This window comes from Synechococcus sp. 'PEA 65AY6A-5F PE A', assembly GCF_047462575.1.
Taxonomy (GTDB): domain Bacteria; phylum Cyanobacteriota; class Cyanobacteriia; order Thermostichales; family Thermostichaceae; genus Thermostichus.
Genome location: NZ_JAOALE010000008.1, coordinates 1 through 57,671, shown reverse-complemented (window position 1 = coordinate 57,671; position 57,671 = coordinate 1). Strand labels below are relative to the sequence as shown.

Below are 57,671 nucleotides of genomic sequence, written 5' to 3'. Positions count from 1 at the left end.
TGGATCCGGAGATGGTCAAAGAGGTGCTGGACGTGATGCGGGAGCTGGCCCGCTCGGGCATGACCATGGTGTGTGTAACCCACGAGATGGGCTTTGCCCGCGAGGTGGCGGATCGGATTGTCTTCTTCGACCGCGGCAAGATCGTGGAAGAAAACACCCCCCAAGAGTTTTTCAGCAACCCCAAGGAAGAGCGTTCTCGCCTTTTCTTGTCGCAGATCCTTTCCCACTAAGGGGCTGCGCTTAGAGAGGCGCAAGCCGTGCCAGAAAGGCCCCCTCCGGCTCTTGGTAGAGAATTTGTCCCTGCCAGCCGTTGGCGTGGGCACAGCGCAGCAGGGTTTCCGGATCCACAAACAGCCAGGGAAAGGGATCCCCGCGCTGCCCGCCGTACTCGGCCACAAAGTTCACCACCCTGGCTTTTGCCTCGCCCGCTGTTCTGCAGTCTCTCCCCTTCTCCCGATCCTCGGCTTCAGAATTAGCTGAACTTTCTACCTGCGGCAGATCCGCCGCGTCGCCCTCTTCACTGAGATCGGCTAGATCGGTGGAATCCACAAGCAACTGGCCGGTGGGCTGAACCCAGTGGCGGGCCAAGCTTAAAAAGCGCTCCAACCCCGCCAGGGATCCCACCAGGCCGGCGCCGTTCATCAGCAGCAGCGTATCGAAGGGCTCTTCCGGCCCCTCCCAGTGGAACAGGTCGGCGGCGATGCGGCAATGCACCCCCCGTTCGGCCATGATCTGCAACGCCACCGGCGAGCGATCCAGGGCGGCTACGGCAAACCCCTCCTCCTGCAACAGCAGGCTGTGGCGGCCCGTGCCGGCGCCAATGTCCAGCACCCGACCGCGGCAGAGCTCTAAGGCCAGGGCCTCCACCTCCGGCAGCTCTTGGGTGAAGAACACCTCCGGCGAGACCACCTGGGGCTCCTCTGCCAGCGGGATCCCCTCGGCGCTGTAGGCGTGCAAGAGCAGGGATCCCCTCGCCTGGCCCCGGTGCCAGTCCCACAGGGCTTGCTCGAGCGGATCCTGAGGCAAAGGGTTTTCGACAACCTCTATCATGGGAAGGGCAAGCCTCTAGTCCTGAATTTGCTGAACAACATATTGTCTTACGGAACTAAAATAGCCATACTGAATTAAGCGTGCTGCCGCGGCTATCCCAAAGTTATGTTGCTAGGTTTTTGCACCCGATTGGAACTAAATAACCGGCAAAAGACCTTGGCCGCTCAGCATGCAGGGGTAGCTCGTCACGCCTACAACTGGGGTCTGGCTATCTGCAAGCAGGCTGTTGAATCCAAACAGAAGCTACCCACGGCTATTGACCTGCACAAGCGCTTGGTAGCCGAGGTGAAGAAAGAAAATCCCTGGTACTACCAGGTCTCCAAATGCGCTCCTCAGCAGGCCCTCCGCAACTTGGAGCAAGCCTTTAAGCGCTGGCGGAGTGGGTTGGGGAAGTTCCCCCGCTTCAAACGCAAGGGAGTGCGAGACAGCTTTTACTTGGAAGGTAGCATCCGCATCTCTGGTGACCGCATCAAGGTACCTATCCTTGGTTGGTTACGCTGTGCGGAGCTGCTCCCCACTGCCACACCCAAGAACGTGGTCATTAGTCTTCGCGCTGGACATTGGTATGTCTCCTTCAAGTATGAAGCTCCGGCGCCTCAGGTGGAGAAGACCGGGGAAGTTGTGGGAGTAGACTTAGGTATCAATCGCTTGGCCACCTGTTCCGACGGGGAAGTATTCGAGAATCCAAAGCCCTATTACAAAGCGAGGAAGCGTCTGGCCAGGCTGCAACGGCGACTGAGTCGTAAGCAGAAGGGATCCGCTAACCGTAAGAAGGCAGTAGCACAGCTCGCTAAGGCCCATAAGCGGGTGGCAGACATTCGGCAAGACAATCTGCACAAGCTAACGACCTACCTGGCCAAGAAATATCGGGTAGTGGTGATTGAGGACTTGCAGGTGAAGAACCTGCTTAAGAACCACAAGCTGGCAGGAGCGCTGTCAGATTGTGGCTTTTACGAGTTTCGGCGACAGCTAGAGTATAAGGCCCGGCTCTACGGCTGTCAGGTGGTGGTGGCGGATAGGTTTTATCCGTCCAGCCAACTGTGTTCTCGCTGTGGGCACCGACAGAAGATGCCGCTACAGGAAAGGATGTTCTGCTGCCCGTGTTGTGGTCTGGAGCTAGACCGCGACTTGAATGCAGCCCTAAACCTGTTGCGGTGGTACAGAACTACCTCAAGCTCTGGGGGAAGTGACGCCTGTGGAGATCCCTCTGGCGGGGTGGTAGGGGTGAACTCTGCCGCTAGTCATGGGTCGCTGAAGCAGGAAGAAAGCAGCGATGCTGGGCAAAGTTCTGCTTTGTTCAGCGTTGCATAAGTCTTTCGGAGCGGAAAGCTAGAGTCTTGCCCCAATGGCCATTGCCGCATTTCTTTACGCTGCCGCTTTGGTTCTTTTGCTGATCGCAGGAGTCGTTTGGGCCACCTCTCAGCCGGCTAACTTGGAGACCGAGCCACAGGCCGGCGCACCTCCAGAAGAGCCCCCGGCAACCCCATCTGTTCCTGTTTCCATTGTGGAGCAACTGGAGCGCCAATACCGCAACAGCCCTTCCTACCGTCCCGATCCTTAGCGTATACTTCAAGAAAGTTCTTGAAGATCCTTGAAGAGGGGGGGTCCAAGAGCTTCCTGAAGGCGTGAGCGGTACCCCTGCTGTCCGGATTCTGCTGTTCTCTTCCTTGGGGCCCATGGCTGCGAAGTCTCCACCCCCTATCGTCTACATTGCCCTAGGGCTATTGCTCCTCTGGGGTGGTCATCGCGCCTGGCAGGCGGGCTACATCCGCTGGCCAGAAGGGATCCCTCTGCCAGGGTTGGGCGGTAGGGCCCAAGATCTGCTCTTAACCAGCGGCGAGCGCACCCTGTTTGCCGATAGCAGTCCCGCCGCCGTGGCTGCAGCAGAGCTGTTGCGCCAGGGCAATTTCGGCGCGGCGATCCCGCTCCTAGAGATGGGGCTACAGAACAACCGCAACGACCCGGAAGCTCGCATTTTCCTCAACAACGCCCGCGCCCAGCAGCAGGGCAACCCCTTGAGCATAGCCGTGGTGGTGCCCATCTCCAGCAACCCCAACCGCGCCAAGGAGACCCTGCGCGGCGTGGCCCAGGCCCAAGAGGAGCTATTTCAGCAAGGGGGTATTGCAGGGCGGCTGCTGCGGGTGGTGATTGCCGACGACGGGGATAACCCAGAGCGAGCGGCGGCAGTGGCCAAAGCCCTGGTGGGCCAGCCCGAGATCCTGGGGGTGATCGGCCACAACGCCAGCGATGCCACCCTGGCGGCGGCTGAGATCTATCAGTCTGCCGGCCTGGCCATGATCTCCTCCACCTCCACCAGCACCCGCATCAGCCTGCTGGGGAACGCCATCTTTCGCACCGTCCCCTCCGACCAGATTGCTGGCACGCAACTGGCCCGCTATGTCCTTAACAAACTGCGCCTGCAGAGGGTGGCCATCTTCTACAACCCCAACAGCGCCTACAGCACCAGCCTGCGCGACGCCTTTGCCGCTACCCTGACCAGCGAAGGGGGCGTTGTGCTGGCGACCTTCGACCTGTCGGCAGCCGATTTCAACCCCCAGGCCAGCCTGCAGACAGCTCTGGGGCAGGGATCTCAGGCGGCTTTCTTGGCGCCCACGGCTTCCGTGGCCGAAAAAGCGCTGGCCGTTGCCCGCGAGAACGCTGCCCTTGGCCAGCCCCTCGCCCTGGTGGGGGGGGATGTGCTGTTTAGTCTCACCACCCTCAAGGAAGGGGGGGCAGCAGTAGAGGGGCTGGTGGTGGCGGTGCCCTGGCATCCCGACGTGCCCCGCAACCGCGGCTTTGCCCAGAAGGCAGCCCAGATGTGGGGAGGGCAGGTGAGTTGGCGCACGGCACTGGCCTACGACGCCACCCGTGTTTTTCTCCAGGCTATTCGGCAGGGATCCCCCAGCCGCAGCGGCATTCTCACTGCCCTGGGCGACCCCAACTTCCGCTTGCCAGACGGCGCTTCCGGGGAGGTGCGCTTTTTGCCCTCCGGCGACCGCGATGCTCCCCATGTGCTGGTGCGCATTGAACGGGGCAACCGCTCCGGCACCGGCTACGATTTTGTGCCCCTCCCCTAGGGCAGGCGCTACAGTAGGGGGTGCTCTCCATCTCCTCAGCTTGGACAGATCCCATGCCCAGCCAGATCACCGCGTGTTTTCAGGCGCTGCGCAGCCGCGGCGAAGCCGCCCTCATCCCCTACCTCACCGCCGGGGATCCCAACTTGGAAACCACCTTTGCGGCCCTGCAAGTTTTGGAGGAGAACGGCGCCGACCTCATCGAGTTGGGGGTGCCCTATTCGGATCCCCTGGCCGATGGGCCGGTGATCCAGGCAGCAGCCACCCGCGCCCTCAGCCGGGGCGTCACCTTGGGCGACATCTTGCAGGGCTTGCGGGGCCTCTCGCTGCGGGCTCCCCTCGTCCTGTTCACCTACTACAACCCCATCCACCAGCTCGGCATCCCCACCTTTGTGCGGCAACTGCGCCAGGCCGGCTGTGCCGGCTTGGTCGTCCCCGACCTGCCCCTGGAAGAGGCCGGATCCCTGCGGGAAGCAACGCAGGCGGAGGGGATCGACCTCATCCTGCTGGTGGCCCCCACCAGCCCCGCCGAGCGAATGCGCCGTATTGCCCAACAGTCCAGCGGCTTTATCTACCTGGTCAGCACCACCGGCGTCACCGGCGAACGGGCCACCCTGGAGCAGCGGATCCCGGCCTTGCTGCAGCAACTGCGCCAATACACCTCCCTGCCGATTGGGGTAGGCTTCGGCATCTCCACCCCCGACCAGGCCCGCCAGATTGCTCTCTGGGGAGCGGATGCGGCGATCGTGGGCAGTGCCTTTGTGCAACGGCTGGCCAAGGCCCCCACCCCCGCCCAAGGGCTGCAACAAATTGCCCACTTCTGCCGGGATCTCAAAGCTGCCCTGCAAGGCATAGGTACCCCGCAACATTGACTGCTGCAGTGTGTGGGCAAGAGGCTTGCCTTTATCTCAAAACAAGTGAAACGAATGTTTACATTTTTTTACTGCCCTCGCCGACCAGTTTCTGGCCTGCTGACCCAACAGAGCCAGAGGATTGGCGGCCAAGCAGACACTCTGGTGCCTGTTTATTTGTAAATCTTCACAAAACACTCATCCCTCCCACGCTATAAAATTGACCTGGATGCTCGGCTGTCTGAAAGTCGCAGAGGTTCTTGACCTGTCTCAAAATCTGGGGCTTCGGTGGGGGTAGTTTTGAGCAACCCGCTCCACAGGATCCCCGGTTTTTGGGCAAGGAGGATCCCGCAAACAACAGAGTTTGGGATCCCACTTTTGAGAGGTTCAGCCAGTCGCCCATCGCTTTTTGGAAAGACCAGAAGGAGATCCATCATGCAAGACGCCTTTACCCGGGTGATCGCTCAGGCAGATGCACGCGGTGCCTTTTTAAGTGATCAAGACTTCGACCGTCTGGCGGCTTTGGTGGCAGAAGGCAACAAACGCCTGGATGCTGTCAACCGCATGACCAGCAACGCCGCCCAAATCGTAACCAACGCGGCTCGTTCCCTGTTTGCCCAGGAGCCGGATCTGATCGCCCCTGGCGGTAATGCCTACACCAACCGTCGCATGGCCGCCTGCCTGCGGGACATGGAGATCATCTTGCGCTACATCACCTACGCCACCTTGGCGGGGGATAGCTCGGTGCTGGAAGATCGCTGCCTCAACGGCCTGCGGGAGACCTACATTGCGCTGGGGGTGCCCACCAGCTCCATGGCCAACGCCATTGCGGCCATGAAGAAGGAAGCCCTGGCCAAGATCATGGATCCGAACGGCATCACCCCTGGCGACTGCTCGGCGCTGCAAAGCGAGGTGGCCAGCTACTTCGACAAGGCGGCTGCCGCCATTGTTTAAGTTAAAAGCGGTCGTCCCTCTTTAAAGCTCCGTGAGATCGCCTAGATCCCTTTTTTCCGACAGGCAGACAGGCATTCCCAACTTGGAGAAGTGCCGGCTGCTCAACTAAGACTTTTGCTAACAGTCAACGCATTTAGGAGTTGCAAGGTGAAAACTGTCATTACCGAAGCGATTGCCGCTGCTGACAATCAAGGGCGTTTTCTCAATGCCAGCGAGCTGCAGGCCGTTAATGGTCGTTACCAGCGCGCTGCTGCCTCTCTGGAAGCGGCCCGTGTCTTGACCCAAAACCAACAAACGCTGGTGCGCGAAGCGGTGCAGGAAGTGTTCAAGCGCTTCCCCTACCTGACCCAGCCGGGCGAAATGGGTCACGGCGATGTGTTTCAGGCCAAGTGTGCCCGCGACATTGGCTACTACCTGCGCTTTATCACCTACTCGCTGGTTGCAGGCGGCACGGGCCCCCTCGATGAATACCTGGTGGCGGGCCTGCGGGAGGTGAACCGCTCCTTTAACCTCTCCCCGAGCTGGTACATTGTAGCTCTGCAGCACATGAAGAGCCGTGCTCTGGGCATGCTGAAGGGCCAAGCGGCGAACGAAGCAGCCATTTACTTCGACTACGCCATCAACGCCCTTAGCTAAGGGATGCCAGAGTAGAGATCCCGTTTTTGGGGGAGCGATCTCTTTCTTCGTCTTCCAATTGAGTGCCCCTACAGAGCAGGCAGCAGCCCAAGTGGAGCTGAGCTGGTCGTTTCCAGGTTTTCGGCGCCGCGGCTCTCTTCGAGCCAGCTAGGTTGTCTGCCTGCTTCCCAAGCTTTTGTGCCTGGGTACAGTTCTGCCTCTAGAGGTGGCTTTTGCGGCCTCTCTGGCGGTCAGGAGGTCTTCGTGCCCAGGTGCCGCACAAAGTTGAACTCGACTCGGGGGAAAACGATGTTTGGTCAAAGCACCAGCGGCCCTGAAACTTTGACGGAAGCCGGCAGCCGGGTTTACAAGGTTGAGTACACTGGCCTGCTCAACCCACCCGATGCTCTGGCCACCTCGGCTAAGGTGCGTCGCAGTACCATGAGCATCACAGTTCCTTACAGCCGGCTGTCCACGGAGATGCAGCGCATTCTGCGGATGGGCGGCAAAATCGTGCAGGTCACTGCTCTATCGGCGGCCCCTGCCCAGAGCAACGGCGCTGCTGAGTAAGGGATTCCTCTGCTCAACGGCAGTCATCGGCAAGGTGGCCTCGATTCCATGGACGGCTCTGCAAGGGTTCCCATGACATCCAACACGGCGGTGCTGCCCCAGCCGCTCACCTGGGAGCAGGCGATAGCGCGGCTGCAGGGGGATGACCCGCAAGATCGGTACTATGCCGCTTGGTACTTGGGCACGGTTCGGGATCCGCGGGGGGTAGAGCCACTGCTGTTGGCGTTGCGAGATGAGCGGGATCGCACCGCCTTGGGGGGCTACCCGCTACGGCGCAATGCGGCCAAAGCCCTTGGGCAAATTGGCGACGTGCGGGCCGTGCCCGGCTTGATCGAGGCCCTTGGCTGTAGCGATCTGCATGTGCGGGAAGAGGCTGCCTATGCCCTGGCCCAGTTGGGAGACCGGCGGGCGGTGGCTCCCTTGTTGGCCTTGCTGCAGTCGCGGGAGCAGGAGCAGCCCTGGGAAGCCTTCATCGAGGCGCTGGGCCAGCTCAACGCCACCGAGGCCGAGGCGGCGATTCGGCCTTTCTTAAGCCACCCCTCGGAGCGGGTGCGTTCGGCAGCCGCTTGGGTGCTCTATCGCTTTACACAAGCCGAGGAGCTGACCCAAGTTCTGGTGGCGCTGCTGGCCCACCCCAATTTCAGCCTGCGCCAGGCGGCCCTTTTCGATCTGGCAGAATCCGGCTGGGTGGCAGGGGCGCCGCTGTTGGCGACAGCCGATGTGGCGCTTAACCTGCGCATCAATGCTCTGAAGCGACTGTTCGACGTGGCGCTGCAGTTAGGGCGAGTGCCGCCGGATCGGGTGGCAGCAGCGATCATCCCGCAACTGGACAGGCTGTTCTAGACGTGAAAGGGCTTGGGGCTCTCCCCCCCTATTGGCTCGCTTGGATGTTTCGTTAGTTTTTTACTTACCTTGGCCTCTGGGTTGTCTATGTCCTCTTCCTCGGCTGCGCAAGTGCTTCCCGCTGCTGTGGCTCAACTGGCCGCTGAACTGGAACAGGCCACCTCAGCGGAAGAACTGTTGCGGGTGGTGAGAGCGCTGGGATCCTTGGGCCACGTGGAAGGGATCCCCCTGCTCATTCGCGCCTTTGGCTTCAACCGCCCTGCCGTGGGGGAGGCCGCGCTGGAAGAGGTGTTGCGCTTTGGGGAGGCGGCGGTAGGGCCTTTGCTGGCCAACATCGATGGCTTCGACTATGGGGCGCGCGCCTATTCGGTGCGGGCGTTGGCCCGTATCGGCCACGGCGATGCCTACCCCTTTTTGGCGGAAGCCATTGTGGCGGACTTCGCCCCCAGCGTGCGGCGAGCGGCGGCCCGTGGGCTGGGACAGGTAGCGGCACGGCGGCCCTTCTCCGATCAAGAGCGAGCCTTGCACCTGTTGCGGCAATGCCTGGGCGACGCCGACTGGGGAGTTCGCTATGCCGCCGTCGGATCCCTGACGGATTTGGCTCGGCTGGGAGAGGCGTCCCTGCGATCTGCCGTCGAGGCAGCCCTGCAAATGGCCTTGCAGGATGCGGATCCCTTGATTCCCCTACGCGCCCGCCTAAGCCAGCAGGAGCTGGCTGCTGATCCATAACCCCTGCCATTTTGTTGTTTCGTTTCCTCAGGAGCATAACCTATGACTCTTCCGCTGCTTGCCGATCGCCCCACCACGCAAAGCGTGCGGGTGGAGCGCTACTTTGTACCCAGCGACGAAACCCCGCCCGCCTATCGCCCCGACGACCCGACGGGCATCGAAAATGTCATCCGCGCCGCCTACCGGCAGATCTTCAGCGAACACCTGATGCTGGAGAGCTACCGGCAAAAAGCGCTGGAGTCCCAGCTGCGCAACGGGGCGATCTCGGTGAAGGAGTTTATCCGTGGCCTGGGCAAGTCGGAGGTGTACCGGGATCTGGTCATGGTTCCTAACGACAACTACCGCTTCGTCGAGATCACCTTCCAGCGCTTCCTGGGCCGGCCCACCTACAGCCAGCAGGAGCGCATCAAGTACTCCATCATCCTGGCCACCCGCGGTCTGAACGGCTTTATCGACGCCGTTGTCGACAGTGAGGAGTACAACGCCGCCTTCGGGGACGATGTGGTGCCTTACCAGCGCCGCCGCCTTTCCGAGAAGCCGACCAACTTGCTCAACCCCCGCTACGGGGCGCGGTGGCGGGATGTTTCCGGCGTGAAGCGCTCGACGCGGGAAGTGGTGCGCACCTACCGGATTACTCGGCCTCCCAAGCCCGGGGATCCGGAAAACTTCCTCAACATGGCCCGCATGCTCAATCCCAAGCCGGCAGCGCGGCAAAACATCAGCGTCTTCGATCTGAAGATCCCCGACATGACCACCAACCGCCGCTGAGGGTTGGGCCTCCTACCCACTGCGCCCTTGCCAAGCTCTCAAGCCGATCATCCGACGCCGTTCGGGTGGATCGGCTCTTCGGCTTGGTTGGGGCAAGATTCGTTATAATCTGGGTGATGCTTCTTAACACTTGGGTTACATGAACAATCCAGTTGTGCGGGCTTTTTTTGTCGGCAAGGCGGTGGCCGACGTGCTGCGAGAGCGCCTGGAGAGCACCCTTGCCGACCTTGCCGGGGAAGTGGGCAAGGTGTGGGCGGAGCTCCAAGAGGGCTGGCAGACCTTTGCCCAGGATGTCATGGCCCGGGCTGAGGCGGAAGCATCGCTAGCTGCCCAGGAAATGGCGGCACCCCCCTTCAAGGCAGAAGACCTGCAGGCAACCCTAGACGACCTGCGGGCAGAGGTGGCGCAGTTGCGCTCCGAATTGCAGAAGTATCGGAGTCGAAACGCTTGAACGCCAGCACACTCCCATCCCGAGCCGTTTTGGGATCCGAACCCGCCAAGCCCTATACCGCCTACCGTTGGGCCCGAGAAAACTACACCCGCTGGGGCCGCCTCATTGATATTTGGCGATTTGTGCTCACCTGGCTGTTTTACCTCTGGCTGGATCAGCAGGCGTGGAGCTACGGGGGGCAGCCCACAGCGGAGCGCAAAGCCAAACGCCGCCGCGCCAGGGCCATCTGGATCCGCGAGACGCTGCTCCACCTCGGTCCTACTTTTATCAAGGTGGGGCAGTTTTTCTCCACCCGGGCCGATCTCTTCCCCTCCGAGTACGTCGAGGAGCTGTCCAAGCTGCAGGATCGGGTGCCTGCTTTTGGCTACGAACAGGTGGCAGCCATCGTGCAGCAAGAGTTGGGCAAGCCCATTGAGCAGATCTACAGCTATTTCGATCCCACCCCCTTGGCGGCGGCCAGCTTGGGGCAGGTGCATCGGGCCAAGCTCAAGACCGGCGAAGAAGTGGTGGTCAAGGTGCAGCGTCCGGGCCTGACCCGCCTGTTCACGATCGATCTGGAGATCTGCCGCGGTATTGCCGAGTTCTTTCAGTACCACACCCGTTGGGGCGGGCCGGGCCGCGACTGGATCGGCATCTACGAAGAGTGTCGGCGCACCCTCTGGAAGGAAGTGGACTACCTCAACGAGGGCCGCAACGCCGACACCTTTCGCCGCAACTTTCGGGACATGCCACAAATTGCCGTCCCCAAAGTGTACTGGCGCTACACTTCCCCCCGCCTGCTGACGCTGGAATACCTGCCAGGGATCAAGATCAGCGACTACGAAGCCCTGAGCGCGGCGGGGCTGGATCGCAAGCTCTTGGCCCGCTTGGGGGCAGAGGCCTATTTGCGGCAACTGCTCAAAGACGGCTTTTTTCACGCCGATCCCCACCCCGGCAACATTGCCGTGAAGCCCGATGGCACGCTGATCTTCTACGACTTCGGCATGATGGGGCGCATTCGCCCTGGCATCAAGGAAAAGTTGGTGGCCATGCTGGCGGCTGTGGTGGCCAAAAATGCCGACCTGGTGGTGGCCTCGCTGGTGGAGCTGGGCGTGTTGGTGCCCACTGCCGATCTGGCGCCAGTACGCCGCTCGGTGCAGTACATGTTGGATCACTTCATGGACAAGCCCTTTTCCAACAGCTCCGACGAGATCTCGGTGATGGCCATCAGCGAAGACCTCTACGAGCTGGCCTACGATCAGCCGTTTCGCTTTCCCGCCACCTTTACCTTTGTGATGCGGGCCCTGACCACGTTGGAGGGGCTGGGGAAAAGCTTGGATCCGGAGTTCAATTTCCTGGAAGTGGCCAAGCCTTTCGCGGAGGAGCTGATGAACGGCAGCAAACCGGAGACGGAGACTCTGCTAGCCCAGGTCAGCCGCCAGGCGGCAGAGTTCACCAGCAGCAGCCTCAGCTTGCCCCGCCGTCTTGAAGCGACCTTGAGCAAGCTGGAACAGGGGGAGCTACGCCTGCGGGTGCGATCCAGCGAGACGGAGCGCTTGCTGCGCAAGCTGAACAACACCGGGCTGGGAGTCATTTACGGGGTGTTGTTTGCGGCCTTTTTTTTGAGCGCAACTCAGCTCTTTTTGGCCGGACATGCTACCTTAACGGTTATCACTTTGGTTTTGGCTGCCCTCGCTGCTCTTGCTTTAATCAGAGTACTCTTAAGGTTGAATCGGTCAGAGCGATTGATGTGATGCGACGATATGCCTGCGCTACGGATCCCGGCAAGATCCGCAGCAGCAATCAAGATGCCTGCTACTGCGATCCAGAGGGGCGCTATTTTATTGTTGCCGATGGTATGGGAGGACATGCTGCCGGGGCTACAGCCAGCCTGTTGGCTGTCGAGACCATCCGAGAATATCTGGATCGAGGCTGGAAAAACGTGCCGGCACCCCGGTTGCTCAGCGAAGCCGTAGAAGCAGCCAACAGTGCCATCCTCAAGGATCAGCGGGAAAATCCAGAGCGGGCAGACATGGGCACTACGGTGGTGGTGGCCATGGTGGATCCCAAGGGCAACTGCTGGAGCGCTCACATCGGTGATTCTCGCCTCTATCGCCTACGGGGATCCGAAATGCAGCAAATGACCGAGGATCACACCTTAGTGGCTCGCTCCATTCGACTGGGGGAGCTGACCTATGAGCAGGCCCGGATTCACCCTTGGCGACATATTCTCGAGCGCTGCCTGGGCCGACCCGATGCGGGTCCACCTTCTGTGCAGCCGATTACAGTTTACCCAGGGGATCGCCTGTTGTTGTGTAGCGACGGCCTGACGGAGGAGTTAGACGACGAAGTGATCATCGAGTATTGCCTGCAGGTGGAAGATTTGGAGCAGCTTCCTCTAAAACTCATCGAGGCGGCCAAAGAGCGGGGCGGGCGAGACAACATCACAGTAGTGATTGCCGAATACGCCTAGTTTGCGCCCGGCTAAAGACGGTATTGGCGGTACACTTCGCTGGCCGCTCGGTGCAGCAGGGAGTGGCGGTAGACAAGCTGAGCGAGGTCGTTGCCGTAGCCGCCGCCGATAACGCAGGCAACGGGGTAGCCTCGCTTTAAGCAGGTGTCCAGCACCTGCATATCGCGGCGGAAGAGCCCCTCGTCGCTGAGGGCCAGCTTGCCCAAGAGATCTTCGCGGTGGGGATCCACCCCCGCATCATAGAGCACCAGATCCGGGCGCACCTGAGCCAACAGATCGGGCAGGTAGTCGGCCAGGGTTTGCAGATAAGCTTCGTCTTCCAGGCCCACCGGCAGGGGCACGTCCAGGTCGCTGGCCTGCTTGGTGGCGGGGAAGTTGGCGGCGCAGTGCATGGAAAAGGTAAACACCCGCGGCTCGGAGCGGAAGATCCAGGCGGTGCCGTCGCCCTGGTGCACATCCAGGTCTACAATCAGAACCTTTTGCACCAGCCCCTGCTGCAGCAGGACTTGGGCGGCGATGGCCAGGTCGTTGAAAATACAGAAGCCGGAGCCGTAGGCGGGAAAGGCGTGGTGGGTGCCGCCGGCGGTGTTGCAGGCCAGGCCGTGGCGCAGGGCCAATTGGGCGGTCAGGACGGTGCCGCCCACCGCGCGACAGGTGCGCTGCACCAGCTCGGGACTCCAGGGCAGGCCGATGCGCCGCTGCAGTTTGGCCTCCAGGGATCCCTCGCAGTAGGCCCGCACGTACTCTGGCGTGTGCACCGATTCGATCCAAGCCAGGGGGGGGAGTTCCGGCTGATGCACTTGCTGAGGGCGGATCACCCCTTCCCGCAGCAGCAGCTCGTGCAGGAGGCGGAATTTGGGCATGGGAAAGCGATGGCCCGGCGGCAGGGGGGCGCTGTAGTCGGGGTGGTAAACGACGGGCAAAGACATTCCAAGCAACCGGATCGACGGGGGTGAGCATAGCCTATTGGGGCCCCAGTGCTTATGGTAGAGGTAGCCCACTCTGGCCGGATCCCTGCGGGGGCTCTGCGCTGTTCTCTCTACCGCCGCGATTCCCTATGTTTACTGCGTCGGATCCCTTTTTGGGTCGCCTCTTGGCCCAGCGCTATCGCCTGACCCATCTGCTGGGGCAAGGAGGCATGGGGCGGGTCTACTTGGCCCAGGATCTGCTTTTTGGCGGGGTGGAAGTGGCCGTTAAGCTGCTCTCCCAGCCGGCGATGGACGAGCAGGCCCGCCTGCGCTTTGAGCGGGAAGCCAAAGCCTGCGCCGCTTTGGGCCAGAAAAGCCTGCACATTGTCAAGGTAAGCGACTACGGCATCACTGCCGATGGGGTGCCTTTCTATGTGATGGAATACCTCAACGGCCAAACCCTCAAGGACATTCTGGCGACGGGATCTCTGCCGCTGGAGCGCTTTTTTCGGCTGGCCCGCCAAATTGGCCTGGGGCTCAAAGCAGCCCACGAAGGGATCCTCCTGGAAGGACAGCGGATCCAGGTGATCCACCGCGACCTCAAGCCGGCCAACGTGATCGTGCTGGCCGACGAAAGCTTGGGGGAGCTGGCGAAGCTGGTGGACTTTGGCATTGCCAAGCTGCTCAACACCCGCGAGTCGCTCAGCCTTACCCACGCCTACCTGGGGACGCTGGCCTACTCCTCCCCGGAGCAACTGGAAGGGTTGCCGCTGGATGCCCGCTCCGACATCTACAGCTTCGGGATCATGCTCTACCAGATGGTGTCCGGCCAGATGCCCCTCCAGCCTACCACCGAATCTTTCCCGGGCTGGTACCAGGCCCACCACAAGCAGCGTCCCCTGCCTTTGGAAGAGCTGGGACTGCCGTTGGCGCTGCCCGCCGGTTTGTCGGATCTGATCCTCAGTTGTTTGGCCAAAGATCCGGCCGCCCGTCCGCCCACGGTGGCCAATGTGTTGGCGGAGCTGGAGCGCATCCAAGCCAGAGCGCAGGGATCCCCCAGAGGAGCTTCCCAGGCTGTTGCCCTTCAATTTCCAGCGATCCCCTCTGGCCCGCTTTTTCCCTCGGCGCCCCCCCTGGCCACGGCCGGCACGCTGCGGCTTGCGCCCCCGACAATGGCCGGCGAGAACAGGGGATCCCTGCTCTGGGCCCGCCTGATCCCCTTCTTGGGGGGCAGTTTGCTGGGCTTGGCCTTGGTGAGTTGGGGGTTGGGACGGTTGCTGCAGCGCCCTGCGGCTCCGGTGCTCTCCGGCTCTCGCCCCTCGCCAGCTGCCACGGAGTTAGAGGATGAGCGCCCAGGAGCGGAGGCGCAGCCCGATACGGCCCCTGAAGTTCTCGTTCCGGATATCCTTGGCAGCAGTGCTGGGCAGGACGAGGGCGCAACCCGTCGGGATCCGGCACCGGAGCTAGAACCCTACAGCGGGCCGGTGTTGCGCGCCTTCCCTCTCCAGACTTCCCGCGAGGTGGTGCGGGCCGCCCTGGGATCCCCCAGCCAGCAGGGGCGAGGCGCTCGGCCCAACACCGTCTACGACCTGTACCGCTTGGGCAGCATGAACTTGAGCCTCACCTACGACGAATCCAGCCTGGCGCTGCAACAAATCGAGGCCACCGTCGCCGACGACGTGCCCGCCCCGCAGGCGGAAGGGCTGCTGGAAGACATGCTGCAGGCCCCCTTGCCCCCCCAGTTGCAGCGAGAACTGCAGGCGGTGCGGGAAAACCGTTCTGAGCGCGTCCAGTTCCGCGTCGGCCCCTGGTCTGGCGTGGTCGAGCGCACCCCCCAGGGCCACCTCTACATGGCCGTTTGGGATCCCCCGCCCACCGTCCCCGTTGCCCAGCCCCGCCCAGCCCCCAGAGCCACTCCAGCCGCCGCCGGCCCTCGTCCCGGCCAGACCCTGCAGGAGCTGCTGCGCCGCGCGCGCGAATTGCGGGGAGATTGAGCCATGTCTGCTTCTGAAGACAAGAATTCCCTACGGGGCACCGTCGCTCGCTTCTTCAAGACCCTGGCGAGGCCCTTTCCGGTCGGGCCTACGGCCCTCCTCAAGCCTGCCGAGCCCCCTCCCCCCAAACGCCCGGTGCGCCTGCAGATCACCTGCCCAGGAGAGCCTCCCCAGGTGTTTGTCCTGCAGGGATCCGACATTCTTGGTCGCAGCCAGACGGTGGCCACCATCCGCATCCCCGCCCCTGCGGTGAGCCATCTGCACGCCCGCATTCGCCCGCGTCCGGGCTGGCGTCTGCCTGGCTTGGGGTGGCGGATCCCTCTGCATCCCCTCCTCTACTGGCTGGGGTGGAACGCTGGTCGCTACCAACTGGAAGATCAAGACTCCACCAACGGCGTCTTTCGCCTCAAGCCCTTTGGCGGCGCCGAGCGGGTGCGGCGGGTGATCCTGCGCCACGGCCAGCGACTCAGCCTTGGCCCGCCCCGGGATCCGGAGAGCGTGGTTATTCAGGTGTTGGATCCACCGCCGCCGCAGGTGTACGGGGTGCGCGGCTGCCTGATCCTGATGGCGCTCTTGGGGCTGGGGGCGAGGCTTTGGATCGGCCATGAGTGGAGCAAGTTCTCAGTAGAACCGCCGCTGGCCGCCGATCGCAACCCCCTGATCGTCCTGGCCGGGGATCGGCAAACCGAGCTGCGCCGCCACCAGGGGGATCTCTACCGGGAGCTGCCCAACCTGGAAGCCTTTGGCCCGATTCTGCCCAAAGTGGTGGTGGCCGCCGAAGATCACCGCTTCTACTCCCACTTCGGGGTCGATCTGCTGGGCATTGCCCGCGCCTTTTGGGTCAACCTGCGCTCCGGGGAGGTGCAGCAGGGGGGCAGCTCCATCAGCCAACAACTGGCTCGCACCGTCTTGCGCGACTACACCGGCTCAGGCAACACCTTTGGCCGCAAGCTGCGGGAGGCCGTCGCCGCCCTCAAGCTGGAACGGCGCTACAGCAAAGACGAAATCCTCACCCTCTACCTCAACAACGTCTACCTGGGCAACGGCCTCTACGGCTTTGAGACCGCCGCCCAGTTCTACTTCGGGATCCCCAGCCGCCAGCTCAGCCTTTCCGAAGCCGCCACCCTGGCCGCCATTCTGCCCGCCCCCAACGCCTTCAACCCCGTCGCCAACTACGAGGCCGCCGTGCGGGGCCGGGATCGGGTGTTGGATCGCCTCAGCGAGCTCAAAGTTTTCCCGGAAGAGGAGATTCGGCGGGCCCGGCGCAGCCGCCTCACCCTCAACCCCAACCTGCGCTCCCAGACCTCGACAGTTGCCCCCTACTTCTACAGCACCGTCTTCCAGGAGCTGCGGCAGCTTTTGGGGCAAGATCTCTCGGCAGAGGGCAACTTCGTCATCGAGACGACGCTGCATTTGCCCTACCAGCGGCTGGCGGAGCAGGCCCTGGCCCAAACGGTGCGCGAGGTGGGATCCCGCCTGGGCTTCAACCAAGGCGCCTTGGTCAGCCTCGACAGCCGCAACGGCGAGATCCTAGCTCTCGTGGGCGGGATCGACTACACCGCCAGCCCCTTTAACCGTGCCACCCAAGCCCAACGGCAGCCCGGATCCACCTTCAAAGTCTTCGCCTATGCCGCTGCCCTCAGCCAGGGGATCCCGCTGTCGCAGGTGCTCTCCTGTGAGCCGCTTACTTGGGGCAACCTCACCTTTCAGGGCTGCCGCTCGGGAAGTGCCCCCATGGACTTGGCCCGCGGCCTGATCCTCTCCGAAAACGTGATCGCCCTGCGGCTGGCCCAACAGGTAGGGCTGGAGCGGGTGGTGGCCATGGCGCGGCAAATGGGCATCCAATCCCCCTTACAGCCCTATCCTTCCCTGGTTCTCGGCACGATGGAGGTGAACCTGCTGGAGCTGACCGCGGCCTTTGCCCCTTTGGCCAATCGCGGCCTTTGGTCTAGGCCCCACACCATCCGCCGCATCCTGGATAGCAGCGATTGCGCCAACCCCGACGACTTTCGCACCTGCCGCGAGATCTACCCCGGTCGCGAGGATCCCCGCTCGCAGCGGCTGGTTTTGTCGGAGAGCGTCGCCCAGCAGATGACCGCCGTATTGCAAGGGGTGATCCGCTCCGGCACCGGCACCGCCGCCCGCCTTGGGATCGGGGAGGCCGGCAAAACGGGCACCACCACCGCCAACAGGGATCTGCTCTTTGTCGGCTACACGCCCAATCCGCCTCTGGTAACCGGCATTTGGCTGGGCAACGACGACGCCAGCCCCACCCGCGGCAGCAGCAGCATCGCCGCCCAAACTTGGAGAAACTACATGAGCCAAGTCATTCAATAGGCGACCTTGGCAAACAAGTTCTAACAACTTGACAGAAAACCTCTCCCCCTTCTCCAGGGGGAAGTGCCCGGTGGGAGCGTTGCAAGCTGTCGCGAAACCGTCTGTCACATCTCCTCCCCCGAAGGAAACGGGCTTAGGGGCGGCAGGGCTGCGGCCCGGCAGCGTTGCGAAACGCTTGGGAGGTTTTTCAGTCGAGTGATAGCTACACTTAGCCGGCCAGAAAATGAACTGCAGCCAACTGGGCAATGGGATGATTTTAAGATGGGAGTGACTTGGTCATCACTGAATGAAAGCCTTGGGATCCCTGGCTTTGCCTGTTGGAGCGAAGCTGTATGACTGTCCCTCTGATTCAAAACCCTGAGGTTCTAGAAAGCCGCCTTAAGGAGATTCCTGCCGAACCTGGTGTCTATTTGATGCGGGATGCCACCGACCAGATTCTCTATGTGGGCAAATCCAAAAAGTTGCGATCTCGCGTGCGATCCTATTTTCGCTTTACCGGCGACCTGTCTCCTCGTATTCAGCGCATGGTAGTTCAGGTTTGCGAGATCGAGTTTATCGTCACTGATAACGAAAGCGAAGCTCTAGCCCTGGAAGACAATCTCATTAAAACCTATCAGCCGCCCTACAATGTTCTCCTCAAAGAGGATAAAAAATACCCCTATTTGTGCATTACGTGGTCAGAGCCTTACCCGCAGATTTACATTACCCGCCACCGCCGTCTCAACCAAAATCAAGATAAGTACTACGGGCCCTATACCGATGTGGGCCTGCTGCGTTACACCCTCGGTCTGGTAAAGCGCATTTTTCCCTTGCGCCAGCGCCCCAAGCCGCTTTACAAGGACCGCCCCTGTTTGAACTATGACATCGGGCGTTGCCCTGGTGTCTGTCAGGGCTTGATTAGCCCGGAAGCGTATCGCAAGACCGTTGCTCAAGTGGCGATGATCTTCCAAGGCCAGACGGACGAGCTTATCCGTGAGTTGAAGGAGAAAATGGCCCAGGCAGCGCAGCAAGAAAACTATGAGGCGGCGGCGCGCTATCGGGATCAAATCCGCGGCCTAGAGCAACTGGGCCAATCCCAGAAGGTCTCTTTGCCCAACTCTACCGCCAGCCGCGATGCCATAGCTTTGGCCATGAACGACTCGCGGGCTTGCATCCAGTTGTTTCAGGTGCGGGCGGGCAAGTTGGTGGGACGGCTAGGGTTTGTGGCCGAAAACCGCGGCGACGACCCGGCTCTTATTTTGCAGCGGGTTTTGCAGGAACATTACCAATATTGCGACCCGGTGGAAATTCCCTCCGAGATTTTGACCCAGTATGAGTTGCCGGATCGCGATTTTTTGGAATCTTGGCTGAGCCAGAAAAAGGGGCGCAAGGTCAGCCTCCTTGCCCCGCAGCGGCAGAGCAAAGCCGAGCTAATCGAACTGGTGGAGCGGAACGCCCAGCTAGAGCTAGCCCGCAGCCAGCGCCTGGCGGAGCGGGAGGCAGCAGCGCTGGAGCGCTTGGCGGAAGTTTTGGATCTGCCAGAGCCGCCCCGTCGCCTAGAAGCCTACGACATCTCCCACATCCAGGGATCCGACGCTGTGGGCAGCCAGGTGGTGTTTATCGATGGCCTGCCGGCCAAGCAACACTACCGCCGCTACAGGATTCGCAACCCCCAGGTGCGGCCTGGCCACTCCGACGACTTTGCCAGCCATGCCGAGGTGGCGCGGCGTCGCTTCAGCAAGATGACTTCCGAGGATCAGCCGGACTTGGTGCTCATCGACGGGGGCAAGGGGCAACTGGCAGCAGTGATGGCCGTCTTGGCAGAGCTGGGGCTGGATCACCTGCCGGTCTTTGCCCTGGCCAAGCGGGAAGAGGAGATCTTTCGGCCCGGGGATCCTGAGCCGCTGCGGCTGCCGCCCCAGGATCCGGCCCGCCTGCTATTGCAGCGCCTACGGGATGAGGCCCACCGCTTTGCCCTTGCCTACCATCGCCAGCAGCGGAAACTACGCCAACAGGCTTCGGTTCTGGAGGAGATCCCTGGTCTAGGCAAGCAGCGGCAAAAGCTGCTCATGGAGGCGTTTCGCTCCCTTGCCCGCATTCAAGTGGCTACGGAAGAGCAGTTGGCCCAGGTGCCAGGCATTGGCCCCAAGCTGGCCCGCCAGATCTACCGCTACTTCCATCCAGAAGCCGAAACAGAGTTGCCAGCAACAGCGGAGTAGCCGACCCGCCTGTGGGCAAGCCGAACGACCTGAGCTGGCCTATCATCGTGGAGTCCGCCATTCTCGGCCAAGGGGGCCAAGTGAAGGTAGCGCTGTTGCAACTCAACTATACCGTTGGCGATCTCAGCGGCAATGCCGAGCGCATCCGTGCGGCGGTCGAGGCGGTGGCAGCGGCAGGAGCGGAGCTGGCCATTACTTCTGAGCTGGCCCTGTTGGGGTACCCGCCCCGGGATCTGTTGCTCTACCCGGCCCTGATTGAGAGGGTAGGCCAAGTTTTGCAGCAGTTGGCGGCCCGGCTGCGGGAGAGCATTCCGGTGGTGGTGGGATCCGTGCAGCCCAACCCGCTGCCGGAGGGGCGACCCCTCTACAACGCCGCGGCCTGGCTGGAAGGGGGGCAGATCCGCCACTGGTTCCAGAAGTCGCTCCTGCCCACCTACGATGTCTTCGACGAAGACCGCTACTTTGAGCCGGGATCCCCGCCCCAGCCCGTCCAGTACGGCGGCTATCGCCTGGGTTTCACCATCTGTGAAGACATCTGGAACGACCGTGACTTCTGGCAGCACCGCCGCTACCACCGGGATCCGGTAGACGAGATGGCCCGCTGCGGCGCCGATTTGCTCATCAATCTGTCGGCCTCGCCTTTTAGCCTGGGCAAGCAGAAATTGCGGGTGGAAATGCTGGGATCCCTGGCCCGCAAGCACGCCCTGCCCATCCTCTATGTCAACCAGGTGGGGGGCAACGACGACTTGATCTTCGACGGGGCCAGTTGCGCCCTAGATGGCCGGGGCCGGCTGGTGGCCCAAGCCGCTGCCTTTGCGCCGGATCGGCTGATTGTGGATGTGGAGACGCTGATCCATCCCTTGGACGAGAGCCTGGAAGTCCAGGGATCCCGCTGGCCAGCGGAGCCGGAAGCGGAGCTCTACGAGGCGCTGGTTTTGGGCACCCGCGACTACGTCAGCAAATGTGGCTTTCGCGAGGTGTTGCTGGGCCTGTCGGGAGGGATTGACTCGGCTGTTACTGCCGTCATTGCCGCCGACGCCTTGGGGCCAGAGCGGGTGCTGGGGGTGCTCATGCCCTCTCCCTATTCCAGTCCCGGCAGCCTGACGGACGCCTACCAACTGGCGCAAAACCTGGGGATCCCGACCCTGAAGCTGCCCATCCAGTCAATTATGGAGAGCTACCAGCACCTGCTGGATGAGCCCTTTGCCGGCCTGCCCCCCGACATCGCGGAGGAGAACCTGCAATCGCGCATTCGCGGCACCCTGCTCATGGCCCTCTCCAATAAGTTTGGCCGGCTGCTCTTGAGTACGGGCAACAAGTCGGAGCTGGCGGTGGGCTACTGCACCATCTACGGGGATATGTCCGGCGGCTTGGCGGTGATCTCCGATGTGCCCAAAACCTGGGTCTACCGCCTGGCCCGCTGGATCAACCGCCACCAAGAGCGGATCCCTCTTCCCATCCTCACCAAGCCCCCCTCGGCAGAGCTGCGGCCCGGCCAGAAAGATAGTGACAGCCTGCCCCCCTATGACGTGCTGGATGCCATCCTGCAGCGGCACATCGAGCAGCACCAATCCGCTGCCGAGCTGGTGGCCCAAGGGTTTGATCCCGACACTGTTCAGCAGGTGCTGCACCTGGTGCAGAGTGCCGAGTTCAAGCGCCACCAGGCTCCCCCTGGCCTGCGCGTGACCGATCGCGCCTTTGGCACCGGCTGGCGCATGCCCATTGCCAAACGCCAGGAAGGGATCAGTTGACCTTCACCCCCGGCCCCTCTCCCAGAGGGAGAGGAGGGTTGGGAGAGCGCAACCGGTTTCGCTTTTCCTGCAAGGATTGGGGTAGGGGTGCGGGTATGTTTTCTGTGAATGAGGGCCTGCCGGCCGGCAGACCCCAGAACAAAGCTTTTCCTCAACTCAACAAAAAACAGAGAGAGCAGGGCCTTCAAGCTTGCCTCTCTGCTCACAGGGATCCCAGAATCTCGCGTTTACCGCTTCGGGAGCGACTCCATAGCGCGGCAAGCTGAGTTTTCTAGATCAGGCCCAGCCAGGAGGCGACGCCTTGGCCCGTCACCGCTTCGATGACAATGGCCAACACAAAGCCGATCATGGCCGCGCGGCCGTTGAGACGCTCGGCATATTCGTTAAAGCCAAACTTGGGCTCAGACAAGTTGGGGTTGGACATGGAAACCTCCAGTTAGGGCTTGGGAAGGGCTACAAGAGTAGCACCTGCCCTTCAGTATAGTTTGCATTTCTTCACATCGCAACACCAGCCGCTTCCGACGGCAGCAGGGGAGTGGCAGCCTTGGGGGCTGGGCTTTGCCCTAACGCAGGGGCGGCACCAGCGTCCAGAAGATTCCCACCTGCAGGGAAGCCACAGGGATCCCCGTTACAAAAATTCGGAAATCGCAGCCTTCTCACGGACTAGGGTAATCTGAAGGGCAGGTCAATGGAGAGAACCTCTATGGCGATTCAGCGTGGTGCCAAAGTCCGGGTGTTGCGGAAAGAATCCTACTGGTATCGGGATGTGGGAACGGTTGCGGCGGTGGATACCAGCGGCATTCTCTACCCGGTGATCGTCCGCTTCGACAAGATCAACTACTACAACATCAACACCAACAACTTCCGCGAAGATGAGCTGGAAGTGGTGGAGGAGCCCAAGCCCAAAGCCAAAGCTTCCAGCTAAGGCTGCCCCTGCCAACTCAACCAAGCTCTTTGGCTTCCTCTTCCTGTGCCCGAGCTGCCGGAAGTTGAAACCGTCAGGCGGGATCTGCAGCGCCTCACCCTGGGTCTGTGCATCCTGGCGGTGGAGGTGCTTCTCCCTCGCACCGTGGCCTACCCCGGCAAAGACGAGTTTGCGCAGGGGCTGGCAGGCAGCTGTTTGACCCAGTGGCAGCGGCGAGGCAAATATCTTCTGGGATCCCTGGACTCCGGAGCGGTTCTGGGCGTGCATCTGCGCATGACCGGGCAACTGCTCTGGGTTCAGGGATCCGCGCCTTTGCCGATCCACACTCGCGTCCGGCTGCATTTGGAGCAGGGGTGGGAGCTGCGCTTTGTTGATCTGCGCACCTTTGGCCAGATGTGGCTGGTGCCCGCCGGGGTGGAGCCGGAGACGGTGATCCCTGCCCTGCAGAGCTTGGGGCCGGAGCCGCTTTCGCCGGCCTTTTCCGAGGCCTATTTCCAAGCTGCCTTGCAGAAGAGCCGCCGCCCCATCAAAGCCGCCTTGCTGGATCAGTCGCTGGTGGCGGGGGTGGGCAACATCTACGCCGACGAGGCCCTGTTTCTGAGCGGCATCCACCCCTCAACACCCGCCGCGCAGCTTTCCGACGCTGCCAAGAGCCGCCTGCGAGAAAGCCTGATCCAGGTGTTACGGGCCGGGCTGGAGCAGCGGGGCACCACCCTGCGGGATTACCGGGATCTGCGTGGGCTCAACGGCAACTACCAGGGGCAGGCGTGGGTGTACGGTCGAGAAGGGGATCCCTGTCGCCTCTGTGGCACCCCCATTCAGCGGAGTAAGCTCTCGGGCCGCTCGGCCCACTTTTGCCCCCGCTGCCAGCCGCCTCCAGGCCGGGTTGAGACTTGATGGCGTATCTCCCGCCAACGGCTATAGTTCTAGGTTGATCTCCAGCTCCCCTCTCCCTCTGGGAGAGGGGCCGGGGGTGAGGGTCAGCCAGGAGGGATCCCCGTGAAAAAAATGGCATGGTCCCAGTGCTGGGTCGGTCTCCTCGGCGGGGTGGTCGGGATCGCGGCACTTCCTGTTTTTGCCCAACTGGAGCTGGATGCCCAACTGGGCCGATCCCAGGTTGTTGCCCCCAGCAAAGATTGCCCCGCCTGCGATCTGACGGGAGCCGAGCTGCCGGGAGTGGATTTGAGCGGCGCCAACCTGAAAGAAGCCATCCTCAGGCAGGCCAACCTGCAAGCTGCCGACCTCTCTCAGGCGATCCTCAACTTGGCCGATTTGCGCGGCGCCAACTTGCGCGGCTCGGATCAGGGCGGGGCCTTTCTGTGGGAAGCCGATCTCAGCCAGACCAACCTGCAGCAGACCAATCTCACCGGCGCCAACCTGCAGGTGGCCAACCTCAGCGGCGCCGACTTGCGCGGGGCCGTCCTCGTCGGTGCCGACCTCACAGGAGCCAACCTGCGCCAGGCCGATCTGCGCGGGGCCGACCTGCGCGGCGCTTTTTTGGAAGCAGCCGATCTGACAGGCGCCCTCTACAACGCCCAAACCCAACTGGATCCCACCCTGAACCCCGGCGCCCGCGGCATGGTCTTTGTGAAAAACTAGCTCCCCTGTCCCTGAGGGAGAGGGGCTGGGGGTGAGGGCTAGCTCCCTCTTTTGGGCAGATTAAGCTTAGCCCTCTCATAGGCCGGGATCCCCTGCCATGAGTTCCCCTGTCCGGGTTCTGATTGCCGACGACCATCCCCTGTTTCGGCTGGGGCTAAAGTTTGCCCTGCAAGCGCAAGGATTTGAGGTGGTGGCCGAAGCCGAGACGGGATCCCAGGCCGTTGAGTACTGCCGCCGTTGCCCCGTCGAGGTGGCCCTTTTGGATGTGCGCATGCCGGATGGAGACGGGATCCTGGCCTGCCAGCAGATTGTCGAGCTGGGCCTGCCGGTGGTGGTGGTGATGATGACTACTTTTCAAGAGCCGGGTCTGATTGAGGCAGCCCGCCGCGCCGGGGCCAAAGGCTACCTTTCCAAAGAGACTGACCCGGCGGAATTGGCCCGCGTCATCCGTCAGATTTTGTCCAACCCCGAACGAGACTGGCTGCCTGCCCGACAGGAGCTGCCCAAGCTCACCCCCCGCGAGCTGTGTGTGCTGCAACTGATGAAGGAGGGCCTGGCCAACAAGCAGATTGCCCGCCGCCTCGGCCTCAGCATCGAAACCGTCAAAGAATACGCCAGCGCCGCCTACCGCAAGCTGGATGCCAATGACCGCGTCACCGCCCTGCTCAAGGCGCAACAACTGGGGATTTTGTGAAAGGATATTGAGGATTCTTAAGAATCTTGCAGAGAGGGGGCTGGCAGCTCCCCCCAGCGGTGGGGATGTTTGAAACTTCGGATCCCTTGCATACTGTTGCTATCCTGGCGTTCCCCCAGAGGCTACTTCTTTTTCCCCGTTATCCGAGATACGGCCATGTCTGCTCCTTCCCCGCTGTTGCTCAAACTTGCCCTGCGCCTGCTCAGCTCTCTGAAGATCCCGGTGGATCGGCGCAGGATCCGCGAGCGCGGCTTTGTGCTGCCGGTCGCCATCTTAATTGTGCTGGTGTTGAGCTTGGTCACGGTGGGCCTGCTGACCCGCTCCACCCAGCGCAACATCCAAACCCAGGTGGAACGGGCGGGGCAGACGGTTAGCCGGCAACTGAACGCCGCCATCGACCGGGCACGGGCCAAGATCGACTACCTGATACGCGATCCCCGCCTGCCCGCAAGCAACCCCACCGATGCCCAATTGGTTGAGGCTTTGATTAACGATGGGGCGGGAGAGCTGATCCCGCGGGATGAGAACGATCCCTACATCCTCCCCGATGAAACCCAGTTCGTAATTACAACCAACATCGAGGTAGAGGATCCCAACAACCCCGGGCAAACCCTGCCCGTGCCGGTGCGGGCGCCGGCCTGGTGGTTTTTGGTGGACACCGACAACAACGGCGTCAACGACTCCGTAACTGCCTACACCATTCTCAACACCCGTCGGGCCGGCGGCAGGGACTTTGAGGACAGCCGGCTAACGGATACGGAGCGGGCGCGGCGCCTGATGATCCGCAGTGGGCCACTGCAGGGTTCGGCCTTGGCGGGGTGTACCGATTCTCCGGCTGAACAGACGGTCAACCCCAACGTGGGAGATTGGTTCCAGGTGGGCACGGCGCTCTACAAACCTTTCCAGATCTTTGCCGTCACTCTGCCAATTCAAGGCGCCGACTCCACCACCCGCGCCATCTCGGCCTTGCAGTTCCAGCAGGATCGGAAGCGGGATCTGCTCAACAAGTGGGGGATCTTTAGCCGCGGCGATGTAGAGTTCTTCTTCACCCCCGGCTACAACTGGAACGGCGCCATCTACGCTGGGGGCAGCCTCTTTTTCCGGTATGGCTCCAACAACTTGTTCCGGGCTTTCGCCATCAGCTCGGAGGAATCCTGCTTCTACACGCCCCCTGACAACTCTGAGATCACTGCCTTCGGAGAGCTGGTGGCAGGGGCCATTGGCTACGCCGGCCAGCAGGTGAGCGATACTCTGATTTTCGATGTTCACTCTGGCGAGCAAAAGAAAGCGCCAGAGGTGCTGGCTCGGTTGAACAACCAAAATTTTGACTCGGTGCAGAACCAGGTAGAGCCAGAAAATGTGGCGCTGGATCCGCTGGAGCTACAGCTTTTTGGCCGCATTCGCACCCGCGGATCCTATGCCCAAGATGCAGCAGGATGGGCAAATTCTCCTCTCAACGGCCGGATTAAAGCAGGCGGCTTTCAGTCAACGGAAGGCCAAGTCTGCCCCCCCTACGTGGACGATGTGTATCGGGCCGACAACCGCTTTGGCCCCAAGGCCAGCTATGACCGTCCACCGGTCGAACCTAACCAGGCAAGGGGCTGCGATGTGGACACCTTTGCTCAGAGGTTTGGTGTCAGTGCCGGTAGCCCGATTCCTGCTAATGCCAGGAACAACCAGAATGAGTCTTTGACCGAGGACAACCCACCCCCAGGCGCCCTTTCCGAGGTGGGCTTGGATGGCTATTGGGAGCGGCGGGCACGCGTGGAGGGCTTGCGGGTGATTGTGGGGCAGCGCCTGGAGCTGACCCGCACCGATTCTTTGCCTTTGCCTCTGGTGCCGCCCGGGGATCCCAACGATCCCACCAAGTTGCAGCCCATTTTCATCAGCAACGAGGCGCGGCAACGCCTAACGCTACGGGATAACCCGGCGGCAGTGCAGGCCACGGCCGTTTACCACTACAGCCACAGAGATGGCCGCTTTCCGATAGCCTGCCTGGCTACGGTGGCTCACCCCGGCACTCCCTGGAGCTTGCAGCGGGCTTCCACCTTCCCTACCGGCGACCAGCGCACTCAACTGGGCATCAACTTCTTTACTGGAGAGGGCACCAACGTTTGGGAGTATGACCCCGGGCCGATGCGGGAGCAACTGCGGCCTGGCACTCCTTTGTGGACAGCGCTCACCAACCTGGCCAATTTTGCCGGCGATCCTGACGGGGCCTACCCACCTAGGCAAGAGCCGGGCCGCATTCATCCGGATCCGTTTATTACGGCTTTTGGCAACTTCTCCGAGCTGCGGCGGGCGATTGGGCAGGCGGTTGATCTGGTCAACCGAGGCACTCCCGCTGACCAAGTGACTGACCAACTGAGCCTAGCCGACCAAACCACGCTGCAAACGGCAGGCTGCATGTTGGGCATGCTGGCCGATAACATCCTGCGCATTCGGGATGCCGCCAATGCCAGCAAGCCTGATCCCACAGCTCAAATCCTTTGGAACGACATCCAAGCCAGCCGAGCTGGGGACCGAGAAGCAGCCAACCGGTTTTATCTGCCGCTGCGCTACATTTTCCCTCTGCAGACCTTCCACCACAGTGTGCCTCCCAACCCCGACGATGACCTTGAAAATGAGCGGAGGCAGGCCTACCCCTTCCTACAGGGGCCAGTAACCTATCAAGCCGTGGTGGATCTGGAATCCATGAGGCTGAGGCCCCAGCCTAAGATCAACGCCTGGACCTTGCCCAATGCTCGTTTAGAGGAATGCCCCAGAAGCCCAGTACTTGGCAACCACCCCAACAGCAACCGATTTGAGTTAATTCGGATTGGCGACCAGTGCTACCGCGTGCCCTTTAAGGATTCCGTCTTTTACGATGGCCGCGAGGCAATGGCGGTGCGGGCCCTCAACATCGACCTGGCCCTGCTGACCAACAATGTCAGCGGACAGGCCAGGGGGTTGATTAACGGGGACACTTGGCTGCCTGCTGGGCTTGGCGAGAACCGAGAAGGGGGGATTTTCTACGCCTTCCGGGAAGATGCCGTGCGGGAAGATGCCATTGCCCGCCCACCCTTGGGCACCTTTAGCACTTACCTGACCAACTGGCGCAACAGAAATGCCAGCAGTGACTATGCCAGCGGTGACTTGGGCAGCGCCGGTATTATGAACGCCGGTCAGCCAGGTCGCGGCACGGCCAATGGTCAAACGGTCTGGGATCCCCCTGTTTCCGAGCAAGGTCTCAGCCCCAAACCGGTGGACTACTATGCCGATCCGGATCGGCGGCCCTATGGCTTCCGGCTGCGCAATGGAGCAAGGCTGGCCCGCGGCGGGTTTAACCTCGATGAAGCTGTCTTTGGTCTCTCCTTTGTTTCTGATAACCCCGTCTACATCCAAGGGGACTTCAACCTGCATCAGACGGGGGACGGGAGACGGCTAGAGGAGTTCACCACCCTCCTTGAGTTCGACCCGCAAACTGGCCTCTACAGCAACTTCTACGGGCGGCCGCAATTCCGATCCAATGAAGAGCGGGAAGACCGGCGCTTTGCCCGGGCGGCGGAGGATCTCTGGCGGCCCAGCGAGGTCTTGGGCGACTCGGTGAACATTCTCTCTGCCGACTTCTGCGATGGCAGCATTGATGATGCCTTTGTCCAGGATGGCACCCTCAATGGCGGCGGCGTTAACTACAACCCCGGGCAGGACTACGACGGTGGGCGGGCCTCAGCACCTCGCCGCGGCGACTACTACGGCTGCAGCGGGGATAACCTAGGGGCCAACACCTCCTTCCTCAACCAGGCCCTGGTAATCCGCGGCAACAACTGGCCGGCTCCGGATCCAAACGACAATGGCGCCGGCGTTCTGCGCTTCGACAACACGAACGGGGCCCAGAACCTGGGCGACAACCTCAACCAGCCGGGTTGGCCGGATGTGTTTGCCCGCGACACCATTCTGGCTCCCTTCAACAACGCCGATTCGGATCCCAATAACGATGACAGAACGGCGGGCGGTGGCGTGCCGGCAGTGCGGCCCTTGCGCGCACCCGATGTGGGCTATGCCAACTTCGGCACCCGCATCTCCGCTTTGGGCAACCCGGTGCTGGATACCTCCCGCTGGGTGCTGGTGGCTCCACTTGGGCCTTGCCCCGAGCCTGAAGGAGGCGGTGGCCTATTGGCCGAGTACTACAACGGCTGGCTGAGCAACCCGCAGAACCGGTACAACCGCAACACAGGGTTTGAGGACACCGGAGCCGTAGGCCCCCTGTCTTCGAGAGCTCAAGAGGCCAACCTGCCCTACCTGCGGGCAGTGCGCTGGCCGGATCCGGTGTTCCCGGCGCAAGGAGTACCTGACGCCATTGGTCAGTACAACAATGGCTATACCACCAGTGCGCCTACCTGTAATCCAAGTGGCACCAACGACCAACTCTGGGCCTGCGTGCGCAATGCTATCGATAACCCGACCAACCTGGCCCTCTTTGCCCGCAGCGGTAGCGGTTTCCCTTGGTGGGGAGGCTTCCAGTACTTTTTCGGCAGCAGCACATCGCTGAACTCCAACTCTCCCTTCAAGCGGCGGCTGTATAACAACTCTAGGTGCGACGGGTCTTTGGCGGACATTCGGCAGCCCCTTTGCCGCTTGTCGACGTCGGCTGGCACCCCAGATCGACGGGATCGCGGCGATTGGTTCTGGATGCCCAGTTGTGGGGAGCCCGATGGCAACAACAGCCTGCCGAACCTGCCCATCGACGCGGATGACCTCAACTTTCCAAGTCACTTCAACTTCTGGCGCTCCTGCTGGCGGCGTAGAAGTGGGGCAGGGCCGACTGGCAACAACAACGGCAACGACTTCTTCGTGGTGCGCTGGGTAGGGGAGCTGTATCCACGTTGGCCGGGCTTGCAGACCTACCGCATTTTCGAGGGCGATGATGGTGTGCGGCTGATCATTCGCCGGCGGGACGAGAGACCTGACGCCACCTTCAGACTCGATGCCGTTTGGCATGGCACTCCCCTCAACTTAGGACCCAACGCTGCAGGTGCCGAAGCCTGGCAGGATAGCGGCAGCAACGAGGTTGCCTTGAGATTGGAGCTGGAGTGCGCGGATCCAAGCCAGCCCTCGCCCTACTTAATAGAGATCCAAACTTACGAAAATACCGGCAACGCCCGGCTACGCTTTGCCACCCGCGATGGCAGTGAGTGGGAAGACTACGACCTGCGCTACCTAAAGCCGCTGCCGCCGGTCAACAAGCCTTGCCAGCCGGATCCTCAGGTGAAGCTTGAGCCTAACCAGGCGCATTGCCAGACCTGCGATCCCATCTGGAATCCCCCCTGCCCGACCAATATCTGTCAGCCTGTAACCATTACCCAAACAGCAATCTTGCCTGCTGGCTGCCCAGGCACGCCACCATCACCTCGACAGGTTACCTGCCAACCTCCGAGGACCTGCGGTGCTTGGTCTGCATGGACTCCTGAGTGTACGGTGGCCAACGGTGGCACCAGAGTCACCCAAACTCGCAGCCGCACCTGCACATTGGCAGCTTGCGGAATCAGATACGACGAGACGCAATCCCAAACGGTCGACTGCCGGCGGACCTGCAAATACAACTGGGGGCCTTGGACGCCGGCCAGTTGCGATGAGGTCATCGACCAAATCGACTGTGGCACAGTCAAAACGTTTGACCAAAGCCGGACAGGCTACCTCATTGCCAACGATAGCAGCCCAGGCTGCCCAGCCACCGAAACGGAGACGATACCTTCAGGCTTAAGATGTCAACGCAATTGCGGGCCGCAAAGTTTTGCCCCAGAAGCTCCCCCCAAGAGCCCTCTGGGCGAGTGGCTAGCCGTTAAGCCCAACACGGTGGAGCTGCGCCCTGTTCAGGAAGTGCAGGCGGATCCGGAGCTCGAGACAGTCAGCGTGCACAGTGTGGCCAAGGCTTCTACTGAAGGCGTGACCATCGCCCTGGAGCCGCAGCTCTCGCCAGTGCTAGAGGTGAAAGCAGGGGTGCCCAAGCCGCCCAAGTGGCTTAGCCCTGCTGAGGCTTTGCGGGCAGCCTTCAATTGGATGTTTGGGGAGCCAGCCCATGCTGCCCGCGCTGGCTTGAGGGGCAACCTGCTCTCCACTCAAATTGCCAACCCCAGCAGAGAGCCTGGCATCCGCCCTGCCGAGAGCGGTGCTCCACCACTTCCTGCAAATCCTGCTCGAGGCACAGACGACTGGGCGCGGCAACTGCGGCGGCGATTGCTCAATCCCAATGGAACTGTTCGCTGTGACTCAGAAGAAAAGGTCACTCCCACCGACGGTGGCTTCTGGGTGCCGGGGGTATTTCGCCCCAACTTCAACGACCGCTTCAAGTACACCGCCTACACGGGTGACAGCCGCCCCAGCACGTTGCGCATCAAAGACTGGAACGGAGACGGCCAACTGAACTTCTGGGACAAGAACAGCGACGGCGTTCGCGACTCCGACGAGCCTTGGGATGTTTTGGATCGGGATCCGCTGTTTGGGTTGGATCTGGTTCCTGAGCCTCCCGGCAACTCCATTCAGCTAGAAATTCAGCCGCAGATGGTGCTCAACCCCTATGCCCGAGTCAACAAAAGCGCCACGGCTCAAGCCTATAGGGCCACATCCAAGTACGAAGATGGCTACTACATCGACCAGAAAGGTTCCGAAGATATCCGCAATGGCCTCTGCTTCTACGTCAAGCCCAACGGCAACACCATCCAGGTGCAAATTGACTTCAACGGTGGCGCAGGTGGCAGTAATGACGACTTGAAGTGGGTGGATGTGGAGCCGTTCACCCTGGACCTGAACGAGACTCCCACTGGCTTTGCTGGGGACAACCCGGTGCTGGGGGTAATCCTGGATGAGGTGACCCGGCGGCCCATTCCCATTCCCCGCTTCCAAGAGCTGGCCTCAACCGATGTGAACCAGCGCCGCCGCAACGACACTGGCGAAAACAACCATCAACTGCAGCCAGCCAGGGAAACGCGGGTGAACGCCACTGCCATCAGCGGTACCCTGCCCTCGCGGCTGCATCAAACTGCCGGCGGCATGCATAACTTCCTGCGGCTCAACGAGCTGTGGAGAGATGTCAACCTCTTCTTCAGCGGCTCGATGATCCAGCTCAACTACAGCACCTATGCCACCGGGCCCTTCCTGCAGCACAGCTTCGAGCCGCCCAACTTGGTGCCGGATCCAACCTTTGTGCGGGGCTTCGACTACTACTTCCCGCCCAATCGCCGCTTCGGCTATGACGTGGGCTTGCAAATTGCCCGCCGCCCCGGCCCTGTGTCGTCCCGCTTCCAATTCCCCTCCAACACGCGCACCGAGTTCTTGCGGGAGCTAGATCCACAAGATCCGTACGTGCGGCGGCTGCGCTGCGCACTCCAGAATCAGCTGGAGAATCAGCCGGGTGTGCAGTTGGATCCGTCTGCCCGGATCGGTGGCGGTGGCTGCGCGGAGTTTAACTGATACTGACCTGGCCGGTCAGGGGCAGATTTAGGGTAGGGGCAGAAGAGGGAGGGATCCATGAACAAGTGGCGGCTTTGGCAGCAACACCAAGCGGAGGGTTTCACCCTCATTGAAGTCTTGGCTTCGGTCGTCCTCGTGGCCCTGGCCATGGCTGCTCTTGCCCCTGCCCTTACCTTAGTTGCCTACCGGCGGGCCATGAGCGAGCGGGTGGAGCTGGCCAATCGCCTGGCCCAGGAGGAGGTGGATCGCATCCGCACCCTGGTGGATATCGAGCTGGCTGCTGCTCCAAGGGCTTTTCAGGATCCAGTTCGGTTGGCCCAACTGCCTATGGTAGGAGCCGACCCGCTGGCAGACACCCCACCCCCTGACGAAATGCCCGCCGATGCAAATGCCGGCAACTACATGCACAGAGACAACTATTCTCTTCGCCTGGCCCAAGTTCAAGTGCCGGGGCGGAATCCGGAAGAGTACGTCATCCAAACCTTCCGCGACGAGGGGGCACCCTGCATCGACCGGCGCCAAAATGAGATCATCGCGGGAGTGCCCTGCAGCTTTGGCATGGGGGTGAGGGTTTACCACCGCTTTTCTTTCGACCCGCAGACTCGCCAAGCGCTGCCTGGATTGGGAACAGAGGTGGTTTCGGCTAACCAGAACTTGGCCAATGCCGATGTCTGGCTCTTTCCCATGGCCGCCTCGTTTGTAGAAGTCAACCCCGCCGCCAACTTGGGAGATGTTTGCCGGCAGATAGCCATCGCCACAGGTGAGGATCCCGTCGAGAGGTGCCGGGCTTTCCCCTTGCCTAACTGACCTGCTGTACCCTGAGGTAGAGCCTAAGTTCCTTCCTGCAAAACCTGTTGAAAGATGGAGGTGTTGGCCTGTGTTGATCTTTCGCCGCCGAGCCAGCAGAGGGTTTACCCTCATTGAGTTGTTGGTCTCGCTGCTGATTGCCTTCATCTTTCTCCTGGCCACAGGGATGATCGTCGTCGAGACGATGCGGCTGGATCGGGAGGAGACAGGGCGCACCCAGGTGCAGGCGGAGCTGACCCAAGCCATGGAATATATCCAGCAGGATCTGGCGGAGGCTCTCTACATTTACAACGACACCGAACAACCCAATGGAGACGGGATCCCGGATGTTATCCAGCGGCTTTACACCCCCGGCTGGATCCGCCGACCCAATGACGCTATCCCGGTTGTTGCCTTTTGGAAGCTAGAGCCGATCCCGCAGGGATGCTACGAGGGCAACCCCACCTTGCAAGATATTCGAAGAGGCAATGCTATCCTACCAGACCAGCCACCTCCCGAGTTTCCGCTCGATCAGAACGATAGAAATGCGGATTGGGACACTCTTGTCAGCCGCCGCGGCATCTACACCCTGGTGGTGTACTACCTACGCCGCAACTACAACAACGCCGGCAACCCAACGGGGGGCACTCCCTGGGAAGGCAACGCGCGGATCGAGCGTTTTGAGCTGAGACCTTTTGCAAGGCAGGGGAACAACGACTGCGCCGGGCGCAGCCCGTTCTTTGTCGAAGATCCCGATCCTTTCCGAGATGGTTTCCTTGCTTGGCCTTCCGAGCAAGCTCGAGCGCGCCAAATCCCCATTGCCGGCAGGACAGATGGCCCCCGCCTGATAACTTTGGTCTCCAACATCTTCAGCAGCCGGCAGGGCAGCCCGCAGGTTGCACCCGCTTGCCCGCAGGGCTATGCCTTTGGTGGCGGCAGGCCCAACGGCGTCATCTTCCCAGAGCTGGGAGATAACGAAAACGACGTGGGCTTCTTTGTCTGCGTGCGGCAAAGCGTCGGCGCTGACCGACCGCAGGATGTGATCATCAACATCACGGCAACCGCCATGGAGCGGGCCAACCCCGGCCTCTTCCGCCGCTACATCCAGGATGCCACCAGCGTCGATATCTCAAAGGTGTCGCGCTACTTGCTGCCAATGCAAACACTGGTTCTTGCCCGCGGCGTTATCAACCGTCAACTCTCCTAGGGGGAATGTCCAGTATGTTGGCCTTGGAGAAAAAAACAATTGGCCGAGCTCAGCCGCTTCGATCCCTGGGCTTTACGCTGGTAGAAGTCCTGGCGGTGGTGGTTATTATCGGCATTCTGGCCGTGCTGGCCGTCCCCTCCGGGATCAACATCTGGGCGCGCATCCAACTGGAGGACGCGCAAAACAAGGTGGAGCGAGCCCTGCGCACCGCCCGCACCAACGCCAGAGCCTCTCTCCAGGGCCGCGCTTGGGTGGTCGGGATCGATAACTCAGATCCCAATGTCCCCACGCTGGTGATCCAGGACGAGGGGGGCCTTTGCGATGAGCCCACCCCTTGCCAGTGGGTGCGCCTGAATAATTTTGTTACTGTCAGCAATACCTTCAACGGCGGAAGGGCCGTTTTCGACTCGGAGGGGCGGGCGCGTCAGTTGGGGCGCTTTGTAGTCAGCAGCACCTACTCCCAAGGCGAGAACCGCTGCGTGGTGGTGAGCACGTTGATCGGCACCCTGCGCAAGGACAACAACCCCGAGTGTGGCAACGTGGCCAACGAGCGGGAGGAGGTCTAGTTGGGGTAGGATAGGCAGGCTGCCGATCCCGGTCCATTGCCCTCACCCCCAGCCCCTCTCCCTTTGGGAGAGGGGGGTTGTCTAGGTTCACAGGTTATGGTCTCCTCAACTCTTGAAGCTCCGGAAAAAGTCTTCCCCTGGCACGCTCGGCAGCCGGCTCTGTTGGTGCTGGCCGATGGCACCGCCTTCCCCGGCTGGTCGTTTGGGGCGCCAGGCACGGCGGTGGGCGAGGTGGTGTTCAACACGGGCATGACCGGCTACCAGGAGGTGATTACCGATCCAAGCTATCGGGGGCAGTTGATCACGTTCACCTGCCCGGAGTTGGGGAACACCGGGATCAACGAGCTGGATCAGGAGTCGGCCCGGCCCCAGGCCGCCGGGATCATCGCCCGCAACGTGTCGCGCCTGGCCAGCTCCTGGCGGGCCACAGGAACCCTGCCTGAATATCTAAAAGGGCACGGGATCCCGGGCATTGCTGGGGTGGACACGCGGGCCCTGACGCGGCGGCTGCGCTCCCAGGGGGTGATGAATGGGGCCATCTCGACGGAGATCCTGGATCCGCAGGCGTTGCTGGAGCGGGTGCGCCAGGCCCCTTCCATGCAGGGGCTGAGCCTGGTGGCAGAGGTAACAACCCCTAAGCCCTACGAGTGGCTGGAGCCCACCCCCGCCGACTGGGACTATGGCCGCAGCCAAGGGATCCCGATTCCGGATCCCCCCTTGCGGGTGGTGGCGCTGGATTTTGGCATCAAGCGCAACATCTTGCGCCGCCTGGCCCGCTACGGCTGCCGGGTGATGGTGTTGCCGGCCCACGCCAGCCCCGAGGAGATTTTGAGTTACAACCCCGACGGGATCCTCCTCTCCAACGGGCCGGGGGATCCGGCGGCAGAGACGACGGCCATCCGCACCACCCAGGCGCTGCTGCAGAGCGGGAAGCCGATGTTCGGCATCTGCCTAGGCCACCAGATCCTCAGCCTGGCCCTGGGCGGATCCACCTACAAGCTCAAGTTTGGCCACCGCGGCCTCAACCACCCTTGCGGGTTGGAGAAGCAAGTGGAGATCACCAGCCAGAACCACGGATTTGCGGTGGATGCCGCTTCGCTCCCTGGGGATGGGGTGGCGATCAGCTACCTCAACCTCAATGACCGCACCGTGGCCGGGATCCGCCACCGCCAGTTGCCCCTCTTTTCGGTGCAGTACCACCCGGAAGCCAGCCCCGGCCCCCACGATGCCGACCACCTCTTTCGGGAGTTTGTCGAGCTGATGCTGCAAAACCGCTCGCGTTAGCCGCCCCTCACCCCCAGCCCCTCTCCCAAAGGGAGAGGGGAGCAGAGGCGTAGGGCGAGGGCGGCACGGGCTTCTTCTCGGTCGTCGAAGTGGATTTTCTCCCTGCCCAGGATCTGGTAGTCCTCGTGGCCTTTGCCGGCAATCACCACCGTATCGCCCGGCTGGGCCTCTAGGATGGCCAGGCGGATGGCTTGGCGCCGATCCACCTCCACCGCCCAGGGGGATCCAGGGATCCCGGCCAGGATATCCTGCAAGATCTGCTGTGGATCCTCGGTGCGGGGGTTATCCGAGGTCACCACCACCCGGTCGGCCCAGGTGGCGGCAATGCGGCCCATCTGTGGGCGTTTGCCCCGATCCCGATCCCCGCCACAGCCAAAGACGCAGATCAGCCGGCCTTGCACTTGCGGGCGCAGGGCCTTGAGCAAGTTCTCCAGCCCATCGGGGGTGTGGGCATAGTCCACGATTACCGTGATGTCCTGCCCCGGCAAGGTTACCCGCTCCATCCGCCCCGGCACCCCGGGAAAATGGGGCAGGGCCGCCTGGATGAGCTCAAGGGGGATCCCCAGGTGCAGCGCCACCCCCACCGCCGCCAGCAGGTTGGCCAGGTTGAAGGATCCCACCAGGGGCGCTGCCACGGCCAAGGTGCCCAGAGGGGTGTGCAGGGTGGCCTGCAGGCCGTTGGGGTGAACTTGAACGTCGCCGGGCCAGAGGGCAGGGATCCCTTCCAGGGGCTGCAGGGAATAGGCCCAGGGCTCCAGAGAGGCTGGGATGGTCTCAAGCAGCCGCCGTCCCCCCTCGTCGTCGGCGTTGACCACCGCCCGCCCCTGCAAGTACTCCGGCTGGAAGAGGGTGGCCTTGGCCTGCCAGTAGTTTTCCATGCTGCCGTGGAAATCCAGGTGATCCTGGGTGAGGTTGGTCCAGACGGCAGCGGCAAAGCTACACCCCCAGGCCCGATCCTGGGCCAAGGCATGGGAGCTGACCTCCATCACCGCCACCTCCGCCCCGGCTTCTTTGGCTTGTCTCAGGCTGCGCTGCAGCTCCAGCGGAAACAGGGTGGTGTGGGGGGCTACTTCACAGTGCCCAGGCCAGCGGTTGTAGAGGGTGCCCAGCAAAGCAGTGGGGCGACCGGCGGCCTGCAGCAGATGCTCGATGAGATGGGTGGTGGTGGTCTTGCCGTTGGTGCCGGTAACTCCCACCAGGGTAAGCTGGCGGGCGGGAAAGCCGTAGAAGGCCGCCGCCACCTGGGCCAGGGCCCTGTTGATGCCGCTGCGGGGCAAAACCAGAATGGGCTGACTGCCTCCTCCAGCCTCTCCGCTAACTTTCTCCCAAGCCTCCTGGGCAATAAGGGCCGCCACGGCTCCTCGGGTGAGCGCCTCGCGGACAAACTCGCCGCCGTCAACGCGGGATCCCGGCATGCCCAAGAAGAGATCCCCAGCCTGCACCTGGCGCGAATCGGCACACAGACCCCTGACCTGCACGCCCTCTAGGGATCCCTGAACCACCTGGGGTTGGATCCCGGCTTGGTTGAGCAATTGGCCTAGAGAAGGCTCCGCACCGCTAACGCCAACGATCCCGGCAGTCTCCATGTCACCTCTCACCCCAATGCTTTGCCGCCTACGGTATCCGCTCAGCCGGCTTCCTGGCCATAGATCCGCCAGATCTCTCCCCGAGAAAACCTAGGCCAGGGCCTCTTCCAGCTTCTGCTTGGCCCAGAGACGGGCGTAGAGCCCCTGGGGATCTGCCAGCAACTGGGCATGGGATCCCTGCTGCACGATGCGGCCCTTGTCCATGACCCAGATCTGATCCGCCTCCACCGCCGCCGTGAGGCGATGGGTAATGAAGATCGCCGTTTTCTGGGCCCTGGCCTGGCGCAGGTGGCGGAGAATGGCCTGGGCCGTCTGGTTGTCCACGCTGGAGAGACAGTCATCCAGGATCAAAATCGGCGCATCCACCAGCAGAGCCCGCGCCAGGGCCACCCGCTGCCGCTGGCCGCCAGAAAGGGTGATGCCCCGCTCCCCCACCAGCGTGTCGTAGCCCTTGGGAAAGGTGAGGATCTCGGCGTGGATGTGGGCGGCCTTGGCGGCCCATTCCACCTCCCAGTCTTCGGCATCCGGCTTGCCGTAGCGGATGTTATCCCGAACACTGGCGCTGAACAGAAAGCTCTCCTGGGGCACGTAGGCAATGGCCCGCCGCAGGGATCCCAGTTGGAGCTGGGTGATGTCCTGCCCATCCAAAAACAGTTGCCCCGGCTGGATCTCCAGCAGGCGGGGCAGGGCATTGGCCAGGGTGGATTTGCCCGCCCCAATCGGCCCCACCACCGCCACCAATTGGCCCGGCTCGACGCAAAAGTGCAGATCCTGCAGCGCCGGCGTTGCGGATCCTGTGTCGGCATAGGCAAAAGTCAGGCCCCTGGCCTCGATACGCCCCTGCACCTGTTCCAGAGGTAGGGGTAGAGCCTGGGGAGCATCGCGGATGGTGGGCTCTACCCGCAGCAGGGCGTCGATCCGCTCCAGGCTGACCTGGCCCCGCTGGTAGGCAGTGATGGTAAAGCCCAGCAGAGTGGTGGGAAACACCAGCCGTTCCACGTAGAGGGTGAGGGCAGAAAAATCCCCAATCGTCAGCGTCCCGGCGGCAATCTGGGGTCCGCCCACCGCCAGCAGCAGCAGCAGGCTCAGGCTGACCAAGGCCACCAGGGAAGGAAAAAGCAGGTTGCGGGTGAGGGCCAGGCGCAAATTGGCCTGCAGCAGCCGCTCGTTGCGGCGGCGAAACTCCCTCTGCTCGTGCTCTTCCTGGGCATACACCTTGATCAGGGCAATGCCGTTCATGTCCTCCTGGATGAGATCGCTTAGATCCGCCAGCTCCTGCTGCACCTGGAGCTGCTCCTGCTGCAGACGGGAGCTGCTCAACTTCACCAGCACCAGCATCACCGGAAACACCGATAGGGCCAGGGCGCTCAGACGCGGCTCAATGCCAAACATGGCCGGCAAGGTGGTGCCGTAGGCAAAGATTGTGTTGGTCGAGTTGAGCAGGGCAAAGCCCAACAGGCGGCGGACATTTTCCACATCGCTGGTGATGCGGGTGAGGATATCCCCAACCGTCTGCTGGGCAAAGTAGGAAGGCTGCAGCGTCAGCAAATGCTCGAAGATGGCCTGCTTGAGGCGGAACTCCACCTGCCGCCCCACGCCAAACATCCACACCCGCGAGGCGATGCGAATGCCCATCATCAGGCTGGAGACGATCAACACCGTCAGGGCGTAAAGTGCAATGCGCTGCGGCGACAGGGCGGCCAAGTTCTGGCTGAGATCGTCGATGGCCAGCTTGACGTACCAGGGCAGGAACACCCCCAGGCCGTTTACCACCAGCAGGGATCCAATGCCCAGCGCCACCTGCCGGCGATAGGGGCGCAGATAATGGGCCAGTTGTCGGAGATGGGATCCCGCCACTCAGGTGCTCCTCAAGCCTTTTCCCACTCTAGCGCTGTGCCGGATCCCCCCGGTAGGGATCAGGCCAGAACTTGGGCCGGGGCCTGCTGCGCCAGCAGCTCCACCTGTTGCCGCGCCCAGGCATCCACTTCCAGAATGTCCTCCAGGCTGGGGGCAGGGATGACCTGGTGCCGCTCGCACACCTGCTCCAAAAGGCGAGGGATGTCCAAAAAGCGGATGCGCTCCTGTAGGAAGAGGGCCACCGCCGCTTCGTTGGCGGCATTCAACACTGCCGGCAGGGTTCCTCCTGCCTGTCCAGCAGCATAAGCCAGTTGTAGGCAAGGGTACTTGCGGTGATCCGGAGCCTTAAAAGTGAGGGATCCCAGCTTGACCAAATCGAGGGGATCCCAAGGGGTGGCTAAGCGCTCCGGCCAACTGAGGCCATAGAGGATGGGCAGGTGCATATCCGGCCAGCCCAACTGGGCCAGAACAGAAGTATCTGCCAGCTCGATCAAGGAGTGGACAATGCTCTGGGGGTGGATGAGGACCTCGATCCGGTCATAATCCAAACCAAACAGCCAGTGGGCCTCGATCACCTCCAGGCCCTTGTTCATCAGGGTGGCCGAGTCGATGGTGATCTTGCGCCCCATCACCCAGTTGGGGTGTTTGAGGGCGTCGGCCAAGGTGACCTGATCTAGTTTTTCGGCAGGCCAATCCCGAAAAGCTCCCCCGGAAGCCGTCAACAAGATCCTGCGCAGGGATCCCGGCGGCACCCCCTGTAGGCATTGAAAGATGGCCGAATGCTCCGAGTCCACCGGGATGAGCTTGACGCCGTACTCTCGTACCAGGGGCAGCACCACCGGGCCGCCTGCCACCAGGGTTTCTTTGTTGGCCAGGGCAATGTCTTTGCCGGCGCGGATAGCGGCCAAGGTGGGCAAGAGGCCGGCACAGCCAACGATCCCGGTCACCACCCGCTGGGCCGCCGGGTGGGCCGCCACCTGACACAGCCCCTCCGTTCCCGCCACTAGCTCTGGCAGAGGTTGCAGGCCGCTCAGCAGGGATCGCAGCTCCGGCAGCAGCTCCTCCCGCCCGATGGCTACAATTTGAGGCCGAAACCGCCGCACCTGCTCGGCCAAGAGAGTGACGTTGCTGTGGCTGCTCAAGCCAACAACCCGAAAGCGATCAGGATACTGGGCTACCAAGTCTAGGGTTTGGGTGCCAATAGAGCCGGTGGAGCCGAGCAGGGTGATGGCTTGCATAAGGGATCCCTTTTGCACCAGTCAATTTAATCAACTTGAGGAGAAGGAGCGCAAAAAAACCGCTGCCCTTACGGCGCATTGTGCCCTAGCGCTCCACCTCGCAGAGGGGTAGGCCTGCCTCCCGCCCTCATCTTATTCCTATCTGGGCTGGTCTGCTCCACCTGAGGCCAGCCCTCTCGATGACAAGGGATCCTCCGAGGGCCAGGCGTTAGCCGATTGAGAGCGCAGCCACTGGGCGAGCAGAGCCTCGATCAACTCCGAGAGGTCTTGATCCGATTCCAGCAGGAGGCGCTTCACAGCTCGGTGCGTCTCTTTGGAAATGTAGGCCGTCAGCTTGACGTACTCAGAGCTGTTGGGCTTGGCGCCTGCTTCCGGCGGCTCAGGGATCTTGTAGGCTTGGGCGCTCAGTTTTTTGGGGGCAGGGCGAGCCGGGATCCCCTCTGGCTGTCGGTCGAGCAGGCGCTTAAACTTGCTCATGACAGGATTTCCTCTCCCACCGCAACGTAGTCTGACCAGGCTTGCTTGGCTCTGGGATCCGGGATCTCGTTGACACAGACTCCCTCCAGGGCAGCCTGCTGAAAGGCCACCGTGCGGCGAATCGAATGGTGGCAGAGCGGGATCCCGGCCTGTTGGAGAAAGCTGCGGGCCTCGGCCCCATCCCGGTTGGGCCAGGGGGGAACCAGCGTCAGCAAAACTTTGCAGTGTTTTGCCCCCAAACGGTTCAGGGCGTTAACAGTCAGCATCAGAGCATCCAGGGCCAGGGCATCTGGAGAACAGGGCAAAAGCAATACTTCACACCGCTCCGCCAGCAGGCTCAACTGTTCGGGGGTGGGGCGGGCGGGGGTGTCGATCAGCGTATGCTGAAAGCTCGTGGGCGTGGGCGTGGTGGGATCCCCGGCCACCACTTTAGACAGGAAAGGGAGAGCCGCGTTCTGCCCAGCGAGAAGCAGAGCGATTGGGATCGGCGTCGAGCAGCAGCGACACCTGGGGTGTACCTGCCTGGGCTGCGCACCGTTGTTGAAGGTAGAGGGCCAGATGGACCGCCGTGGTGGTTTTGCCCACACCTCCTTTGAACCCCAAGACCGCGATATTCATCTGCCACACACCCTCCCACCCTGGTTTTACTGCCCAGGTGCACGGGCGGCAAGAGGCAAAAGTGGGCATTGGGGTCTTGGGGCAACTCGGGAGAGCCGGCCGCGGGGGGAAGCGTTCCCGGTTGCGCAATCCTTAGGCTTCGCTGGTAGGATATCCTTGGCTGGCACAACCGGCTGGCCTCGGAGAATCTGACCATGCCTCATCTCTCGCCATCCCATTCCCCCCTTGGCTTGGCTCGCTCCTGGTCTGTTCTGCTGGGGTTGAGTCTGGCCTTGAGTGTGAGCGCCTGTGGCGGTGGCGGTTCCAGTCGCCCGCTTCCCCCAGTCTCAGCTCCTCCCACAGGACGAATTGAGGGATCCCATTTCGACGATCTCAACGGCAATGGGCTGCGGGATCCGGGGGAGCCGGGGCTGCCGGGCATCGCCACGTTTTTGGACTTAAACGGCAATGGCCGCCTCGACCCGGGGGAGCCCAGCACCGTCAGCGACGGCGGCGGCAACTTCCGCTTCTCCAACTTGCCCCCTGGCACCTACCGCGTCACCGCCCTTTTGCCCCCAGGGCGAATCTTCACCACGCCGCGCTCAGGCTTGGGGCTGGAGCGGATTGTGGGCGGCAGTCCTGCTCCCGAAGGAGCCTTTCCCTGGATGGTGGCTTTGCTGAGGGCGGCTGAGCCAGATCCTTTTCAGGCGCTGTTTTGCGGCGGATCCCTGATCGCGCCGGAGTGGGTAGTTACCGCTGCCCATTGTCTTTTCGACGAACAAGGCGAGCAGGTAATGAGTGCCCAAAATCTGGATCTGCTGTTGGGTACCAACCGCTTGCAAATCGGTGCCGGCCAGCGAATTCAGGCTGCGCAAATTGTTATCCACCCCAACTACGACCCCCGACGAGGGACAGAGGGGGGGAATGACATTGCCCTGGTGCGCCTCTCTCGGCCAGTGGCCCTGCCTACCCTGCCGCTGGTGCAGCCCAACCAAACCAACCTGACAGCCCCCGGCACGTTCGCCACCATCCTCGGCTGGGGAGCCACCTTCCCCAGGGCCCTGGATCAAGAACCCAGCGGCTTTACCCGAGATTTGCAGCAGGCCACCGTTCCCATCGTCTCCAATGCGGTGTGCAATGCGCCCCAATCCTACGATGGCACCATTTTGGATACTATGCTCTGCGCCGGCTTTCCCCAGGGAGGAGTCGATGCGTGTAAGGCTGATAGCGGTGGGCCTTTGATTGTGTCCAGTGGCACGGGTTTTGCCCTGGCCGGAATCACCAGTTTTGGCATCGGCTGCGCCCAGCCCAATTTCTATGGGGTGTATACGCGGGTGTCTAGCTTCGCCGGTTTTGTGCAATCGGTAATCGGCAGTGCCCCCAGCCCAACTCCAGCACCACCCTCCCCTCCACCCCCCACTGGGACAACGGCCTCATTTGTTGTGAATTTGAGGGAAGGTGAGGTGGTTTCGGGCCTCAACTTTGGCAGCCGCGCCCTGTAACCGTCAGCAGCAGGGCGGAGATGGTTTAGGATAGGGATCCCGATTGTGCTTTCGTTCTACTCATCGACGGAGGAGATAGCTTCTTTATGACTCAAGTGACGATTGGCGAAAACGAAGGGATCGAATCGGCGCTGCGCCGCTTCAAGCGCCAGGTCTCCAAGGCGGGCATTCTGCGGGATCTGCGCAACCATCGCCACTTTGAAACCAACCTGGAAAAGCGCAAGCGCAAAGCGGTAGCCATGCGGCGCAACCGCCGTAAGTCCATGGCCTAGGCAATTCTCAGTAGTCTGAACTTGGCTTGTGGCTATACAAGGTAGCCAAACCAGGGTTCGGCTTAGTTTTTCGGATCCCCAACGAGGCTAGCCTTCAGGGATCCGCTCAACACCTTAACTTCCAGCACCAGTTTCTCGCCGGCAAACCTCTTCGGCAAGGGAGGAAAGGGGGCGGAGCGCCGAATAGCGCTGAGCACGCCTGCATCCAGAAGGGAATCCGCCGAGGGGGTTTGCAGGTGCAACTTCCCCTAGGGTTCTTTTGAGCCAGGTGCCCTCTTGCCTGGCTGGCTCCTTCTCAGCAGGGGAAGCAGGAGAGTTTAGGTTCTTTGACACTCCCACCCAGGGGATTCTTACGCAGCTCAAAATGGACTCGCGAAGGCGCTTTCAACACGCCCCTAGACAGTTCTTTGAGGCATAACCTCAAAGTTCTGCTTACTTCGGACTTAAGTTCCTCCAGGTTAGTTATTGCCGCGCGGGTTTTGCACCGCAGTAGGTCGTTTTCCTGGAGAAGCTCTGTACTAGCTAAAAGAAGCAACTAAAGTTGCTCAAGGGCTTTTCCGCCCCGTACTAAAGTACGGGGCTACCAAGCTATCCTTTTGTGTAGGGGAGCAAGGCGCTATAGTAGAAGCCAAGTTGTGCAGACAGGTTTCGTGCTTCAGACTTCTCCTCCGCTCGGACGGATGGGCGCCTATCCCTTGGGGCAGGGCCGCTATCGCTTCTCGGTATGGGCGCCCTTAGTCGAACAAGTGGAGCTGAAGATAATCAGCCCTGTCCAACAGGTTATCCCTCTCAAGCAGGAGGAGCAGGGCTATTGGCAGGCGGAGGTGGAGGGGATCCCGCCGGGGCCGGTGGACTACCTCTACCGTCTGCACACCGCAGCGGGGGTGGTGGAGCGGCCAGATCCCGCTTCCCGCTGCCAGCCCTACGGCGTCCACGGCCCATCGCGGGTGGTGGATCCCCACTTCGACTGGCAGGATCAGGGCTGGCGGGGGATCCCGCTCTCCCAGTGGATCCTCTACGAGCTCCATGTAGGCACCTTTACCCCAGAGGGCACCTTTGCCGCCCTGATCCCTCGCCTGCCGCACCTGGTGGAGCTGGGGGTCAACGTGCTGGAGCTGATGCCGGTGGCCCAGTTTCCGGGGGAGCGCAACTGGGGCTATGACGGCGTCTATCCCTATGCCGTGCAGGCCAGCTATGGGGGAGCAGCGGGCCTGAAAGCACTGGTCAACGCCTGCCATCAGCAGGGCCTGGCGGTTGTTTTGGATGTGGTCTACAACCACCTGGGGCCGGAGGGGAACTACCTGCGGGACTTTGGCCCCTACTTCACCGACAAGTACCGCACTCCTTGGGGAGAGGCCCTCAACTTCGACGACCGCTCCTCCGACGGCGTGCGGGAGTTTTTCCTGCAAAATGCCGAGTACTGGCTAGAGGAGTTTCACCTGGACGGCCTGCGGCTGGACGCGGTGCACGCCATCTACGACTTCAGCGCCCACCCTTTTTTGCAAGAATTGGCGGAGCGGGTAGATGCCCTAGAAGCGCGCAGCGGCTGGCCTAGGGTTCTGGTAGCGGAAAGCGACCTCAACGATGTCCGCCTCATCACCCCCCGCGAGCAGGGGGGCTACGGGCTAGATGCCCAGTGGTGCGACGACTTCCATCACTCGGTTCACACCCTGCTGACCGGGGAAAAGACAGGCTACTACCAAGACTTTGGCCAATTGGAGCACCTAGCCAAGGCCTACCGCGAAAGCTACGTCTATTCCGGCCAGTACTCCCCCTACCGCGGCAGGCGCCACGGCAATTCCGCCATCGGCAGGCCGGGATCCCAGTTTGTCATCTGCATCCAAAACCACGACCAGGTGGGCAACCGCAGGCTGGGAGAGCGCCTCAGCCAGCTCACTTCTTTTGAAGGTCTCAAGTTGGCTGCCGCTGCTTTGCTGCTGGCCCCCATGCTGCCGCTGCTGTTTATGGGGGAAGAATACGGGGAGGTGGCGCCGTTTCTGTATTTTGTCAGCCACGGGGATCCCGACCTGGTGGAAGCGGTGCGGCAGGGACGGCGCCGCGAGTTCAGCGCCTTTGCCTGGCAAGGGGAGGTGCCGGATCCCCAAGCGGAAGAGACTTTCTTGCGCTCGAAGCTCAACTGGGAACTGGGCCACGCCGGCCATCACCAGGTCTTGCGGCGGTGGTACCAAACCCTCATTCACTTGCGCAAGACCCTGGCGCCGCTGCAAAACCTGGAGCGGAACTCGGTGGAGGTGGAGCTGTTTGCCCAAACTGGCCTGGCCCTGCACCGCCACCAGGGATCCCAAGCTGTCCTGGCCCTGTTGAACTTCAGCCCCGACCAGGTGGTCACCTACGCCCAATGGCCCGGCGGCAGTTGGCAGAAGCTTCTAGATAGCGGCGACCAGGGATCCTCCCTGCCGGCAAAAAACCAAGGGGAGCCCGTTGAGATACCGCCCTATGGGGTGGTGGTGTACGGCCAGAACACCTAGGAGAGGTGATCCCGGCCGCAGCCGTAGCGCCAGGCCTCGCGCCGCCGCTTCCAAAAGTAGTCTTGCGGGGTTGCTTCTGGGCGGTCAGCTAGCCTTTGCAAAAGCTCGTAGAGGCCGAGGGCGCCGAAGTGGCCCGCCCATTCCACCAGCTCCGGCAAGCCCAGCCGGGGCAAAAGCTCGACTACCAGCCAGGGATCCCGCCTCATCACGCCCCACAGCGCTTGGGCCAAGCCGCCCAACTGCACCACATCCTGCAAAAAGGGCTGCACCACCTGGGGGCCGGCGGCCATCATGGCCTCAAACACTCTGCTCAACAAGCGGTTAATGCTGTTGGGATCCCAGTTTTTCTCCGCCAAAGGGGGGATCATCGCCTTCTGAAACAGCCAGGTCACCGCCAAATTGGGCTGGTAGGGCTGCAGCAGGGCCAGGGCCGCCCGGTCGAGCTGCCGCTGCGCCAGGGCCTCGTGGATCCCCTGTTGCAGGCGATCCAGGTGGCGCAACATCGCCCCAAAGCCGCCAAAGCTCAAGGGCGACTGGCTGCCGCTGCTGTCTCCCACTGCCAAGAGGCGATCCCAGGGCAGTTGCAGCGGGCTGCGGCGGTAGGCGGGGAAAACGCCACCCAGCTTGCGCACCCAGCGGATCTGCGCCAGCTCGGCCCCCTGGTAGGCAGGGAGCAGCCGGCAGTAGTCCTGCCACAGCCTCTCCAGACTGGGTCGGCGGGGATCCCGGTCGCAGTAGGTAAACAAGTAGGTGGTGCGCCCATCGCGGGCGGGGAAAGCTTCCCAAAAGGGCTGGTAGCCGTTCTGGGCGGGGGTAAAGCTGTAGAACAGATCCCCAGTGGGTTGGTCGGGCAGCCCCTGGGCACAGGATCCCACCACCAGACAGACGCTGTCCGGCGGCTGCCCTTGGCGGGCCTGGGCCACGATGGGGGAGCGGTGCCCCATGGCATCCACCAGGAGTTGGGCGCTGAGCTGGCCGGCGGTGGTCTGGATGCGGATCCCATCGGGGTGGACCGTGGCGCTGAGAAACCCGGTCTGCTCCCGCACCTGGCCCCCCCAGTCTAGGAAATGCTGCTTGAGGAACTCCAGCAAGCCGACCGGATCCACGCCCACATTCAGCACCCCTTCCACCCACCAGGTGGGACCCTCCCCAAAGCCAATGCGCCCACTGGGGTAGTGGGTCACCTGGATTGCCTCCCACTCTGTCGGGGTGAGCAGCTCCAGTTCTAACAACACCTGCAGCTCCTGCCGCGAGGTGTTCCACTCCTGCTCCCGCCCCCGCAAGATGCCGCGCTCGATCAGGATCACCCGCCAGCCTCGCCGGGCCAAAGCCGCCCCCAAGAGAATCCCCAGGGTGCCGCCGGCAATCACCACATCGGCATCCCGGCTGCCCAGGCGCTCAGAACAGCGGTGCACCACCGCCGGAGGCAACACCGTTGGCCCCTGCCGCAGGGATCCCCACCAGGCCTCCAAGGCAGGCAGAGCTTCAGGGGGGGAGATGAGTTCAGCCATGGTGATTTCCTCCAGGCTAGACTAGCCCGCGGCTGTGGAGGCGACGGTGGATTAAAACCAACGTATCCGCCTCGCCGACATTGCCCGGAAACAACACCACCGGCAGGTTGGGAAAGCGGGGATGATCGGACGGGGTGATCACCATCGAGATCCCAGGGTAAATTTGCCCCAGCAGACGCACCGCCGGCAAGTTGAGGCCAACGCTGAGGGTGTCGTTGGAGGTGATGCCGCCCTTGCTGATGAGATAGCCGATCCCTTCCGGCAGCCCCTGCACCACACCCATCAACAACCGGGAAACCTTCTGCCCAAAAGCTAAGCGCATTTCTACGGCGTCCTTTTCGAACGTCAGTTCCTCTCGGCTGGTGTAGACCACCGGCGTCAGACCCTTCTCGTAGGCGCTGTGAACTTGGGCCAGGATCCCTGGCAGCAGCTCCGCGTCGGGATCCAATAGTCGCCTCACCTCCACCTCGATGCCTTGGGTTTCAGGCTCCTGCAGAAGGCGGGCCAACTGCTGGCTGGACTTTTGCACATGGGATCCCACAATCACCACCCCTGGCCGGTCGGAGCGGACAAACTGCCCCATCTGCTCTGGCAGAACCGGCTGTGGCGGCAACTGGGCCAAAGCCGTCAAGAGGCTGGCGGCGCTGCGGAACAAAAAGCGCTTCCCCTGCTCTATAGCCGCCCAAACATCCTGGGCAAAGCGATCCAGATCCGCCTGAGTTTCTCCATCCACCACACAGCAGACATTCCCCTCCAGCCTCAAAAGCCGCTCCAGACAGCCGGCGCGGATCTGCTCCAGGGTCAGTCGCACCACCTGCTCGGCCCGGATCCGCCCCTGGGTTTTCTCCTGCACATAGTCCGGCAAATAGCTGTGGTGGTAGCCAAACACCGCATCCCGAGCAAACTCCGTCTCATGCACCGGGATCCAGCGGCCCTCCACCCGCAGGTAATGGGTGCTCTGCCGCGTGATGCGCCCCCCTTCAAAAAAAGCCGGCACCAGAAAATGAGCATCGAAGGGCCCCAGCTCCGCTGCCATCACATCGGTTTCCAAGGGGTAGTGCCCCCGCAAAGTCGAGTCGGAGCGGCTGATAAAAAGGGCCCGCTCCCACCCCAGCTCTCCCATGGCCTGCTTCAGGGCCCGGCAGACCGACCGCGTCACCTCGGCAGCCTCCGCCGCTGGCAGGGATCGGGTGTTGGTGAGGATAAAGCGAATCGGCGAGCTATCCTGCAGCCCTAGCTTGAGTGTTTGCGGATCCCAGCGGGTGAGGAGCAAGCAACTGTGAACGGTTTGGGATCCGGTGGGATCATCGTCCAACACAACGATAGGGGGGAGAGCCATGAGACCGTCTCAATGACAAAGCAACCCGAGAACTCCAGACAGACGAATCCCCCTCAAAGGGCAACCGCTATTTTCATCTTCCCCCAAGTTGGCCATCTTCCCTGCCTCTATTCCAGGCGAAGTTTGCCATGATTGAGATCAACTGGCTCTGGTGATCCAAAACGACTGCAGACATTTCCCCCCTGCCCACATTCATGGGAGAAAGCCATGGGGCAAGCCGAGCTACAACTTCACATCAAACGGGTACAGCAGGATGTGCTGCGCATGGGGGCGCTGGTGGAAAAGTCGGTGGTCTTGGCCCAGCAGGCCCTGTTTGAACAGAACTTGGCCGCCGCCGAACAGGTGATCGCCCAAGACAAGCAAATTGACCGTTTTTATCGTCAAATCGAGAAAGACTGTATTAATTTGATTGCCTTGCGCTCCCCGGTGGCGCGGGATCTGCGCTGGATCAGTACCCTGATGCAACTGGTACGCGATTTGGAGCGGATTGGCGACTACGCCAAAGATTTGGCCGAAGTGGCCCTGCGCTTGGTCATGTACCCGCCGCCCCCGGAGCTGAGCTGCATTCGCCTGATGATGCAGCGCTGCCAGAAAATGCTCAGCCACAGCCTGGCCGCCCTGACGGAGTTGGATGCCGAGCTGGGCCGACAACTGAAGCGGGAAGACGACGCCGTTGATGAAGACTACACCAACCTTTACAATACGTTGGCGCAGCAGTCTGACATCAAGGGATCGATCGAGCCTATCCTGTTGATGTTGCTGGCGATCCGCTACCTAGAGCGTCTGGCCGACCACTGCACCAACATCGGTCAGCGAGTAGCCTTTATCGTCACCGGCCACCGCGACTAATCCAAGTGGCTGCGCCTGTCCCTTAATCGCGGCTCTCATTCCCCCTGGATACCCGCAATGGATTTCTCTCGGATTTTTCATCACTTTTTCTCTCAACCTGCCGAGCAATGGACCGATAAAGACGCGCTGCTTGCCCTCCTGCCAGCCTCAGACCCAGAAGCGCCGGAAATGCTCGAGATTGCCCTCGATGGTCTGGTACGGGCGGGGTTTCTCGAACGGACAGGGGATCCGCCCCGCTATCGGCGTAAGCCGGATGAATCCTTGGTGGTGGGGCGTTTGCGCTGTTCCAGCAAGGGCTTTTGCTTTGCCGTGCGGGATGAACCGGGGGCAGAGGATGTGTATATCCACGGCAGCAACCTTAGCGGCGCTTGGAACGGCGACCAAGTGATAGCCCGGATTACCAAAGAAGGCAATCGCCGCCGCAGCCCAGAGGGAGAGGTGGTAGCTGTTGTGGAACGGGCCAATCCCACTCTCGTGGGCCGCCTCAAACAGACGGAAGAGGGTTTCCGGGTGGTGCCTCTGGATGACCGGCTGCTGTTCGAGCTGGCCTTGACCGAGGGATCCCCTGCCGAGCTGGCGGAAGGTCGGGTGGCCTATGTGGAAGTGGAGCGCTACCCGCTGGGCAACTTGCCCCCCGTGGGCACGATTCGCAAGATCTTGGGCAATGGCCCGGAGGCGTCCATCGATGCGGATCTGGTCTGCTGCAAGTACGACCTGCCCCAGGAGTTTCCCCCGGCGGTGCTGGAGGCTGCGGCAACTCTGCCCAAAAAGCTGAGCCGCTCCGACCAAAAGAACCGTCGCGATCTGCGGGACTGGTTTTGCGTCACGCTGGAGCCGCTGGACTTGCAGCACCCCCACGGCCTCGAGCCCAACGTGGCCGTCTCCCTGCAGCGGCAAGAAGAGGGCCACTGGCTGCTGGGGGTGCACATTGCCGATGTAGCCCACTGGCTGGATCCGGATCACCCCCTGGAGCGGGAGGCGCAGCGGCGCACCGCCACGGTTTACCTGGATAGCGTGGTGCTGCCCCTTTTCCCGCCGGAAGTGCACAGCCGCCTGGCTCTGTTGCCGCAGCAGGAGCGTCTGGCCTACTCGCTGCTGCTGACCATTGACCCCGAAGGGGTGGTGCGCAACTTCGAGATCCACCCCAGCCTGGTGCAGTCGCGGGCCCACCTCTCCTACGGCCAGGTGCAGGCTCTCTTGGCCACCGCCGCGGATCTGGGCCCCGATGAGGAGGTGCCGGAGTTGATGGCCCTGCTGCAAAACCTGCTCCGTCTCAGCCAAGTCCTGCGAGTCAAGCGCCACCAGGCAGGCGGGTTCGATCTGCCCCTGTTGGATTTGCTCACCCCCTACTCTGCCGATGAAAGCGGCTATGGGCCCCTGCTGGTCAGCGATCGCCTCGGCGCCCACGCCCTGATGACCGAAATTCTGCTGCTGGCCAACCAAACCTTGGGCCACCATTTGCGCCAATTGGGGATCCCTTCGTTGGCCCGCGTGCAGAAGCCCCCCACCGCTGAGGCCCTGCAGAACTTTTTGCGTCTGGCCAACGCCATGAAGCTGGATCTGAACTTGCAGGATCCAGAAGCTGTGACGTTAGCCGATTGGCAGCGGATCTGTGCCCGCATCACCGCCCCCGATGTCTTGGCCGCAGGGACTAGCCCAGCCTTGGTGGCCCAGTTGTTGGCTACTCTGCCCCCCGTCGAGTATTGCCTGCAGCCGCTGCAGGAGCCGCTCGGCCATTTTGGCCTTGGCCTCAAAGAGCCCTACGCCTCTTTTACTGCCCCTTTGCGCCGCTATGCCGATTTGCTGAATTTGCGGGCTCTGCACCTAGCCTTGAGCAAAGGACGGGATCGCCGCAGCCCGCGCTCCAAAACCGTGGTGGATCTGCATGGCCCCGGCAGCTACGACCAAATTGATTGGCAGGTGCTGCCGCCAAAAGTGCATGAGGAGTGGCAGGCCTTTCTCCAAGCGCAACTGCCCAAAATCCAGGCGGGATATCAGCTCCATCAACAGGCAGAGCGGGAGCTGATGGGCTTGAAGCGGTGCGAGTTCATGCAAAAACACCTGGGGGAGACGTTCCCCGGCCTGATCGTCAGCGTCCAGAACTACGGCTTTTTTGTGCAGGTGGATCCCATCTTGGCGGAAGGCTTGGTGCGGGTCAGCACCCTGAAAAACGACTGGTACGAATACCGCAGCCGCCAGCAGGCCCTGGTAGGGCGCAAAAGCCGGCGCCAGTTCCGCCTGGGGGATCGGGTGGAGGTGCAGATTAAAAACGTAGACTACTACCGCCAACAAATTGACCTGGCGGTGATCGGCGAGGGACGGCCCTACGAAGAAGAGGAATAAGGCGGGGATCCGTCCATCAATCGCGGTAGGAGGGGACGGTTGTTGCGAACTCCGGCTTTGGCAAAATAGGCGATACCTGGATCGTAGGATGCCAGCAGCGCTTCCCCAAGTCGGCAGCAAGGGCTGAGAGCCCCTTGGCTGCCCCCTGCATTGTCTTCCTATACACTGTAAAAAAACTTCTGCCAAACCCCTATGCAGCCCACCAATCCCAACCAATTTACTGAGAAAGCCTGGAGCGCCATTGTCCAATCCCAAGATGTAGCCCGGCGGCACCAGCAGCAACAGTTGGAAACCGAGCATTTGCTGATCTCCCTTCTGGATCAAGAGGGGGGTCTCACCCAGACCATTTTGCAGCGGGCCGGCCTCGATCCGAGGCTGGTGCGGGATAGAGTGGAAAGCTTTATCAACCAGCAGCCCAAGCTGGCGCGGGTGGATCAGCTCTACCTAGGCCGCGGCCTGGAGACCACGCTGGATCGAGCCGAGGAGTTTCGCAAAGAGTATGGCGATGATTTTATCTCGGTAGAGCACTTGCTTTTGGGATCCCTGGACGACGAGCGGGTGGGCAAGCGCGTTCTAGCACCCCTGGGCTTGACGGTCGAGCGCCTCAAGCCCGTTATCCAACAGGTGCGAGGCAAACAGCGGGTTACCGACAAAAATCCCGAGTCCCGCTACGAGGCCCTGGAGCGCTATGGCCGCGACTTGACCAAGGCCGCCCGCGAAGGGAAGCTGGATCCGGTGATTGGGCGGGACGACGAGATCCGCCGCGTCATTCAGGTGCTCTCCCGCCGCACCAAAAACAACCCCGTCCTCATCGGCGAGCCGGGTGTGGGGAAAACCGCCATTGTCGAGGGCCTGGCCCAGCGCATCAACCGGGGAGACGTGCCGGAGTCGCTGAAAAACCGGCGGGTGATCGCCCTGGATATGGGATCCCTGATTGCCGGCGCCAAGTACCGCGGCGAGTTTGAAGACCGCCTCAAAGCCGTGCTCAAGGAGGTCACCGAATCGGAAGGGCAGATCATCCTCTTCATCGACGAGCTGCACACCGTGGTGGGGGCAGGGGCGGCCGAAGGGGCGATGGATGCCGGCAACCTGCTCAAGCCCATGCTGGCCCGCGGCGAATTGCGCTGCATTGGCGCCACCACCCTGGATGAATACCGCAAGCACATCGAAAAAGACGCCGCCCTGGAGCGCCGCTTCCAGCCGGTGTATGTGGATCAGCCCTCCGTGGAAGACACCATCTCCATCCTGCGCGGCCTCAAAGAGCGCTACGAGCTGCACCACGGGGTCAAAATCAGCGACTCGGCCCTGGTGGCAGCGGCGGTTCTCTCCAACCGCTACATTTCCGAGCGCTTCCTGCCCGACAAGGCCATCGACCTGGTGGACGAAGCGGCGGCCAAGCTGAAGATGGAGATCACCTCCAAGCCCGTCGAATTGGATGAAATCGACCGGCGCATCATGCAACTGCAGATGGAGGAGCTCTCCCTCAAGAAAGAAGACGACCCCGCCTCCAAGGAGCGCCTGGCCAAAATTGAGCAGGAGCTGGCCAACTTGATGGAGCGGCAGCGGGAGCTGAGCGCCCGTTGGCAGATGGAAAAAGAGGCCATCGAGCGCCTGCAAAACCTCAAGGCCGAGCGGGATGCCGTCAAGCTGCAGATTGAACAGGCAGAACAAAAATATGACCTCAACCGCGCTGCCGAGCTCAAATACGGCAAGCTCATGGAGCTGGAGCGCCAGATCCAAGAGCAGGAGGCCCACCTGGCCAAGCTGCAGGCCAACGGCGAGCCCTTGTTGCGGGAGCAGGTGACGCCCGAAGACATTGCCGAGATCGTCTCCCGCTGGACCGGGATCCCGGTCACCAGCCTGATGGAGTCGGAAAAGCAGAAGCTGCTGCGCCTGGAAGCCCACTTGCACCAGCGGGTGGTGGGCCAGGACGAGGCGGTAGCGGCGGTGGCAGCCGCCATCCGGCGGGCCCGGGCCGGCCTCAAGGATCCCAATCGGCCCATCGGCTCGTTCCTGTTCATGGGGCCCACCGGCGTCGGGAAGACCGAGCTGGCCCGCGCCCTGGCGGAGTTCCTCTTCGACACCTCCGAGGCCATGGTGCGCATCGACATGTCGGAGTACATGGAGAAGCACTCCGTCTCCCGCTTGATTGGGGCTCCGCCGGGCTATGTGGGCTACGAAGAAGGCGGGCAGCTCTCGGAAGCGGTGCGGCGGCGCCCCTACTCGGTGGTGCTCTTTGACGAGGTGGAAAAAGCCCACCCTGATGTCTTCAACATCCTGCTGCAGGTGCTGGACGACGGCCGCATCACCGACTCCCAAGGCAGGACGGTGGACTTCAAAAACACCATCATCATCATGACCAGCAACATTGGCAGCGAGCTCATCCTGGAAATTGGCGGCGACGAGAGCCGCTACGAGGAGATGAAAAGCCAGGTGCTGGCCATGCTGCGGCACCACTTCCGGCCGGAGTTCCTCAACCGGGTGGATGAACTGATCATCTTCCACGCTCTAACCAAAGAGCAAATCCGCCAGATCGTCAGCCTGCAGATGCGGCGGGTGGAGCAGTTGCTGGCGGATCAGCAAATTGAAATTGTCCTCACCGAAGAGGCCAAGGACTACCTGGCCGAGCTGGGCTACGACCCCGTGTTTGGCGCCCGCCCGCTGAAGCGGGTAATCCAGCGGGAGATCGAAAACCCCCTCGCCACCAAGCTGCTGGAAAACGAGTTCCTGCCCGGCGACCGCATCCTGGTGGAGGTGGCCAACGAGCGGCTGATCTTCCGCAAGATCGGCTCTCAGCCCCGCCAAGAGCCGCCTGCTGCTGTAGCCGTCAGCTAGGCCAGTTGGCTAGAGGCTGATCACCTGGTCAGGTGGGTTGTCTTGCAAGGCCGCGTAGAGGTCGGGGAAGCAGCCCAGCTGCACCCCTTTGACCACGTTTTTGGGAACACAATGGCCCGGCTCCTTGCGCCCCTGGCCTTTTGAGTCGCACCACTTGGGTTCCCCTTCCGCCAGGTTGCGCTCCAGGGCGCACATGTCGCACATCATCAGCAAAATGTTCTGCGCTTCGGCAATCTTGGCCAGGCGCTCGCCGATGGGATCCCCCTGCCGCAAGACAAAGCAGTTGTCGTCGAAAAAGAACATGCCCACCACTTCCGCGCCGTGTACCCCTGCTTCTAGCTGGGGCAGGATCATCTGGCCCAGCTTGTAGGTGCCGCCGCGGGGGGTGATGAAGACGTAGGCAACTTTCATAGTCGCTCCTTAGGTGTTTTCCAACTTGATTATCATCGATTATCGCCTTCAAAGTAGCACGGCTTACTGAAAGGGCGTAAGACACTCCCCAAGCGTTCCTCGTCACTATCCTCACCCCCAGCCCCTCTCCCAGAGGGAGAGGGGAGTTAGAGCGGCGCGTTCGCGACAGTGTTGCGTGGCAATAACGACGTAACGAACCGTTTCACTGCTATTTGTATAAACTGAGATGGGATCCGGCGCTCTGCTCCTCTTGCTTAAGTAGGGAGAAGCCAAAGCAGCCCAGTGTTCAACCGCTATCTTGAAAGGTTTGAACAGGTGCAACCTCGAAGGGGATCCCCCTAGCGCCGAAAGGTCAGGGCCCTGCCGCGCACTGAGGGATCCACCTGGCCATTTTGGAAGGCGATCTGCCCGCCCACGATGGTGAGCAGCGGCCAGCCCACCAGCTCCCAGCCCTCAAACGGGCTCCAGCCGCATTTGGTGAGCAGCTCTTCCCGCCGCACCGGCTTGGGCGTGTGGCGATCCACCAGCACCAGGTCGGCGTCGTAGCCCACCTGCAGCCGTCCTTTGTTGGGGATCCCGTAGAGGCGGGCGGGCGCCTCGCACATCCACTGCACCACCTGGCGCAGGGTACAGCGGCCCTGCTGGGCGGCAGTCAGCATCAGGGGCAGGGCCGTCTCCACCCCCGGCATGCCGGAGGGGGAGTGGGGGTAGGGCTGGGCTTTTTCGGCCAGGGTGTGGGGGGCATGGTCGGTGGCGATGCAATCGAGGATGCCCTCGTGCAGCCCCTGCCAAAGCTGGGGGAGGGTAGCCGGATCCCGCAGCGGCGGGTTCATTTGGGCCAGGGATCCCAGGCGGGCGTAGTCGGCAGTGCTGAGCAACAGGTGTTGGGGGGTGACCTCGGCGCTGACCCAGGCGGGCTTGTGCCGGCGCAGCAGCTCCACTTCCAAGCCGGTGGAAAGGTGCAAAATGTGCAGGCGATGGCGATAGCGGGTGGCCAGGTCCAAAGCCCGCCGCGAGGCGATGAGCGCCGCTTCCTCGTCCTGGATTTGCGAGTGAACGGCTACGTCCGTGCGTCCGGCAAAAAGAGCTCGGCGGGCCTGAATTCGCGCGTGATCCTCAGCGTGGACAGCAATGACCAGGTTGGGATCCGTTTCGGCAAAGATCCTCTCTAGGGCAGCCTGATCATCCACCAATAGGGGGCCATGCATGGATCCCATGAAGATCTTGATGCCGCAGGCTCCTTGCACCGTCTGCAGCTCCTTCAAGTTATCGGCAGTGGCTCCAATGAAAAAGCCGTAGTTGACGACGCACTTGCTGGCAGCCCGCGCCAATTTGTCCTCCAGCGTTCTCTGGTCAATTGTCGGCGGATCTGTATTGGGCATCTCCAAAAAGCTGGTTACCCCGCCGCGAGCGCAAGCCCAGGATCCCGTCTGCAGGTCTTCTTTGTGCTCCCGGCCTGGCTCGCGGAAGTGAACCTGGGGATCGATCACCCCCGGCATCAGGGTATAGCCCTTGGCATCGATGACCCTAGCCACCCCTTCTGTGGAGAGATGTTGGCCAATCTGGGCAATCCGCCCCTCCTGCACCAGCACATCTCCCACCCAGGGATCCCCTTCCGGTACCACCAGCTCGGCATTGCGGATCAGCAGGCTACTGGCCAAAGCTCCGCTTCCCCTTTCACAGGCGCTTTCAAGATAACACCTGTCGAGCAGGTTAAGAACCGGCCAATCGATGGAACAGCTAGTCGGCAGCTCAAGCTCAAGTTGCCCGAGTCTTGTCTTCCTATCGATAGAGGTTGCAAGAGCTGCGCAGGTCGTAGCCAGAGGCCAAAACCTCTTGCTGGCGATCCCCTAAGCCAAGGTCGCAGCGCAGGAGATCCCCACTAACAGTTGTATGTGTGTGAGACTCAGTCATCCAACGAACGCCGCTTGAGCTGGCAGTGGGAGGAACAACTTCAGGAAGACGATAGTTGGGGGCTTGCCAAGGATCTTGCAAATAGCGATCCCTGTGGATCCCGCCAAATTCAATATCGGCGTAGGCAGGAGGATAAACCATGAAGTCCATTCGGAAAACTTCTGAAGCACCGCCGATAGCTGCTAGAGCTGTCTGGGCTTCTGCAACTCTGGAACGGCGAATGTGGTTAAGAAAATTGGGAATGCTAATAGCAGAGAGAATGCCGACAATTACGATTACCGCCAGCAGCTTGATCAAGGTCATGACGTGCGGAGCTTTAGTTGCTCGACGGCAGAGTATTAGATACAGCCTGTTAAGGGCTCAAGGGGTACAATAGCAGCACTTAGCAAACCAACT

47 protein-coding genes and 1 pseudogene (1 of these 48 running past the window's edge) are annotated in these 57,671 nt (G+C 61.8%); 33 read left to right on the top strand and 15 right to left on the bottom strand.

Features of this window, described 5'->3' with window-relative positions; all coding sequences use genetic code 11:
* A pseudogene (locus GG26_RS04355) lies at positions 1-230 on the top strand (amino acid ABC transporter ATP-binding protein); its annotated part reaches 172 nt to the left of the window's first position; the annotation flags it as partial.
* A gap of 10 nt (positions 231-240) precedes the next feature.
* On the opposite strand, the gene GG26_RS04350 reads toward GG26_RS04355, so the two are convergent.
* The gene (locus GG26_RS04350; protein WP_414389064.1) at positions 241-1,050 is read right to left on the bottom strand and encodes a class I SAM-dependent methyltransferase; all 810 of its coding nucleotides are present in this window, start codon (positions 1,048-1,050) and stop codon (positions 241-243) included.
* Between the two features lie 105 nt (positions 1,051-1,155).
* Here GG26_RS04350 and GG26_RS04345 point away from each other — a divergent pair, with 105 nt between their 5' ends.
* The 13 genes from GG26_RS04345 to GG26_RS04285 all read left to right on the top strand — a co-directional run bounded on the left by GG26_RS04345 (position 1,156) and on the right by GG26_RS04285 (position 12,357).
* On the top strand, positions 1,156-2,361 hold the full coding sequence (locus GG26_RS04345) for an RNA-guided endonuclease InsQ/TnpB family protein (protein ID WP_414389062.1): 1,206 nt from the start codon (positions 1,156-1,158) through the stop codon (positions 2,359-2,361).
* A gap of 34 nt (positions 2,362-2,395) precedes the next feature.
* Positions 2,396-2,611, top strand: a complete 216-nt coding sequence (locus tag GG26_RS04340; protein ID WP_011429140.1) for a hypothetical protein — start codon at positions 2,396-2,398, stop codon at positions 2,609-2,611.
* Positions 2,612-2,726: 115 nt separating this feature from the next.
* A complete protein-coding gene (locus GG26_RS04335; RefSeq protein ID WP_011429139.1) occupies positions 2,727-4,127 on the top strand; it encodes an ABC transporter substrate-binding protein in 1,401 nt (466 codons plus the stop codon).
* A gap of 53 nt (positions 4,128-4,180) precedes the next feature.
* Positions 4,181-4,996, top strand: coding sequence for a tryptophan synthase subunit alpha (gene trpA / locus GG26_RS04330; protein WP_414389059.1), 816 nt, complete (start codon positions 4,181-4,183; stop codon positions 4,994-4,996).
* Positions 4,997-5,410: 414 nt separating this feature from the next.
* On the top strand, positions 5,411-5,929 hold the full coding sequence (locus GG26_RS04325; RefSeq protein ID WP_011429136.1) for a phycocyanin subunit beta: 519 nt from the start codon (positions 5,411-5,413) through the stop codon (positions 5,927-5,929).
* A 147-nt stretch (positions 5,930-6,076) separates the two neighbouring features.
* The gene (locus tag GG26_RS04320; protein ID WP_011429135.1) at positions 6,077-6,565 is read left to right on the top strand and encodes a phycocyanin subunit alpha; all 489 of its coding nucleotides are present in this window, start codon (positions 6,077-6,079) and stop codon (positions 6,563-6,565) included.
* Between the two features lie 288 nt (positions 6,566-6,853).
* Positions 6,854-7,114: a phycobilisome linker polypeptide gene (locus GG26_RS04315; RefSeq protein WP_011429133.1), complete on the top strand. Its 261-nt coding sequence runs from the start codon at positions 6,854-6,856 to the stop codon at positions 7,112-7,114.
* Positions 7,115-7,186: 72 nt separating this feature from the next.
* Entirely contained in the window at positions 7,187-7,957 is a 771-nt protein-coding gene (locus GG26_RS04310; protein ID WP_228375394.1) for a HEAT repeat domain-containing protein, read from the top strand.
* An 87-nt stretch (positions 7,958-8,044) separates the two neighbouring features.
* Positions 8,045-8,686 (top strand): HEAT repeat domain-containing protein, encoded by a 642-nt coding sequence (locus GG26_RS04305; RefSeq protein WP_414389056.1) that lies wholly within the window; start codon positions 8,045-8,047, stop codon positions 8,684-8,686.
* Between the two features lie 42 nt (positions 8,687-8,728).
* Positions 8,729-9,454 (top strand): phycobilisome rod-core linker polypeptide, encoded by a 726-nt coding sequence (locus tag GG26_RS04300; RefSeq protein WP_011429130.1) that lies wholly within the window; start codon positions 8,729-8,731, stop codon positions 9,452-9,454.
* Between the two features lie 139 nt (positions 9,455-9,593).
* Positions 9,594-9,905: a DUF6825 family protein gene (locus GG26_RS04295; protein ID WP_011429129.1), complete on the top strand. Its 312-nt coding sequence runs from the start codon at positions 9,594-9,596 to the stop codon at positions 9,903-9,905.
* A 29-nt stretch (positions 9,906-9,934) separates the two neighbouring features.
* Complete coding sequence (locus GG26_RS04290; protein WP_414389054.1) at positions 9,935-11,638, top strand: ABC1 kinase family protein; 1,704 nt, start codon at positions 9,935-9,937, stop codon at positions 11,636-11,638.
* Positions 11,638-12,357 carry a PP2C family protein-serine/threonine phosphatase gene (locus GG26_RS04285; RefSeq protein ID WP_414389052.1) on the top strand — a complete coding sequence of 240 codons (720 nt, stop codon included), beginning with the start codon at positions 11,638-11,640 and terminating at the stop codon, positions 12,355-12,357. The genes GG26_RS04290 and GG26_RS04285 overlap by 1 nt, the downstream gene beginning before the upstream one ends.
* 11 nt (positions 12,358-12,368) lie before the next feature.
* Here the strand turns inward: GG26_RS04285 and GG26_RS04280 are convergent, their stop codons facing one another.
* Positions 12,369-13,286, bottom strand: a complete 918-nt coding sequence (locus tag GG26_RS04280; protein ID WP_414389050.1) for a histone deacetylase — start codon at positions 13,284-13,286, stop codon at positions 12,369-12,371.
* A gap of 128 nt (positions 13,287-13,414) precedes the next feature.
* Between GG26_RS04280 and GG26_RS04275 the strand changes: the two genes are divergently transcribed.
* From GG26_RS04275 to GG26_RS04260, 4 genes are all read left to right on the top strand, one after another.
* Entirely contained in the window at positions 13,415-15,259 is a 1,845-nt protein-coding gene (locus tag GG26_RS04275; RefSeq protein WP_414389048.1) for a protein kinase domain-containing protein, read from the top strand.
* A gap of 3 nt (positions 15,260-15,262) precedes the next feature.
* Positions 15,263-17,596, top strand: a complete 2,334-nt coding sequence (locus tag GG26_RS04270) for a transglycosylase domain-containing protein (protein WP_011429123.1) — start codon at positions 15,263-15,265, stop codon at positions 17,594-17,596.
* 332 nt (positions 17,597-17,928) lie between these two features.
* Positions 17,929-19,794 (top strand): excinuclease ABC subunit UvrC, encoded by a 1,866-nt coding sequence (gene uvrC / locus GG26_RS04265; protein WP_414389045.1) that lies wholly within the window; start codon positions 17,929-17,931, stop codon positions 19,792-19,794.
* A gap of 80 nt (positions 19,795-19,874) precedes the next feature.
* Positions 19,875-21,545 carry an NAD+ synthase gene (locus tag GG26_RS04260; protein WP_414389087.1) on the top strand — a complete coding sequence of 557 codons (1,671 nt, stop codon included), beginning with the start codon at positions 19,875-19,877 and terminating at the stop codon, positions 21,543-21,545.
* Positions 21,546-21,816: 271 nt separating this feature from the next.
* Here the strand turns inward: GG26_RS04260 and GG26_RS04255 are convergent, their stop codons facing one another.
* Complete coding sequence (locus GG26_RS04255; protein ID WP_011429120.1) at positions 21,817-21,969, bottom strand: chlorophyll a/b-binding protein; 153 nt, start codon at positions 21,967-21,969, stop codon at positions 21,817-21,819.
* A 279-nt stretch (positions 21,970-22,248) separates the two neighbouring features.
* Between GG26_RS04255 and GG26_RS04250 the strand changes: the two genes are divergently transcribed.
* The 9 genes from GG26_RS04250 to carA all read left to right on the top strand — a co-directional run bounded on the left by GG26_RS04250 (position 22,249) and on the right by carA (position 36,055).
* Positions 22,249-22,470 carry a photosystem I reaction center subunit IV gene (locus GG26_RS04250; protein ID WP_011429119.1) on the top strand — a complete coding sequence of 74 codons (222 nt, stop codon included), beginning with the start codon at positions 22,249-22,251 and terminating at the stop codon, positions 22,468-22,470.
* A 45-nt stretch (positions 22,471-22,515) separates the two neighbouring features.
* Positions 22,516-23,367, top strand: a complete 852-nt coding sequence (locus GG26_RS04245) for a DNA-formamidopyrimidine glycosylase (RefSeq protein ID WP_099812575.1) — start codon at positions 22,516-22,518, stop codon at positions 23,365-23,367.
* Between the two features lie 111 nt (positions 23,368-23,478).
* Entirely contained in the window at positions 23,479-24,069 is a 591-nt protein-coding gene (locus GG26_RS04240; protein ID WP_011429117.1) for a pentapeptide repeat-containing protein, read from the top strand.
* A 97-nt stretch (positions 24,070-24,166) separates the two neighbouring features.
* A complete protein-coding gene (locus GG26_RS04235; protein ID WP_414389042.1) occupies positions 24,167-24,763 on the top strand; it encodes a response regulator in 597 nt (198 codons plus the stop codon).
* Positions 24,764-24,919: 156 nt separating this feature from the next.
* Positions 24,920-32,212: a hormogonium polysaccharide biosynthesis protein HpsA gene (hpsA, locus tag GG26_RS04230; protein ID WP_414389040.1), complete on the top strand. Its 7,293-nt coding sequence runs from the start codon at positions 24,920-24,922 to the stop codon at positions 32,210-32,212.
* A 57-nt stretch (positions 32,213-32,269) separates the two neighbouring features.
* Positions 32,270-33,019 carry a prepilin-type N-terminal cleavage/methylation domain-containing protein gene (locus tag GG26_RS04225; protein WP_414389038.1) on the top strand — a complete coding sequence of 250 codons (750 nt, stop codon included), beginning with the start codon at positions 32,270-32,272 and terminating at the stop codon, positions 33,017-33,019.
* A 70-nt stretch (positions 33,020-33,089) separates the two neighbouring features.
* A complete protein-coding gene (locus GG26_RS04220) occupies positions 33,090-34,205 on the top strand; it encodes a PilW family protein (protein WP_414389036.1) in 1,116 nt (371 codons plus the stop codon).
* A gap of 14 nt (positions 34,206-34,219) precedes the next feature.
* Positions 34,220-34,771 carry a GspH/FimT family pseudopilin gene (locus GG26_RS04215; RefSeq protein ID WP_414389034.1) on the top strand — a complete coding sequence of 184 codons (552 nt, stop codon included), beginning with the start codon at positions 34,220-34,222 and terminating at the stop codon, positions 34,769-34,771.
* 96 nt (positions 34,772-34,867) lie between these two features.
* A complete protein-coding gene (carA, locus tag GG26_RS04210; RefSeq protein ID WP_414389032.1) occupies positions 34,868-36,055 on the top strand; it encodes a glutamine-hydrolyzing carbamoyl-phosphate synthase small subunit in 1,188 nt (395 codons plus the stop codon).
* On the opposite strand, the gene GG26_RS04205 is transcribed toward carA, so the two are convergent.
* The 6 genes from GG26_RS04205 to GG26_RS04180 form a co-directional block, all read right to left on the bottom strand.
* The gene (locus GG26_RS04205; protein WP_011429110.1) at positions 36,052-37,641 is read right to left on the bottom strand and encodes a UDP-N-acetylmuramoyl-L-alanyl-D-glutamate--2,6-diaminopimelate ligase; all 1,590 of its coding nucleotides are present in this window, start codon (positions 37,639-37,641) and stop codon (positions 36,052-36,054) included. The two genes, carA and GG26_RS04205, sit on opposite strands and share 4 nt — an antisense overlap.
* Before the next feature lie 90 nt (positions 37,642-37,731).
* Entirely contained in the window at positions 37,732-39,498 is a 1,767-nt protein-coding gene (locus tag GG26_RS04200) for an ABC transporter ATP-binding protein (RefSeq protein ID WP_099816169.1), read from the bottom strand.
* Positions 39,499-39,557: 59 nt separating this feature from the next.
* Complete coding sequence (locus GG26_RS04195) at positions 39,558-40,736, bottom strand: 1-deoxy-D-xylulose-5-phosphate reductoisomerase (protein ID WP_414389029.1); 1,179 nt, start codon at positions 40,734-40,736, stop codon at positions 39,558-39,560.
* 138 nt (positions 40,737-40,874) lie between these two features.
* Positions 40,875-41,213, bottom strand: a complete 339-nt coding sequence (locus GG26_RS04190; protein WP_414389027.1) for a hypothetical protein — start codon at positions 41,211-41,213, stop codon at positions 40,875-40,877.
* Complete coding sequence (locus GG26_RS04185; RefSeq protein WP_168175279.1) at positions 41,210-41,638, bottom strand: ParA family protein; 429 nt, start codon at positions 41,636-41,638, stop codon at positions 41,210-41,212. The genes GG26_RS04190 and GG26_RS04185 overlap by 4 nt, the downstream gene beginning before the upstream one ends.
* A 4-nt stretch (positions 41,639-41,642) precedes the next feature.
* Entirely contained in the window at positions 41,643-41,831 is a 189-nt protein-coding gene (locus GG26_RS04180) for a ParA family protein (RefSeq protein WP_168175280.1), read from the bottom strand.
* 194 nt (positions 41,832-42,025) lie between these two features.
* On the opposite strand from GG26_RS04180, the gene GG26_RS04175 reads away from it, so the two are divergent.
* Positions 42,026-43,312 carry a trypsin-like serine protease gene (locus GG26_RS04175; protein ID WP_414389025.1) on the top strand — a complete coding sequence of 429 codons (1,287 nt, stop codon included), beginning with the start codon at positions 42,026-42,028 and terminating at the stop codon, positions 43,310-43,312.
* Between the two features lie 86 nt (positions 43,313-43,398).
* On the top strand, positions 43,399-43,584 hold the full coding sequence (gene rpsU, locus GG26_RS04170; protein WP_011429105.1) for a 30S ribosomal protein S21: 186 nt from the start codon (positions 43,399-43,401) through the stop codon (positions 43,582-43,584).
* Positions 43,585-43,646: 62 nt separating this feature from the next.
* Here the strand turns inward: rpsU and GG26_RS04165 are convergent, their stop codons facing one another.
* Positions 43,647-43,826, bottom strand: coding sequence for a hypothetical protein (locus tag GG26_RS04165; protein ID WP_011429104.1), 180 nt, complete (start codon positions 43,824-43,826; stop codon positions 43,647-43,649).
* Positions 43,827-44,234: 408 nt separating this feature from the next.
* On the opposite strand from GG26_RS04165, the gene treZ reads away from it, so the two are divergent.
* Positions 44,235-46,073 carry a malto-oligosyltrehalose trehalohydrolase gene (gene treZ / locus GG26_RS04160; RefSeq protein WP_240527760.1) on the top strand — a complete coding sequence of 613 codons (1,839 nt, stop codon included), beginning with the start codon at positions 44,235-44,237 and terminating at the stop codon, positions 46,071-46,073.
* On the opposite strand, the gene GG26_RS04155 is transcribed toward treZ, so the two are convergent.
* Positions 46,070-47,584, bottom strand: a complete 1,515-nt coding sequence (locus GG26_RS04155; RefSeq protein WP_414389022.1) for an FAD-binding oxidoreductase — start codon at positions 47,582-47,584, stop codon at positions 46,070-46,072. The two genes, treZ and GG26_RS04155, sit on opposite strands and share 4 nt — an antisense overlap.
* Positions 47,585-47,600: 16 nt before the next feature.
* Positions 47,601-48,923, bottom strand: coding sequence for a four-carbon acid sugar kinase family protein (locus GG26_RS04150; protein ID WP_414389020.1), 1,323 nt, complete (start codon positions 48,921-48,923; stop codon positions 47,601-47,603).
* Positions 48,924-49,130: 207 nt separating this feature from the next.
* Here GG26_RS04150 and phoU point away from each other — a divergent pair, with 207 nt between their 5' ends.
* The 3 genes from phoU (at position 49,131) to clpB (ending at position 54,950) form a co-directional block, all read left to right on the top strand.
* The gene (phoU, locus tag GG26_RS04145; RefSeq protein WP_099812588.1) at positions 49,131-49,772 is read left to right on the top strand and encodes a phosphate signaling complex protein PhoU; all 642 of its coding nucleotides are present in this window, start codon (positions 49,131-49,133) and stop codon (positions 49,770-49,772) included.
* Positions 49,773-49,829: 57 nt separating this feature from the next.
* Positions 49,830-52,115 (top strand): ribonuclease R family protein, encoded by a 2,286-nt coding sequence (locus GG26_RS04140; protein ID WP_099812589.1) that lies wholly within the window; start codon positions 49,830-49,832, stop codon positions 52,113-52,115.
* 192 nt (positions 52,116-52,307) lie between these two features.
* A complete protein-coding gene (gene clpB / locus GG26_RS04135) occupies positions 52,308-54,950 on the top strand; it encodes an ATP-dependent chaperone ClpB (RefSeq protein WP_414389017.1) in 2,643 nt (880 codons plus the stop codon).
* 9 nt (positions 54,951-54,959) lie between these two features.
* Here clpB and GG26_RS04130 read toward each other — a convergent pair whose 3' ends face one another.
* The 3 genes from GG26_RS04130 to GG26_RS04120 form a co-directional block, all read right to left on the bottom strand.
* Positions 54,960-55,361 (bottom strand): SaoD/DsrE family protein, encoded by a 402-nt coding sequence (locus GG26_RS04130; protein ID WP_414389015.1) that lies wholly within the window; start codon positions 55,359-55,361, stop codon positions 54,960-54,962.
* Between the two features lie 338 nt (positions 55,362-55,699).
* Positions 55,700-57,022, bottom strand: a complete 1,323-nt coding sequence (locus tag GG26_RS04125) for a dihydroorotase (protein WP_414389013.1) — start codon at positions 57,020-57,022, stop codon at positions 55,700-55,702.
* 121 nt (positions 57,023-57,143) lie between these two features.
* Positions 57,144-57,578: a type IV pilin protein gene (locus GG26_RS04120; protein WP_099812592.1), complete on the bottom strand. Its 435-nt coding sequence runs from the start codon at positions 57,576-57,578 to the stop codon at positions 57,144-57,146.
* Positions 57,579-57,671 lie beyond the last annotated feature (93 nt).

What these genes read in the sequence shown, in the direction of transcription:
- trpA (WP_414389059.1), top strand. Translation starts at nt 4,181, where the DNA reads ATGCCCAGCCAGATCACCGCGTGTTTTCAGGCGCTGCGCAGCCGCGGC.
- rpsU (WP_011429105.1), top strand. Translation starts at nt 43,399, where the DNA reads ATGACTCAAGTGACGATTGGCGAAAACGAAGGGATCGAATCGGCGCTG.
- GG26_RS04305 (WP_414389056.1), top strand. Translation starts at nt 8,045, where the DNA reads ATGTCCTCTTCCTCGGCTGCGCAAGTGCTTCCCGCTGCTGTGGCTCAA.
- clpB (WP_414389017.1), top strand. Translation starts at nt 52,308, where the DNA reads ATGCAGCCCACCAATCCCAACCAATTTACTGAGAAAGCCTGGAGCGCC.
- GG26_RS04180 (WP_168175280.1), bottom strand. Translation starts at nt 41,831, where the DNA reads ATGAATATCGCGGTCTTGGGGTTCAAAGGAGGTGTGGGCAAAACCACC.
- GG26_RS04235 (WP_414389042.1), top strand. Translation starts at nt 24,167, where the DNA reads ATGAGTTCCCCTGTCCGGGTTCTGATTGCCGACGACCATCCCCTGTTT.
- GG26_RS04190 (WP_414389027.1), bottom strand. Translation starts at nt 41,213, where the DNA reads ATGAGCAAGTTTAAGCGCCTGCTCGACCGACAGCCAGAGGGGATCCCG.
- carA (WP_414389032.1), top strand. Translation starts at nt 34,868, where the DNA reads ATGGTCTCCTCAACTCTTGAAGCTCCGGAAAAAGTCTTCCCCTGGCAC.
- GG26_RS04155 (WP_414389022.1), bottom strand. Translation starts at nt 47,584, where the DNA reads ATGGCTGAACTCATCTCCCCCCCTGAAGCTCTGCCTGCCTTGGAGGCC.
- GG26_RS04340 (WP_011429140.1), top strand. Translation starts at nt 2,396, where the DNA reads ATGGCCATTGCCGCATTTCTTTACGCTGCCGCTTTGGTTCTTTTGCTG.
- GG26_RS04280 (WP_414389050.1), bottom strand. Translation starts at nt 13,286, where the DNA reads ATGTCTTTGCCCGTCGTTTACCACCCCGACTACAGCGCCCCCCTGCCG.
- GG26_RS04240 (WP_011429117.1), top strand. Translation starts at nt 23,479, where the DNA reads ATGGCATGGTCCCAGTGCTGGGTCGGTCTCCTCGGCGGGGTGGTCGGG.
- hpsA (WP_414389040.1), top strand. Translation starts at nt 24,920, where the DNA reads ATGTCTGCTCCTTCCCCGCTGTTGCTCAAACTTGCCCTGCGCCTGCTC.
- GG26_RS04335 (WP_011429139.1), top strand. Translation starts at nt 2,727, where the DNA reads ATGGCTGCGAAGTCTCCACCCCCTATCGTCTACATTGCCCTAGGGCTA.
- GG26_RS04255 (WP_011429120.1), bottom strand. Translation starts at nt 21,969, where the DNA reads ATGTCCAACCCCAACTTGTCTGAGCCCAAGTTTGGCTTTAACGAATAT.
- GG26_RS04150 (WP_414389020.1), bottom strand. Translation starts at nt 48,923, where the DNA reads ATGGCTCTCCCCCCTATCGTTGTGTTGGACGATGATCCCACCGGATCC.
- GG26_RS04120 (WP_099812592.1), bottom strand. Translation starts at nt 57,578, where the DNA reads ATGACCTTGATCAAGCTGCTGGCGGTAATCGTAATTGTCGGCATTCTC.
- GG26_RS04295 (WP_011429129.1), top strand. Translation starts at nt 9,594, where the DNA reads ATGAACAATCCAGTTGTGCGGGCTTTTTTTGTCGGCAAGGCGGTGGCC.
- uvrC (WP_414389045.1), top strand. Translation starts at nt 17,929, where the DNA reads ATGACTGTCCCTCTGATTCAAAACCCTGAGGTTCTAGAAAGCCGCCTT.
- GG26_RS04325 (WP_011429136.1), top strand. Translation starts at nt 5,411, where the DNA reads ATGCAAGACGCCTTTACCCGGGTGATCGCTCAGGCAGATGCACGCGGT.
- GG26_RS04140 (WP_099812589.1), top strand. Translation starts at nt 49,830, where the DNA reads ATGGATTTCTCTCGGATTTTTCATCACTTTTTCTCTCAACCTGCCGAG.
- GG26_RS04310 (WP_228375394.1), top strand. Translation starts at nt 7,187, where the DNA reads ATGACATCCAACACGGCGGTGCTGCCCCAGCCGCTCACCTGGGAGCAG.
- GG26_RS04225 (WP_414389038.1), top strand. Translation starts at nt 32,270, where the DNA reads ATGAACAAGTGGCGGCTTTGGCAGCAACACCAAGCGGAGGGTTTCACC.
- GG26_RS04250 (WP_011429119.1), top strand. Translation starts at nt 22,249, where the DNA reads ATGGCGATTCAGCGTGGTGCCAAAGTCCGGGTGTTGCGGAAAGAATCC.
- GG26_RS04285 (WP_414389052.1), top strand. Translation starts at nt 11,638, where the DNA reads ATGCGACGATATGCCTGCGCTACGGATCCCGGCAAGATCCGCAGCAGC.
- GG26_RS04130 (WP_414389015.1), bottom strand. Translation starts at nt 55,361, where the DNA reads ATGAAAGTTGCCTACGTCTTCATCACCCCCCGCGGCGGCACCTACAAG.
- GG26_RS04350 (WP_414389064.1), bottom strand. Translation starts at nt 1,050, where the DNA reads ATGATAGAGGTTGTCGAAAACCCTTTGCCTCAGGATCCGCTCGAGCAA.
- GG26_RS04175 (WP_414389025.1), top strand. Translation starts at nt 42,026, where the DNA reads ATGCCTCATCTCTCGCCATCCCATTCCCCCCTTGGCTTGGCTCGCTCC.
- GG26_RS04275 (WP_414389048.1), top strand. Translation starts at nt 13,415, where the DNA reads ATGTTTACTGCGTCGGATCCCTTTTTGGGTCGCCTCTTGGCCCAGCGC.
- GG26_RS04270 (WP_011429123.1), top strand. Translation starts at nt 15,263, where the DNA reads ATGTCTGCTTCTGAAGACAAGAATTCCCTACGGGGCACCGTCGCTCGC.
- GG26_RS04345 (WP_414389062.1), top strand. Translation starts at nt 1,156, where the DNA reads ATGTTGCTAGGTTTTTGCACCCGATTGGAACTAAATAACCGGCAAAAG.
- GG26_RS04215 (WP_414389034.1), top strand. Translation starts at nt 34,220, where the DNA reads ATGTTGGCCTTGGAGAAAAAAACAATTGGCCGAGCTCAGCCGCTTCGA.
- GG26_RS04300 (WP_011429130.1), top strand. Translation starts at nt 8,729, where the DNA reads ATGACTCTTCCGCTGCTTGCCGATCGCCCCACCACGCAAAGCGTGCGG.
- GG26_RS04205 (WP_011429110.1), bottom strand. Translation starts at nt 37,641, where the DNA reads ATGGAGACTGCCGGGATCGTTGGCGTTAGCGGTGCGGAGCCTTCTCTA.
- GG26_RS04315 (WP_011429133.1), top strand. Translation starts at nt 6,854, where the DNA reads ATGTTTGGTCAAAGCACCAGCGGCCCTGAAACTTTGACGGAAGCCGGC.
- GG26_RS04195 (WP_414389029.1), bottom strand. Translation starts at nt 40,736, where the DNA reads ATGCAAGCCATCACCCTGCTCGGCTCCACCGGCTCTATTGGCACCCAA.
- phoU (WP_099812588.1), top strand. Translation starts at nt 49,131, where the DNA reads ATGGGGCAAGCCGAGCTACAACTTCACATCAAACGGGTACAGCAGGAT.